Below are 57,671 nucleotides of genomic sequence, written 5' to 3'. Positions count from 1 at the left end.
TAACTCGAATATTTTTAAGATTCGGATTTTGAATACAAGCGGAAAAAGTATATGTGGAATAAAATAAAACTCCACTTAATAAAAAAATAGATTTAGTGCTTACATAGCGCATTTTTATCTCCTAATTTATCTATTATTTTAGTTTTCATCTCTTTTTGTTCTTCTTCATCTAAAATAAAAAATTGGCTTAAACAAACATCAAAAGCACGAGCATATTGATAAAGTCTATCTAAACTAACTCTATTAATTCCTCGTTCATATCTTGATTGCTGCTGTTGACTGATACCAATTATTTCCGCTAGTTCACTCAAAGTGTACCCATTCATAGCTCGATAATAAGCTATCTTTTTCCCAATTATTTTTGATGCAGGATAAATATGACTCATTTTTATTTCCTTTATTATTCGTTAATTATAAAGAAGTGTAAATTCAAGATGACTTTTAAATGAACCTACAGTGATATTACTTCCATAACCAATAATTCTTGCCGATAAAGGAAATTCAGCATTGTGCGTCTGTTGATTAACGTTCGCTATTAATTTTTCGTTATTTTTTATAATATTTTTATTTAATTGTGTTGCGATATTTAATGCCGTATTTTTTGCGGTGCCACTATTAATAAAATATTCACTATAATTTGGATCTACAATCCCTTTTAAAGTCATTGTGACTTTATTCGTTGTTATTGGGCAATTTTTTAATTTTATAGAAAAATTTACCCAATCTGATTTTTGATTATTTTTAATACTTCTAATATTTATTTTATTAAGATCAATCAAATAATTTTTTGTTTCTAATTCACAAGGTGATGCAATCACAGAGCCATAAACATTAATATTAACAACACTTCCCACTGCAAAAGGAGAACATAAAAACAGTAGGGATAACGGTATGATTTTATACATAATATTCTGCCTCTACCTATAGACTATGGTTGCTGTTATTTTTGCAGATACCGTGCCTGGTGTTGCATTTCCAAGCTTACTAAATGCCCGCGTTCTTAAAGGAATATTCACTGATGACTGGCCATTAACCGCGATATACAGTGATTTTTGATTACCTAATGGTATTAACCCGTTACTATTTTCATTCTGCAATTGCACTGCAATATTCTTTGCAGTTCCTTCATTTTTATATAAATTATTTACATCAGCATTGTCTGGTGTACCAGAAAACGTTAGCTTTACTTGATTTATTGTGGGTGAACAATCAATTAATTTAATCGTAAAGTTATTCCATACTGAACTCGAATTTGTTGTCGTAAATAAATTCGCAGGCATCTCTTTTAAATCAATATTAATATTACTTCCTCCAGAAATATTACAAGTTGCAGCTCTAATATTTCCAGAAAAATTAACAGTAACCGAATTTCCAGCGAGTAAAGAAAAACTTATCATTACACTGGTTATTAAAATAAAAAATCTTATTAACATTGTCATTTTACTTTCCTACGCGTAGCAAATATCGACAGCTATAAAAGAAATAACTGGGTTTTATATATTAATTTTTAATGCTATTTAAATTTACTACTGACAAGTCACCGTGGTTTTATAGAGTCCTAAATAATCAAGGATACCTGATAAATCATAATTTACATGACATGTTTTATTGTTGTATTTAATAGTAAAGTTTCCGCTTTGTTCTAATCCCGATAAATAAACCTCACCATCATTACCAACAATACTATTTAATTGGCTGTTATCTTTAAAAATAACCTGAGCACCAAATGGAACTGGCTTTTTATTTGCAAAATTAACCGTCATTAATACGCGATAACCCACGTTAGCAGAAAAATCAGCCTTAACTAAAGCACCTCGACTAGGTGAAATCGTTTGGCTAGTCAATTCCATTTCTGTATTTTCAGGTAACATTAATGTATCAATTTCTAGAGTATTCTTACGATACGGTGTGACATAAGGCACTAAAGCATAGCCTGTACTATTGGTTTTGACACCCGCTTGATTTAGTATCGCAACATCTTTTGCATTAGGAATATCTACAATTGCAGACGTTTCACCCAGTTGTTGTCCAAGGACTATTCCTCCAGAGTGAGCAACTACGCTACCATTGACCCCATAATAAAGATTATGGTTATCTTTTCCGTAACTATATCCTCCCGTAATATCACCTAGTTGACCTTTATAGGATGCATTGATATTTCCAGAAGATCCTTGATCTTGGTTGGTAAATCCTTGCTGTGCGCTCCAATTTAATCGATTATTGAGCTGAGACGCAGAAATTCCAACACTTCCTGTACTTGTATTATTGCTACTACTATTTGTATTAAAGTTATAATAGAAAGTATCGTCAAATACGCTAAAAGGCACACTTACTGAAAAGGCAAATTGATGCTCATTATCACTTTGTGTTTTTTCTCCTGTCACATAAGAGTAACGATTAGTGTTTTTATTATAGGTATAGTTCATCCCATAACTGATCCCTTGCCAGCTATTGTTATAACCTAGCGTTGCTGATTGCGTTTTTTTATCGCTATTCCAATAATCTTCTTTTATATAACCGATGGCTAAAGAGCCATTCCCTTCACCTAAATTCTGATTAATCGTAACTTCAGCACGATTACGACGACGTTCAACTTCTGGGCTATAGTTTGTACGTCGGAAACTATCGAACACTTCGGATAAGCTATAAAAACCGTTTGTAGAATAACGATAACCCGCTAACGCTATATTTGTGCCTACATCATTTAGATTTTTATTGTATCTAAAACGATAAGATTGCCCTTGTTGCTTAATACCATTATTAAAAGTTGAACTCGCATGTGTAATATCGACAGAAATTGCACCAAAAACACCTAAGTTTTTTCCTGCACCCAGAGAATAAGATTGATAGTCTTGGCTTAATTGGCTACCACCATAAGTTGTCACTCCATAAGGTAAGCCATAAATTAATGTAAATTGCCCAAACTTAGTTTTATCCACATTCTTATCATAAGAGCGATATTCACCTCCCGTCACACTATAAGATAAATAGCCTTCACGCTGTAAAACAGGCAAAGAAGCAAATGGCACAATTTGATGTTGTTCACTCCCATTAGATTCTTTTATTGTGACGTATAAATCCCCGCTACTCCCTGTGGGATATAAATCATTAATCTCAAAAGGCCCTGCCGCGACTTCTGTCTGATAAATAATATATCCATTTTGCTTAATAGTAATTTGGGCATTACTGCGCGCAATACCTCTAATGATTGGAGCATAGCCTTTTAAACTTTCAGGATACATATCATCATCTGTTGATAATTGAGCACCTCTAAATGGCACACTATCAAAAATAGCAGACGGAGACACACCATCACCTAACATTAATTGGCTTTTTATCTTATTTATATTACGAGACAAATAAGTATAAACAGTATTCCACTTTCCTGATTGGTTACCCGAATTTGACCAAGTGGTATAATTACGTAGTCGCCACGGTCCAAAGTTCAGCCCAGGCCTTAAATTTATATAATGAGACGTTTCACTTGAATTATTATTTTTGCGATCGTAATTTTTCGAACCGCTGTAGCTATAATTAAGCAAAAGTGCAGTTATACCATTATCTATCTTATTTAAATCTATATACCCTCGTGGATTTCTAGATAAAGCAATTTGAGGAATACTCAAATATAACCTTTGAGAATCAAACTCTAATTCACTTTTAGCATCGGGTATCACAGATAAATCCACACAACTATCAGTCATCGTATATAGCTTTGGGTAATCCGTTGTTTTAACACCAAAATCATTGAGATCATCTATTGATAAACATGGAGTAAGTTTATTATTTTTATTTTTTTCAAACCTAATATTTTTAGTTAGAATTAAATTGGTATTTATATAGATATCAACGTAATAATTCCCTGGTAATTGCTGATTATTTTCGAAAGGAGATAAATCGATACTCTCTTTATCCGATGACTCAAGGAAATCAGGATCAAAGTAGATATTATCTGGCTTGTCGTTTTCCGCATATGATAAAGCCGTATAGCCCAAATATAAAATTAGGCTAATACATATTTTGCTAATTTTCATATTAAAACCTAAGTTTATAATTTATTATATTTTAACTTCTGATAAATTTACGCTAGCACCATAATCATTAATAACCTCCCAGTTTATCGTGCCATGTTCATTACCATCATTTATATCAAATGATTTTGTTGAAAATGGTTCAACATATGAGACATCATTTACTGATTTACCATTAAAATTAATTATCTGAAAATTAAAATAATAGGGAGTTGGATTATTCACACTAATTTTATTTCCAATTTTTGACCATGTTAATTTTTTCTGTTCTTCCTCAAAACTCACTTTTTTTAAGTTTTCAGGTCGATAAATTAATTTCATTTGAGTCTTAAAAGCAATCTGTAACGAGTTTTCTGTTTTTTCTGTTGCTGGTATTGTTTTTATATTTAGCCAAAATAAAGATTCTTTATCACTAGGCAAATTCCCTTCAGTTAAAAAGATCCTCAGCGTATTCGCTTTATCTGGATTTAATCTAAATAAAGGTGGAGTAATAGTAAATTTTGACTGTTTATTTTCATTAACATCATCTATCCAGGATTGAATTAAGTAGGGAATATTATCCGGATTTTCAACATTAATACTAACGTTCTTATTCCCCTCGGTGTAAATAACTCTAGTTCCACCAATAATAACTCCCGCAGAAGATTGACTAATAAAAAAAAGAATAGAAATTAAAAAGACAATAATAGACTTCATATTATCACCACTGTATTATTCAAATAAGGTTTAAGTCCCTTTAAACCTTAATTTATATTTAATCTTATTTAGTTATAGTTAATAGTAAATGTTGCATTACCATTTGCTAAACCCGCAGTAACAGAATCTGTTTTAGCAATATAGCGAGCTCTAAAATCTAAGTTATTTTCAATGTTTTCTTTTAATGGATAGGCTTTAGATGCTGTAAATAAAGGTACTACAACATTTGTATCATCCGTAATTTGAATCCCAACACCAGTTGCTACACCCGATTCTTTTTTTAGTGCAATAACACTGTCATCACCTAAATATGAATCTGCGTCAAATTTAACAGATGCAGTAGTCACTGTTTTAGGGCAATTAATTAATTTAATTGTGAATTTTGTTGCTGCGGCAGTACTTCCAGTACTTGGTAATGCTGTTTTAGATACTTTTCCTAAGTTAACTTTTAAAGCATCAGAACCCGCAGCTAATTCGCATGCGTTATCTATAATTTCTCCTGTAAAATCAATAGTACCATCCGCTGCTAATGTATTATTAGCGACAAAGATAGTCGTAGCAGCAATTAATGTTGCAAGTAAGTTTTTTCTCATTTTTTTCTCCGATTAATTTTTATTAATAAAACCGAATTAATTACAAAATACTTAATTAACTCAGTCTGCGAGTATTATCTAATTGTTTTTTATAATAAACAAGTTTTGGTTATAGCGGTATAATATTCAATATTTTGATTTAAATCAGAATTTAAAACCAAGAACACTCTTTATTAGTTAATCAATGAAGTTTATTTTTAATTATTTTAAATTTTCATATATTGATACAACATTGTTAAATCAAAATAAAAGTTAAACACTACTTTTCATTAATAAATAACTTTTTTATTTCATTTTATAACGCATATGGTGTGAATAAAAAAAAGTATTATTTTATCTTAATAATACAAGCTACTTTTTATTCTATTTGATTAATTTAAGTCCTTAATGTGTTATTTTTGAACGAGATGCGACTTAACTTATCAGTTACAACTTGAATAAAAAAAGAATAAAAAACATTACATATAAAATATATAATTTTATTTTTATTCTCGTAGGCAAAAAAAAGAGCAAGGTTTCCCTTGCTCTGATTTAATATCGGAGTGCTTTTTAGATAGTTATATAAATTAAATTACTACTGTTAATTCGAAAACCAATTCTGATTAATCTTAATCAGCGACGTTCTTATCTGGCATATAAGAGCCAATATTATAAGCTTCTAATTTTGGTGCTTTATCAGAATTAAAGTCAAAATTTAATATTGTTATTGTTCCTGGTGTTGCTGGTAATAAAAACTCCGGAGATAGGTTTAAAAAGACTTTGCAAGCTGCGCGGATCACACCACTATGCACGACAGCTAATAAATCACTGTCTTCTTTACATACCCATCCTTGTAAGGCTGCGCCAATACGATCACAAAAATCAAACCAATTTTCGCCTTTAGGTGGCGTATATGTACCTGCTCGCCAATTTTTATATTTATCTGCTTGGTGTCTTATGAGTTCTGGTTTTCTTTGTCCTGTCCATTCCCCCATATTTAATTCACGCAATAACGGCTCTTTTATGGCTTCTGGATGACCAACAATTTCTGCGGTTTGTACTGTTCGGCCTAAATCTGACGTAATAATCCGAGCTGGTGATAATAATTTAATACTCTCCTTTATCGCCATTGCTTGATTAATACCTTTTGGTGATAAACACGAATTAGCATGTCCTTGTAAGCGCGATTCCATATTCCATAAGGTTTCACCGTGTCTTAATAAAATTAGTCTCATTATTATTCCTTAATTTAATGGGTTATAGGCCATATCCAAGAATTTGGAACCATGTAAATATTGCGATAGAAATTACCGATGCCCCAACAAAACAAGTAATTAATCCATATTTCATTTGTTCTAATACACTAAAGTAACCGCTTGAGAAATAGATAGTATTTACTTTCGAATGTGGAGGTAGAGTAATGGTATAAGTCAGTGTAAACGATGCGGCTAATGCCAATGTAACCGGATCCATGCCCAATGTTTTAGCAAGTGCAATAATGGCTGGAATTAATATGGTTGTTTTTACTGTTTTACTTGTAAAAATTAAATGGCTATACATACAGATAAAGACAACCACTATATAAACCATTGTAGTGCTCATATTTTCGAGCCCGAGTCCATAAACCATTTTACCAATTAACCATTGCGCTCCTTCTGTAGATTCTAAAGTGTTACCAGCCGCATAAGCACCAGCTGCAAATATCATTAGATCCCATTTGATATTGGCTTCATTCCACGTTAATAAACCAATACGAGGCATCAGACAAAGAATGGCAGCAATAACAGCCGTCATATAAACGCTAATTTTAAAACCGAACATATCTTGGTGATAACTTTCTGTTGCCCACAAAAAGACTGCCATTAAAAAGATATACATGGCTTTTTTCTCATTCTTAGTAAGCGCACCAAGTTGAGAGCGTTCTTGTTTTAATTTTCCCAATGAGCCTTCAAAATCTACCTCTCCTTTGAACGAAAATAATTTTAATCCAATAAAAAAGGAGATAGCCATACCAACAATTGCCAATGGAAATGAGGCAATTAGCCAATCCATATAACCAATCGAACCACCTGCTTGTGAATTAATAAATCCAACCGCAATAATGTTGGCAGCAGTTCCCGTCATAACCCCCGATGTTGCTAAAGCATCAGCTTGTACGCCTTGCAACATCATTAATTTCCCGTAATTGCTTTTTCCTGGGATCGCCTTATGTATCTCTAGTAAGATCATACAAATAGGCACCATTAATGTGGCACGCGCGGTTGTTGAAGGTACAAAGAAAACTAAACAGAAGTTAATTAATATCAGGACAAATAATGCTTTCTTAGGTGTCTGACCAAAGTTCGTGATCATCCATAAAGCAAAGCGTCTGGCGATATTCGATTTGATCATGGCTGAGGTTAAAACAAAAGCCGAAACCATCAGCCATATAACGTCATAACCTAATGTACCAAAAACAACTTTCTCTTTTGCTACAGTGCCTGTTATTGGCAGTAACACAATGACTAACATCGAGGTTAAATAAATGGGCAAAGAACCACAAACCCATAAAATTAACGCGGCGCAAAAAATAGCAATCGCTTTTTGCCCTTCAATACTTAATCCATCAGGTGTTGGCATAAAAAATAGAACTAACAATACTAATAAAGCTAAAGGTATTCCTATTGTTTTTAACGTTATTTTCTTACCATTTTGTTTTGGTGATGATGGCGCTGGTTTAGCGATATCATCTCGCTTCGCAGTCTTTTCCATAACCGGTTCCTCTTAATATGTAGGGTAGGAAGTCCAGTATAGAAATATTGAGGTATAAAGATAATTGTATTAATATATTATTACTATAAAAATAATTTATGGTATTGATATGAACTTAAGCCAATTAGATGCTTTTCTATTACTCGCTAACGGTTTTAATGTTACTGAAACCGCAGAGCGCCTATTTTGCACCCAGCCCAGTGTCAGTATTAAAATTCGAAAATTAGAAGAAGAATTACAAACAACATTGTTTGAAAGGATCAACAATCGACTTTATTTGACGCCTCAAGGTAAGGTGTATCAACAATACGCAACCCAAATTATTAATTTAGTAAAATCCTCTTCCGAGCATATGCGACAATTTGATGATCCCTCTAAAGGTGAAATTAAGTTTGGCGCTAGCCATTTTGTTGGTGTTTACCTGTTACCACAAATTATGGCGCAATTTAGAGAACTGTATCCAGACGTAAAACTCAGCATGGATATTTCAAGTTCAACACAACTTATCCATAAACTTGATACCCAAGAATTAGAGTTTTTAATCATGTCAGATCATATCTATTTAGATCCGACTGAATATCACCTTGATACCTTTCTTATCGATCCTCTCGTGCTTATTTGCTCTCCAAAACATTGGTTAGCCAAAAAGAAACATTGCAGATTTTCTGATATTGCATCTGAAGTTTTTCTGATCAAACCGGAGCACTCTGCCACTCGTGATTTTTTATTAGACAGGATCCAAGAAAATAATAAAGAGATCAAAAATGTAATGGAAATAAATAGTTTAGAAGGGATCAAGCAAGGTGTTATTCATGGATTAGGAATTTCCGTTTTATCTCGTTTATCTATTTTGCAAGAATTAAAATCAGGCCTTTTATGTGAAATTTCTTTTGATGATATCCAATTTAGTCGGGGCATTCGTTATTTTCATCATAAAGAAAAGTATATCTCTCCTGCCACTAAGAACTTTTTATCAGTCTTACAATCTCAAGCTCAAATTTTAACTAAAGATATCAATAAGTAAATTGATTATCTAATCTCTTATTTAATCTATTTTAAGGATATTCGCGTATCAATATCTCAGTTAAATCGTTATGATACATCCTCAATTTTCTTCCTTTAGTTAACATCGTTTAAAAGGATTTTATGCGTAAAACACTCTCGTCCTATCACCCTATTCTTTATACTTTGAGAGTGGCACAGCGTCGTTTATTTCGTTCGCTAAGTTGGCGATTTTCAGGTCGAAAATACAGTAGAGACGTTCAACCAGAACAGCGACTTTCACACCGTTATCTAAAACACACATCTAAATTAATTAGTCGCCGTGGCGAAAGTGATATTCAATTACAATACAATAAAATAAAAAATCTTAAGTTAGTTGAAAAAGCACTTGATGGCATCATTATCCACCCAGGTGAGTATTTCTCTTTTTGCTATTTGGTTGGAAAACCGAGTTACAAACGAGGTTTTATTGATGGTATGCAACTTTCTTACGGTGAGGCTAGAAAAGGTGTCGGCGGCGGAATTTGTCAGGCAAGTAATTTAATTCATTGGCTAGCACTACATTCTGAGTTAAAAGTGATTGAAAAAGCTAATCATAGTTTTGATCCCTTTCCTGATGAGGGAAGAGTCCTTCCTTTTGGATCTGGTGCCGCTATTTTCTATAATTATGTGGATTTAGTTTTATATAATCCAACACCTTATGATCACCAAATTAAATTACATGTAGCAGAACATCAATTAGAAGGTGAATTGCTGTGTAGCGAAGCGAGAGAGTATCGCTATCATATCTACGAAAAAGCCTCTGCTTTTATCAAAAAAAGAGAGCAAGTGTACCGTTGCAATGAAATTTGGCGAGATATTTATACTAAAAATAATGTAGGCGCTTTCCCTAAATTATTGAAATCTGAATTACTTTATAAAAATAGTGTTGTCGTAAAATATGATATTCCAGATAAACAATTAGATTAATCACAATAACTTTTTTCGAATATTCTAAAATAAGCTTCTTATTATGAATAAAAAAATGACATTCTTCTTAAAATTAAGATTACATTAAATTATAGCCTATTTTTTATTTTAAAGTCATTGAGTTATAAAATAGAAACCATATCTATTTATTAGAGTCAAAGAATAGTAATTATGCTTCTACTTAATAGGTAATATAATGATGATAAAACTTGATTATCCACAAGAATTAGAAGTTGGTGATATCGTATTTACGTGTATTGGTACCTCTTTATTTCGTCAAATTTCCTCCGCTTCTTTATGCTGGAGTAATCATGTTGGCATTATTGTTGGCCATAATGGTGAAGATTATTTAGTGGCAGAAAGCCGTGTTCCACTCTCAACAACAACGACATTAACTCGTTTTATTAATCGTTCAGCAGGTAAGCGCTATGCAATACGCCGTTTATCAACACAATTATCAGATGAACAAAAAAGTGCACTTATCGCACAAGTCCCCGAAAGATTAAATAAGCTTTATCACACAGGATTTAAATACGACTCTTCCCGCCAATTTTGCTCTAAATTTGTTTTCGATATTTATAAATCAGCACTTTCTATTCGTATAGGTGAAATCGAAACCTTTCAAGAATTATTAAGTAAAAATCCTAAGGCTAAATTACAATTTTGGAAATTATGGTTTATTGGACAAATTCCTTGGGAAAGAACGACCGTCACCCCAGCAAGTTTATGGCAACACCCTCATTTATCTTTAATTTATCGTAGTCATGAAAATATTAATTAATATACCACATTAATATGCTAAGAAATAAAAGAACACACTAGCCTTTCATTCCTTTTATTTATAATAAATTAGGAGAAAAACCTCTTCCTCTCTTTGTAATAGGGAGAGTTTTGGTGTAAAACTAAAAAACAATGTTTTGTAAATATGACTTAATTGCTATTCATCTATTATTCGTCATTTAGGGATCACTATGAAATACCAAGATGTTACGAAATCACCCTGTGAGAATGCCTATTTCTTAGTTTTTAACCTCACCCATTCACCTGAAAACCGTGAAATTCTAATCGATTTTTGTAATAATTTTTCTGGCCTCATGCGTAGTATGAAAACACGTTTTCCTGAGTTGGAAACTAGCTGTGTAATGGGATTCGGTGCAAATGCATGGGCTACATTATTTCCCAATCAAGCAAAACCCAAAGAACTAAATACCTTTAAAGAAATTAAAGGTAATACTTATACTGCAGTTTCGACTTCAGGCGATCTCTTTTTTCATATTCGAGCTCTCAAAGTTTCTGCCTGTTACGAATTAGCTTCTATCATCAGCCAAAAGCTAAAGAATATTGTTACACCTGTTGATGAAGTGCATGGATTTAGATATTTTGATGGGCGTTCTATTATTGGTTTTGTCGATGGAACTGAAAACCCTGAATATGAAGATGAGCGTGCTTCTTATGCCGTTATTGGCAATGAAGATCCTGAATTTACAGGAGGTAGCTACGCCTTTGTACAAAAATATATTCACGATATGGATGCATGGGAAAAGCAGTCTCTTATCGAACAAGAAAAAGTCATTGGTAGACATAAATTCAATGATGTTGAATTAACCGATGAAGAAAAAGAACCCGGTTCTCATAATGTTGTCACCAATATTCAAGATGAAAACGGTGATGATTTAAAAATTGTCAGAGCCAATATGCCTTTTTCCAATCCATCAAAGAATGAATATGGTACTTATTTTATTGGTTATGCGCGTTATTTTTCAACAACCCATCGCATGTTAGAAAATATGTTTGCAGGCACGACTGAAGGTCATACTGATAAATTACTTAAGTTCAGTACCCCTGTAACAGGTACATTATTCTTTGTCCCATCACCCGCGTTTATGGATGATCTAGCGTAATTTTCATTGCAAGTAGATATATAGGGAGGCATTTATATATCTACTTTTTATTCTCAGATAGCAGTTCTATTTCTTGGTTTATCTTGTTCAATAACAATTCAAAATTAGAGTAAACCTGCCCATAATCATCGATATATTTCCATCCATACCAATAATTTACTCCTATTTTATAAGAGGTATCAAATACGTTATTTAATAGTTTAGCAATTTCTTCATTAAGTCCTGGTTCTTTATAAGAATGAACTTTCACACCAATATAAATATTCGAACTATCTTTTTCGATAGCAACAGAAAATTTATTTTTATTATAATCGATTAAAACACCAACATACTTTTCATTTATTTCACAGTTGTCATCTGAAAATTCTAACTGAGGATAATCATTTTTTATTTTATTTTTCCATAAAGTAAAAACTCTTTCTATTTCTCTAATTAAGAGAGTATTTAAGTTTTTTCTTAATGATTCTGTATCATTAATGATCTTTTTTATCTCATCAATTCCGTCATCAATATAATTCTCAGATACATTTATTGCATTAAGAATATAGTCATTTATTTCATCATTCATTTTGTTTTTTTCTTTTTCATATTTATTTAGAAATTTAATTTTCAAACTATCTTTATATTGATAAACAAAAGAATCAAAAACTTTATTGTTTTTATCAGTTTTATTTATCTGAGGATAAACATCTTTTTCTAACCACATTAATATTTCACATTCAAATGAAGAAAGTTTAAAATAAACCTTATTACTCTCTTTATACTTACCAAGACTCTCAGGCAGGTAACCTTCTTTTTTATATCCCGTTAAATATAAAACAAAAATATTCTCTTCTTTATACCCATCAGAGATAAATTTTTCAATATATCTTTCTAATTGTCGTTCTTGATCTGGCGCATTACAAACTTTACTTTCTATTATGATTGCATAAAATCCATCTTCAATACTAATATCAACTCGATTCTTTTCTGTTTTAATTTTTAATTCTTTATAATTAAAGATAATCTCTTTCTTTAAAACCCGTTTTAAAAAAGAAGGGATAAATTTATACTCATTACCTTTTTTATTATTTAATATTTTCTTTAAAATAATACTATGCTTATTTTCATTAATATTAAGAATATCGACTAAATTAGTAGAGCATAAAAGATTATCTTCTAATTCATCATATTTTAAAACCGTATTTTTTGCTAAATTTATGATAGCTAAGTATTTGTTTTTTACTGATCCATCACAAAAATCTCCCTGTTTATCAAAACCAGTCATATACCCTCTTAAGAAAAAAACCATCATAACGATGGTTTTTTATCTGAATCAATTATAAACCAAATACATTGACATAAAATTCTTTGCCATCATCCGTGCTTTCGATGGTATAAGTAATTGGAATAGAGTTCTTACCGCCTTTGCCTTCAAAAGAAAGTTCAGCAGCACACGAATAAGTATCTCTTTTTTCGTCATGTTCACGAGTACGTACGCTTTCCACTTTGATCTTAATTTGATCGATCACTGCAGCCATTTTTTGGTCACGTAATTCATCTTTTGTAATATCAACCACTAAGTTCTTTGCTTCAGAGCTATCACAATTAGGTGTTCCATCACCACACCCAACTAAAGGTAATGTTAATGCGCCTAATAATGCTAATTTTAGAATTCGAGTTTTCATGATAATTATTTCTTCCTTGCTGACAAAATGAAATATTTTTCAATATTTTACCCAATAATTATCTTGCAACAATATCGAGTTATAATAGTTAGAATAAGATCACGATAGAAATTAATATTAAAATGTTAAGACAATCATTAAGTAAAACCGGTGGTTTTTAACACTAATATTAATCGGCTTCTGCCACTTGTGTTTTCATCACACCAATAATATCAACTCGAATATGACGAGTGTCTGCCCGCCCTTTATCATCAACGGCACGAATGCGGTAACGACCACTTTCTTTTGGCTGCCACTCTATTGAACGCTGATTGGTACTGTTCCCTAAATAAGCATCATCAACAAACCAGTAAATAATATTACTATCATTATCTGCTGTTGCATTAAATACAATTGACGTATTTGGTATTGATGTTCGTCTTAAAGTGTAAGTTGTATTTCGTAATGGCGATAATATACGAGGAGGTGTTCCTGTCACCACCATATCCCCATTTTTACAATGTACGGTAGAAGGGGGGGTTCGCTTTGGTAGCCCCGCTTGAGCAAATACTTTAGCTAAATCAGAAGGCCAATATTCAAAAATTTCGATATTTACCTGATCTTCATTATACGGAGGACAAACGACCTCTCCCGTCGTTTTATCAATTGCTAGGGGCCGATAAATAGTATCCACTTTAATCGGAGACTTACCTGGAATAAACCATGTTTTTCCCTTACGTTGACACCATGGTGTAGGTAAATTACCACTCGCCAAACAAATATCGACTTGTTTAATATTTTCAGGCAGTTTAAATCTAGGCTCTTTTAGTTTCGGATAGTCTGCAACTATATTATCTATAATATTAAAAAATAAAGGTGCCGCCGCTTCGGCGCCAATTAATGCACTGTTTCCTTTTCCATCAAAGTTACCGATCCAAACCACTAAAACATAGGGACCAAAGATCCCACTACTCCATGCATCACGAAATCCCCAAGAGGTACCTGTTTTCCAATAAATGGGTAAAGTCATAGATTTTTGAGCAAGAGTATCATCAGGTCTTCGATGTTGCCCTAACATATCTAGTGTGATAAAACTCGCCTCTTCACTTAGCAATCGAATAGGTTTAACAATTGTATCCGTACTTTGCATTCTTAATGGTTTAAGCTCACCTCGATTAGCTAATATTCCATAAAGCTTTGCTAACTCTTGTACCGTAATTTCACCGCCTCCTAGCACCAGTGATAAACCATAATGTTTTTCACTAGCCATATTACTGACACCCGACATTTGTAAAAACTGATAGAGCGTAGGCTGTTTCAATTGCGAAGCAATAGCTACCGCAGGAATATTTCGGCTGTAATTGAGGGCTTGAGTCGCAGATATCGGTCCTAAAAAACGTAAGTCAAAGTTCTCTGGTGCATAACTACCAAAAGTAGAGGGTACATCTTTTAAAATCGTTCTTGGATGTAAAATGCCTTGCTCTAATCCTAATGCATAAATAAAAGGTTTTAATGTTGAACCGGGTGAGCGCTTTGAATTGGTTCCATTAACTTGCCCATGAATATCCACATTATAATAGTCCGCCGACCCTACCAACGCTTTAACCCCCATATCTCGCGTATCAACGAGGATCACCGAAGCATTTTTAACACCAAGATGTTTATTTCGCTCAATAAAGGCATCAACCTGCTTTTCAACTAATCTCTGTAATGGAAGATCAAGCGTTGTCACTATGGTTGTGGGTTTTCTTGGATTAAATTTTTCTTGTTTCTCAATTTGTTCCACTAAATGAGGGGCAATATAAGGCATTTTTTCGGGTTGACGTAACCGAAGTGGCAATTGAAAGAGCGCAGATAAATTAGCATCTTTAGGATGCTCTTTTAACCAATAATCATAAAGCTGATTACGTGTTTTCATTAAAGAAAGACTAATACCATCAGTATTTGGCTCTATCCGATAACTGGGTGATTGAGGTAATACGGCAAGTGTTAGCGCTTCAGGTAATGTTAATTCTTTAGGATTTTTATTAAAGTAAATCAGGCTTGCTGCCCCAACACTCTCTATATTTCGCCCATAAGGTGCATAGTTAAAATACGCTTCCAAAATATCATGTTTTGAATAACTGAGTTCTAATTGAATGGCGCGTAATACTTGAACAAGTTTTCCTCCTACATTTCGCGTATTTAATTGCCAATGCATACGCGCTAACTGCATTGTAATAGTAGAGCCACCTTGTAATCGCTCACCAGAAATATAACTGACAAAAAAACCACGAATTAAACTATAAGGGTTAAAACCAGCATGATAATAAAACCAGCGATCTTCATATCGCATGGCACTCTCAACTATTAAAGGTGAAATGTCGTCTAAGTCTGTCCATAATCGATAGCGTTCATCATTAGCAAGTGTTAAGCGAAGTAGGTTGCCATTGCTATCATAATAAGCCGTTGAAGATAAGAATCCCTCCGAAAGAGCTGGATGAGGAAATAATCGAAACCCCACACAAAAGAGGGCGACTAAGAAGCCACCCATCAAAATATTTTGTAAAATACGCTGACTTCTGGCCATTTTAAAATAACCAAAAACCAGCGTTTGAAACCCAACTTAATTTCATTTTGCATTGCCATTATTTTGCGTCGGTTTATTAACAGTCATAACTCCTTTACCAACAGCTAATGCTTGTATTTCTCTATCATACATCGCTTCTGCAAATGCTGGCGGTATTGTAAATACCCCAGAATTAGTCGCTTTAATTTGATAAACGAATTCTTGTACCTGTTGGTTAGCTGTACCATAAATAATGACTCTATCTTCTCGAATATCACTGTACTCTGGTGACCAACGTGCTCCTTTTGATCCGGTTGGTGACAGCCATTCCACTTCTGGGTTATCGACATCATCCATTGATTGTTGTACAACCTCAAATCCTCCCGGAAGTAAGTCCACCAGCACAACATTATCAACGCCCTGCTTTGCATTGGCTCTGACTTTTATATGTACATAAAGTTTTTCACCTAATGTTGCACTATCTACAGACTCACCTTTTTCATTCACATAATCACGGGAAATTTCTAATCCTCGTGAAAGCGCTTCTTTAGGTTGCTCACTATCAAAACCAGACTGTGTAACAACATACCAAGCAGGATTATTTGTTGGATTATTAAATAAAACTTCGTTAATACCTGCACCAAACTGGCCGATAGCAGTTGCATTTGTCATCGATGAGATCGCTATTGGTAGATTTTCACCTTTTTTAACACTCACAGTTAATGGTTGTGCTGATTCAGTGGTGTTTTGGATCTGTTTAGTGTAATGCTCTAACGCTAAAATACTCATCGCTGATGATTGTGTGGTATAGCGTTCTTCTTTAAAGCGCAATACCATATTCTCTAAGAGTTGCGGTGGAATATCAGCTGCTTTTTCAGGGAAATGTTTCACAATCAAATACAATCTTGTACTGTCTAGAACCAGCGGATCTAAATAGTTTTGCGACCACCACGCCTTACTATAAGCCTTACTTAACTCCTGCCATGTGGGTTTCAACAACTCATCAGCTTGTTTATCCATTTTCAACATCTTGTAAGAAGCTGCTAAATATAAAGCACCTAAATCACTCTGCCATGTTTTTGGATAATTCTTTTGCATACGCGTTTGAATAGCGGCTATTTCACTGGTAGTAACTTTGCCTTGACGAGTTAGCAAATACACTGCAAACGCACGCATTCTAAGTTCATCTTGATTATTTAACCCTACATTGACAGCAAGCTTAGTTAAATATTCATTGGATGATCGCAATAGCGTATCGGATACAGGGTAATTCGCTTCTTGTGCCTCTAGTAAGAATTGAACCACATATAAGGTGACAAAGGGATCTGTCGATGGTGTAGATCGCCATGTTCCTATTGCCCCTTGTCCATTTTGACGAGTAAGTAATGTCGCCATTGTTTGTTCAAGCTGAGAACGAATTTTATCTTGTGAATATATCGTCTTCATTTCAGGATTACGTTGATGGAATAACAACGGTATTGCCTGACTAGTTATTTGCTCTGAACAGTTATAAGGATAATTAGCTAGATATTGTGCTAATGCACTACTGAGCACCAAAGGAGAGTAAGAAACACGAGCATCTCTATTGGCATATTCATCATACATTTGACGAATATACGTGACACTCTGCTCTTTTCCATCCATACGTCCTAAGCTTGATTGAGTACGATAAGCTGAAGCTGGGCGAATAGAAAGATTCACCATCCGTTGAGTGACTTTACCTTCACTATTCACTGAGAAAGTGATAGCACCATTACCCAATTGCGATTTCGCTTTTAGTCTAAAGGAAACGATTGTTTCTTTTTTCTCACCTAATTCTAGCTGATAACTCTTTTGTCCTATCACTTCTAATTGAGGCTCTGGTGTTATCGTGACATCCAGTTTTGTTTCGACGCCATTAAGATCAGTGAGATTATTTGAGATACCTAAAGTCACATCGAATTCATCATTTGGTGCTACAGTCGTCGGTATATGTGGACTTAATACAAAATCATCACGCACTGTAGTATAACGTTGTGCATTCCCAATACGATTTTGGGTGACCGAAATCGCCATTATGCGGATCTTACCGTTAAAATATTCAGGCACTTTATAATTAAAGACGGCTTCATCCTCTACTTCCGTAATACCAGACCAGTAGGCTACGGGTTCTTCTTTTTTACGTTTGAATGGATTTAAATAGAGATCAACACCTTCACCCGCATCTCCACCCGGTGCCGAAGTCAGTGACATCATTTTGCTAAATTCAGGCAGGATAAGGTCGAGTATTTGTGTACTTTCAACTTCTAATGATCGTTTACGGAAGAAGTAATCCAATGGATCTTTTAATTTATATCGTGCAACTTGTAAGATGCCTTCATCAACAGCAAATACAGCAACTTGTTGTGGAATCTCTGTTTTTACCGTAATCGGTAAAGTCTCACCCGGCTTAATCACCTCTGGTGATTGCAATTCAATATTTGCTTGGAAATTTTCACGACTCACTTTAAACGGTATAACACCATAGCTAAGTGGGCTCATAAATATTTCATCAGAGTTGATATCTCGAACAAATTGGACATTGATATAACCATTACCTTGTAACTCATCAGGAACACGGATCTTTTGTACTGAACTTGTTGTTGATGATGTAAACCATTGCCAATGATAAACCTTATCTTTTTCTATTGTGATAATACCACTGCCGATATAAGGCGCATTAATGGCAATTTCTATCTCTTCGCCAGCTTTGTATGTATCTTTATTTAAAGTGAGTTGTAGCTCTGCTTCGCGATCAAGGGATCGCGTAACATTAGCGTTTCCTGCAACCGTATAATTGATACGGTTGAGCACATTACCTGCTTTATTTTTGACTAATAATACAAAATTACCTGGTGTTTGCGTCTCTAATAAAAAGTGGCTACCTTTTTCATCAATAGAAAATGGTACTTCATTAATAAAAACCTCTTTTAATTTAGATTGATATTTATAAACACCCGAATTTTGACGAGTTAAAACAGAGAGGTATTTTTGCTCATAACGTTCTAGTGTGAGTGCCTCTTGAGTAACTTGTTTTAATGTTGGATCAATGGCGATGAAATCAAGATTACGTTGTGCATTTTGATTGATATAGTCAAGTGTTCCATCTGCTTTTACACCAACTAGGTAATCATGAGGAGATACCATTACACGGGCAGCCGCAGTGACTGAACGACCACTTCCTGCATCAAAAGCTTCAGAGATAAGTTGTAATTGATAAGTTGCATCATCATAAGACTCTAGTCCTAAATCAATATCAGCTACCCCTTCATCATCCGTTGTCGTCTCTTCTAGCTCTGTTTCAAAGCTATCGTGATTGCGACGATTTTCATAAAAGCGATAATCAGAATAGCGGGAGAAATTAGGATAAATTGGTCGCAACGTTAATTTAGACACAACACGTCTATCTTGTGCTGGTGTACCAAATAAATTTTGCACGTCAATTGATGCTTTTAATTCAGAAGGTTTAACCCACCCTTGCTGCCTATTAGGTTCCAGATTAAGTGCAACTTTAAGTAAATCAGGTTCAAATTCTTTAACGACAATAGTCGTACTGCCTAATAAGCTAGCATCTTCGTTATTCTTACCCACCAAGTAAAGATAGATATTCCAATCTCCAGTAGGCGAATTTCCTGAAGTGGTATAGCTCAATTCATTAAAACCAAATTCATTTAATGTCATGGACTTATTTAACATTAATGTATTACGAGGATCACGTATTTCAACACGTAGTGGCACACCATCAATAGCCGTTTTCCAGTCAAATGTTCGTGTAATTAACCCAATATTAAAAGTTTCACCAGGTCTATAAACACCTCTATCAGAAAAGAGAAAACTATCAAGAGTACGAGGATCTTTAGGCGTGTCATCGCCATAAACATCAAAGCGAGAAAGGTTTAGTTGTCTATCGTAATAAGCATTTGTCGGTAAAAAGGAAATATCCCCCTCTTTTTCAACTAAAAAGAGAACCGCAGTTTGTTCATTTCTAAAGTCTTTAAGCGTTGGAAAAGCGACATGCCCATCGGCATTAGTTATTTTGCTAAGTAACGTTGTTCCATTTTTAGCAATGACAGAGACTTTTGCGTTACTAACAGGTTCACCGCTATAAATAGATTGTACAAAGACATCTCTTGAACCACTAATCGAGGATTTCGCGATAATCCCTAAATCGGTGACAACAACAAAACGAGCATCAGAAACGTCTTCATCTTCGTCATCTTCATAATACTCTTCGTCTTCATCATCTGTACTTGATGCTTTATTCGGATCCCAAGAAGTCAGTTTTAATAAAAATATGCCACGCTTAGCATTAGGATCAGCAGATAAATAGCGACTTAAATCAATGCCCTTATATTGAGTTTCACCTTTATTTTCATTGTTCAGCGCTGTTTGATAAGTAAAATGCTCTGTGAAATATTCATCATTGAGGCGGTTAAAATTCGTTGAAGTAAAATATTTATCTTTAAAAGAAACAATATGTTGTAACTGATTTGGAATAACTCGCTTAATATCTAATTGTAACCCCGGAAGATTACGAGCAGAAACAGTGATCCGTTTATCTCCAGTCATAGAAAGCAAAGCGCCTTCAGATACAAAACTCAGCATTTGTGGGTAATCAGGGACACTGACGATTTGATAGCGATCTTCTTTTAATTGGTATCCTCCAACAGACGTTATTCCACTTGAGATTTTAACCAATAAGTAGCGATAAGCAGGTGCATTATATTTAAAAGCAAAGGTAGCCTGATTTTCTTGCTCATTATCACTTATCTCAAGTGTTAATTTTTCTGACTGAGCAAGAATAGTTTTACTAACATCATTCAAATTCCAATCGTAATAATCATCTTCACCTTGGTTAATGTCAGCATTTTGTATTTCTAAATTGTGTTGAGGTAATAACCATGCACTAACTTCATTTTTTATCTCTTTCTCATTTAACGCATCATTTAAAGAAATAATAAGCACACGCGCATCTTTACCATTTTCAGACTCAACAAGCTCACTTTCTATATTGGAAACACTAAGGCTATATAAACTTGGAACATCCACACCATAGGTTTTTTCTTTTGATATTGAGTTTGCGGTCACTGTACTCGCAACACCTGGCGCAATTTTAAGAAACACTTTGCTACTAATATCTTTTAGCGCTAATTGTTCAGAATGAACCCATGCCGTTAATTTTTTATTATCATAATTAATAACGTATTTTAGCTTCTCATTGTCGCCATATTTCATCGAAAGCCGTTTTTCAAAGCTCTGTATATCAACAGGGGCATTAAATGCAATTTTAATAATGGCATGCTTTTGGGTAGGATTTTGAGGATCTTGATAAAACTCACTATTTCCTAAACTATAATCAAAAGTAGACGTTTTAAATTCATATTTTTTTAATCTAAGTGAAAATTGGGGCGCTAATAACTGAGCTTCATCAAGTTCTATTTTATATTCGCTTCCCATCGAAAATGGTTTTTTCGCTGTAAAAACAAGGGTTGAACCATTCTGCCAATGCCAGTTCCCTTCAATAGCCGGCGTTAATGTCACGCCTTCAGTGACTTCTTTATCAATAAGTGTAATAGGCGCAGCTGAACGTGAAAAAGATAGCGTTATTCTCTGTGATTGAGGATTGTCGCTGGCATAATTGATTGGTGCGGGGCCAGTTAGTTTTATATCAACTTTTTGCACAACAATGGGAGCAACATCGATAGGAACAGGGCGATTAAGATAACTGTGATAGCCGTAATAACTGCCAAATGACGCGACTAAAAGAAAAATAATAGAGCCTAATACTGTTTTCGGGTGGCCCACCATACCTTTTTCAATATTTCTCAAGTGCTGAGCAACAAAACTAACCCATATAGGTGTACTCCATTGTATTTGTCCTATAAACGGGCTAAGTATTTTCTCAAGAAGACGAATACAAAAAACAATAGTCCAACCAAATAAACGGATCAGTTTAAATGGAAGACTAAGTAAAAAGCGCAATACATCCATATAGATAGTCCTAGATTGCTCTGATAAAAATACATTTTTTATCAGTGGAATTAAGTCAAAAAACGAGATAAGTAAGGTTGCTGTACGCGAATAAGCGTTAGTACTTATTAATAAATAAGCATATAAAGACAGATTACATTCTTAATATTTTTTTCCTAGCATTCAACTCTATTTCAAGACTCTTCTTAACTTTATTTTGAATCATCTTTTTCTAATAATCATTTCATGTTTAATAAAACACAGAACAAAAGGCAAATTTTGCGAGAAAAATCGCACTATTAAAGTGCGATTTACATTTTTACAACGTAAATATTATTTTGCGATTAAAGAGTTATAATTCTCTATTAAATATTTATATTTATTTGAAATCGTATTTATGTTACCTGATATATCTTTCTTCTCATTGAGTTTTTTCTCTAACACTTTTAACTCAATAACAAGTTGTTGATATAATTCTAAATAATTTTTAACTGAATAATCCGTACCTTTCATATTTTCTTTATTCAACAATGCTTCATCACCAAATACTTTTTCTAATTCAATTGATTGTGCCTCTATTTTGGTAATTGCCGCAGAGAGTGCAGCCACATCTATTTTATCAGGGTTCATTGAATCAAGTGTGTTGGTTACTGTATCCAGTGATTGCATAATTTGATAACGAACAACTAAGCCTTCTTTCTTCACTAATTCAAGCTCTTCAATATGCATTGCTTGATAATAGTTTTCATATGCATCTGCAGCTTTTTCTTTCTCATCGATTAATTTGGCATAAGCATTTCTCACTTCTTCATACAAATTACTGGCTTGTGCGAAATCATCTAAACGGTAAGTCTCCTTTACAACAAGATAATCGCCTAGCTTTAGCAGTTTTTCATATAAATCAACATAACTTTCACCATAAGCATTACCTACAGCATCTAATTCTGGAAGTGTAGGAGAAAGTGTTTTCATAAATTCAAAAGACTCTTGGGCACGCTCTGCACCTGACTTACTCAAATGCATAGAGAAAGTACTTCTAACAGACATTATCCCACTACTCGCTTTCATTCTTTTTATTTGATCTGTTTCACTTTCGAGTATTTTGAAAGGTGTTAAATCAATGGTATTACCATTATCAGAACTTAAACTAGTTAAAACTTTTTTCGTGTTATCTAAAAGATTAATATTAATTGTGCCTGAAATTACGCCGGTTTTTTTCTGTATAATCGTGCCAAAATCTTCGTTAAACGTTGCTAACCACAAGTTACCTTTTTCAATTTTTTGGCTAAACTGAACTTCATCAGATTGAGTGTTTTTTGTATCAGGTTTAGATTGTGTTGTTTGTTCTGTTTTATTTTTATCTTGCGAAGGTGCTCCTGTATTCGAATTTTCATTTGAATTATCACAACCTACTGCTGATATTAATAAAAGACTTATTATCGATGCTAATATGCTTTTTTTCATAATCCCTCATTATATTATTAAGTAATCAACTCGCTATAAACTATAATGACTTTAATAATTAATGACTATTATTTATTGAATTATTTTGAAGCACCACAACAATACTCCTTATAAGAGTATCACCGAACGATTAACAACCGTAAAAATACTTAAACTTGATGTTGTATATTTATAAATATTTTTTAAATTTTATAAATATCCTATATTAGCTATTCTCAATTCCTTCTTTTAATACTTGGGAAATAAGCTTTAATATAAAATCAATAAAGCAGGTGCTATCACTCCAGTTATCAGCCTCACCTAATACTCAATGATAATCATCTTAATATTGCTGAATAGGTATAATAGAAATTAGCATTAGAGTATTATTAAATATTACTATATAAATAATTATGTTAACTAAATATTTTTTTAATTTACATAGGAAATGTCATGAAAAGACTTGGAATTATAGTTTGTATTATTTTTATATTATCCGGATGTGGAACATTAAATAGATCAAGGAGTAGTGCTGATTATTACCGGGGTACTAATGCCGATGTGGAAGTTATCAATGAGCCTTATATTTGGCTAGTTACTCTAGGAATGTACCCTATCTTCTCTATTATCAGTTTACCTATTGATGTTGTCGTCGATACAGCCCTTCTTCCCGTTGACCACGTGATAAAGACCCAGAAAGATAAGACGTACGCAGAAGCGCGTACTAAACATAAACAAGAAACTCAAAGTACAGATAATCAGCAACAATCAGCGTTAACTCCTTCCCCTACCCACCACTCAGCTTCTCCTACGCAAGGAGGCTGGCTAACAAAACCAGATACGGATATTGAATAAAAACATTAATATACATAATGTTATGAAATACTATTTGTGCTTGTAGAAAAAGATATTTCTCATTCAAGCAACTGGATAGCAAGGGCTATTAGTGGAAATTATTAAGATTAGTTTTATTGATTTGTTGGAAGAACTTACAATTAAGATGAGGGAGTAATTTTAAAAGCCCTAACCATTGCAGTCAGGGCTTTTAAGGTAATTCAAACTTCAGATTTAACATTAATGAACTTAATAAAATAATACTACGATTTATACTGCTTTCAAATGTACCCGTTTACTACAGATAATATTGGGCATTAATACTAAAATCCTCCCTTTATTTATCTCGTCATACACCTGCCTGCGCTTTCAGAATCTAAGCGTGGCAACTTCAACAAGCACATCCCCCTCGCGACATATACTCTTTGATGCGTTGCCCATACGGTTACCATAAATAAAAAAACCGTCAACATTAACTAAAAAAAACAAGGCGTTACATCGTCGCGTTAACACTACCATTTTGCGAACTAGCACAATTACAACAAGGCCTGAAAGCAACTAGATCCCAAATAACAAACTTCGTGGCCTGTAAAGCAAAATGGATATCCCAGAACTTATTTCTACTCAATAGCTCACTAACTACTTTCATTGTGCTACTGATTACTAATTTACTCATCTGAGATTTAAGGTCAATACTGTTTTTTAAAACATGTTTTTATTTACAGCGATAGTAACTGCGCTGTATCCCGCTACCCATTGTACTGGTCACTACTGGCAAAGTCCGCGATTGGCACTGAGTAGACAGATCAACTGGTTGTCAAGTCTACTCTGCACGAAAAAAGGACGTAATGTCTCATTGATAACAGCGCAAAATTACGTTATTCCGAAGCAGTATCGATAGTATGATTTTCTATCAAGTGATAAGGTCATTTCTCAGAAATTTTTAAATAGGAACGAACGTGAGTATTTTAGAGAAACATGAGTGGCATAAGGATAACTACCACGTGAGTACAGACAGGGAAAAACTGGATATCCAAGCTATCCATCACTATCTGACGAGGTCAACTTGGGCTAAAGGAATTAATCTGGCTATTGTCAGTGCATCAATTGAGAACAGCCTTAATTTTGGTGTTTATCACGATGAAGCCCAGATAGGCTTCGCGCGTTTGATAACAGATTATGCTACGTTCGCTTACCTTTGCGATGTTTATATTCTTGAGGAATATCAGGGAAAAGGGCTGGGAAGATGGGTGATGCAATGCATACATCATCATCCTGTTTTTGAGCAGCTTCGCAGGATCATGTTGTTTACAACTACAGCTCCTTGGCTCTATGAAAAATTTGGCTATGAACCCGTTAATCGGGAAAACTATGCATGGAGTATCACCCGGCCTGATATTTATACCCACGTAAAAAAGCCTGGCTGACCTGAGCTTATACTCATCTCTTGGCAGGCATATTTACTCCTGAATTTGTAATATCCGCTTTCGGTACTGCACAGACGAGCTAGTGAAACTGAAGGGCTATAGTGAGCGATCAACAGAAATTGATTTAACATTATTTGCACCGCTAGTATGTGGCAGCTAAGACTGATCTTCCTTCAGGAAAAATATTTGTTGAAACAGGTATTTGATTAATGCTACAACAACAGGGCTGTTTTTTTATGATCCCCGTTCCTAATACCAAATAAATACGAGAAAGATCAGAAAATGATTAAGCCAGTTTGGTCAACTACTACAGTCACCACCACCGGAAAAATTCGGCGGTGTGGGCGTATCTGTAACTGACTCCTGATAAAACAGATCCTGACTCCCCACAAAACCAAACGGGGAAGAAAATCTCTCCGTTCATAACGCACTGAATGGAGACACATTATGATATTATCTAAATATGCACTTTTGATTATCGACATGCAGCAGGGACTTTTTCATGGCCCTGTTTCCCCATATTCTGCAGATACAGTTCTGTCAAATATTTGTCTACTGATTGAAAAAGCGCAGCAGGCTCAGGTTCCTGTTTTTTTTGCCCGACACACAGGCCCCGAAGATTCTCCTTTCTCAGAGCAAAGTCCTTTAACACAACTGATACACGAAATGAACGTTAACACAGAGCAGGATATCGTGTTTATTAAAAAGTACCCTAGCTGTTTCCGAGATACTGGCCTACAACTTCAGCTTAGCCAAAGAGGTGTTAAAGAGTTGGTTATTGCTGGTATGAAAACAGAATTTTGTGTTGATACTACCTGCCGCGCAGCGTCAGAGCTAGGATTCAGGACCGTGCTGATTTCTGATGCGCATACAACAATGGATAACGAACATTTGTCAGCAAGTGAAATCATCAATCATCACAACGTTACACTGGCTGGACCGTTTGTGACTCTCGCAACCGCGGCTGGCTGGAATTTTTCATTCTGAGTAATATTCAACTTCCGCTTTGGCACAAAGCGGCCAGTCAGATTATGTCATACTTAATGCAATAGATTAGTGCTTGATACTGATATCGCTTTATTTTGATAAGGTTATAAGCACTATTTTAACAGACAACTTGTGCTAAATAAGTACACCGTAGGATATCATGCCAAGAACCCCATATGATCCGCCCACTTCTGCAACCACACCTTACATCCACTCTCATAACTGTATAAATTATACGTTCCTTCAATGTCGCCATGTATATGCCCAAGTATCGCCTCACCCACTTCATTAAGACAACCGAGTTTAACTAACTCTGCACGTACTGTTCGACATAAATCATGAGGTGCCCAATCAGGGATATCTAGCATTTTGCCTTCTTTGCGTAAACGCCACGCACATTCAGTTAGATATTTTTGCTAAATCGGCAACTTTGTGACTTGAGATAAAAAAAGATATTTTTATCATTAAAACAGCAGACTGAAACCTTGTGATATGATCAAACAATGCTTGTGAAATAAAACAACATGCAGTGTAACAATAACCTTTCACAAATAACTTAAAATTCAATACGTTAAGACAGTCGACAACATGACTGACATTCAACACTTAGACTCCCACACCCTCGTGATGCATGGGTGTGTTAGCGTTGAAATATAACGATATTTATTAATTTTTTAGCAAAACCTATGATTTAACCTACACTTAATTAATTCGTTGATTTATAGGTAGTTATTATTTTATTTAACCTAGCCGCTGCTTATACTCTAAATAATTCGAGGTGCAGCTAGGCGACAAGTAAACCTATTCCTTGAAAAAAGTCTAGGAGCATACATAAGTATGTGACTAGTGCGAATGAGCGCAGTCAACAACGCTGCGACTTGAAGTATGACGAGTATAAAATGAATAGATATGATGTATCTAATAGTGAAGGAAAATTTGCTGAAGGCTCTGATGAAGAGGTACTGGCTAACAAGCTAGGGCTTTCAAACGTTGATGATATCAATGACGCGGAGCTTGTTCTGTTAGAAAAGCTGTATCAAGCCATTTTTGAAGAACAATTCACAACTGAACAAATCACTGTATCACTTATTCAGCGTTGGCACCGCCAATGGTTAGGGAATGTTTACGGGTGGGCAGGTCAGTTACGTACAGTGAATATTAGCAAAGGTGGCTTTATGTTTGCCCCTGCGGGTCGAGTTGCAAAGCTACTTGCTCAATTTGAAAAAGAGTATCTCGCGAAATACACACCCTGCACCAATATGAGCCGAGAGCGCGTCATAGAAGCCATTGCAACAGTACATGTGGAATTGATCCTAATACATCCCTTTAGGGAAGGAAATGGGCGCTTATCGCGTTTGCTGGCAGATGTGATGGCGGTACAAGGCGGGCAACAACCATTAGATTACGAAAGCTGGACTCAGAACCAGACACAATACATTGCAGCAATCCACGCAGGGTTAAACCTTAACTATGAACCCATGAAATATTGGGTTAACGAAGCCTTGAAAGCGAACTAAATCGCAAGTTTCAAATGCCCAAACTTCTCACGCTTTGCTTTCATTTCTTCTTCAAGGCGACGGGACTCCTGCCCTGTTTCAATCGCCGTAGAGGTTGCTACCGAACGAATAAGTTGAGTACGAGTTGGTCTTGTTGCTTGAATTAATTCGTTCTTTTTCATGGTAGTCTCATTTCAAACTGGTGATAGTGCATTTTATCACCGTTACTTTATATGGCAACATAGATCGCTTTTCTAGTTAAAAATTTCACAGCAGAACGATTTAACCAGTGTGTTGCATCCAACGGTTGAACTCACAGCGAATTGTGGATTTAACACCGAGCTCTATCGATAGCAGCACCTTATTATGAGATTTCTAGCTTTCCGCTCGATTTTAGAAAAATACCAGCTTTAAATGTAAAACCAGCACCTAACAACCGCACAAATTAATGCACACAGTGAAAGACCATGAAAAAAGCCACATTTTCAAAATGATACAAAATCAAAGATGTTCATCTGGCTAATGGGACTCATAACGCTTTGCTCACCGGGTAAATTGCGAACGCAGCGAGTAATTTATCCGCGTGCAGCAACGTGTGGGGATAAAGGCTCAGGTCGGGTACCGAAGCCCACGGGGACGTAAAGGTGAAGCTAGTATCGTAACACCAGACAGGCTCCGGCGACAGTTCAACCCGAAAGCGCCGAATGAGTGTTGGATAACGGACATTACCTACATCAGGATCCACGAAGGTTGGCTGTACCTGTCCGTGGTTGTTGACCTATTCTCACGCAAAGTTATCGGCTGGTCAATGCAACCCCAAATGACAAAAGATATTGTCCTGAATGTGCTTCTGATGGCCTTGTGGCGACGTAATCCTCAAAAGCAGGTGCTGATTCATTCACAAGCCATAAATGGCAGTCGTTCCTGAAATCACATGGTCTGAAGGGAAGTATGAGTCGTCGCGGTAACTGCCATGATAATGCGGTTGCAGAAAGCTTTTTCCAGTTACTGAAACGCGAACGGATAAAGAAAAAGATCTACGGAACGCGGGAAGAAGTCCGCAGTGATATTTTTGATTACACCGAAATGTTTTATAACTGTAGGCGTCGGCATGGTTCGAGTAATCAGATGTCACCGACAGAATACGAAAATCAGTATTATCAACGGCTCGGAAGTGTTTAGATTATCTGTGACGATTCAAAGTATGAATATTTCGCGCCCAAAAATAGAAACATTCGCTAAAAATGTTAGTATGCTGACACGAGAAGTTTTGGATTAGAAGTAACGAAATCAGGGTTTCATGCTCTTTTACAATCATCTGTTGATGAAGGGGGAAACTATCAAGATATATTCAACGAGTATGGCAAAAATTAGGTGTTGAGGGGCAATTTTTACTCCAGAGTATGATTTCAAATAGGGATAATGGTCAGGAGTAAAAATGAAAAATCTTCCATTACCTAATTATCATTTTTGGGATGTTTACAATACCTGCATTTCAGATTGTAATTCTAATAATCTCACTGTATAAATTATACGTTCCTTCAATGTCGCCATGTATATGCCCAAGTATCGCCTCACCCACTTCATTAAGACAACCGAGTTTAACTAACTCTGCACGTACTGTTCGACATAAATCATGAGGTGCCCAATCAGGGGTATCTAGCATTTTGCCTTCTTTGCGTAAACGCCACGCACATTCAGTTAGATATTTTTGCTAAATCGGCAACTTTGTGACTTGAGATGAAAAAAGATATTTTTATCATTAAAACAACAGACTGAAACCTTGTGATATGATCAAACAATGCTTGTGAAATAAAACAACATTCAGTGTAACAATAACTTTTCACAAATAACTTAAAATTCAATACGTTAAGACAGACGACAACATGACTGACATTCAACACTTAGACTCCCACACACCAATGATGCAACAGTATCTAAAAATTAAAGCAGAGCATCCTGAAATCTTACTGTTTTACCGTATGGGTGACTTTTATGAACTGTTTTTTGACGATGCTAAAAAAGCCTCTCGCTTGTTAGATATTTCATTAACAAAACGAGGTCAGTCTGCAGGGCAACCTATTCCTATGGCAGGAGTTCCTCATCATGCCGTTGAGAATTATCTCGCTAAATTAGTGCAATTAGGTGAGTCTGTCGCTATTTGTGAACAAATTGGTGATCCAGCAACAAGCAAAGGCCCAGTTGAACGCAAAGTTATTCGTATTGTGACACCGGGTACCGTCACTGATGAGGCCTTACTTGAAGAACGCCAAGACAACCTTTTAGCTGCTATTTGGCAAGATAAAAATGGCGCATTTGGTTATGCAACATTAGATATCACATCTGGACGTTTCCAAGTTACTGAAATGCCTGATAGTGAAAGCATGATTGCCGAATTACAACGTACCCACCCAGCAGAATTACTTTATCCAGAAACCTTTGAATCGATGGCACTGATTGAGCGCCAGCAAGGCTTGCGTCGTCGCCCTATTTGGGAGTTTGAGCCTGAGACAGCAAAACAACAGCTCAATCTACAATTTGGTACTCGTGATTTAACAGGCTTTGGTGTTGAAAATGCACACCTCGCGCTCTGCGCTGCTGGGTGTTTATTGCAATATGTGAAAGATACACAACGCACCTCTTTACCTCATATCCGTAGCATTACCATGGAACGCCCTCAAGATTCGATTATTTTAGATGCGGCAACTCGTCGCAATCTTGAATTAACACAAAATCTTGCAGGTGGCACTGATAACACACTAGCATCTGTACTTGACCTTTGTGTTACCCCTATGGGAAGCCGTATGCTAAAACGTTGGATACACACGCCATTACGCCAACGTGAACAACTCATTAAACGTCAAGATGCAATTAGTGCATTGCAACCTCTTTATTTTGAGTTACAACCTTTTTTACGTCAAGTCGGCGATTTAGAACGTGTATTAGCACGTTTAGCGTTACGTTCAGCACGCCCTCGTGATCTATCTCGTATGCGTCATGCTTTTCAGCAATATCACGATATTCATCAAGTGCTTGAACAAGCTGATATGCCTTACATTAAAGAATTACAAAAGCGTATTAGCCAGTTCAATGAATTATGTGAACTACTTGAACAAGCCATTGTTGAAACACCGCCTGTATTAGTACGTGATGGTGGTGTCATTGCCTCTGGTTATAATGCCGAATTAGATGAATGGCGAGCATTAGCCGATGGCGCAAGTGATTACCTTGATAAACTTGAAATTCGTGAACGTGAAAAATGGGGTATTGATACACTTAAAGTTGGCTTTAATGGTGTACATGGCTATTACATTCAAGTCAGTCGTGGACAAAGTAATTTAGTGCCTATGCACTATGTTCGCCGTCAAACGTTGAAAAATGCTGAACGATATATCATTCCTGAGCTAAAAGAGTATGAAGATAAAGTCTTAACCTCAAAAGGTAAGGCGCTGGCGATTGAAAAGATGCTCTATGAAGAGATTTTTGAAAAATTATTACCACATCTTACTGCATTACAAATCAGTGCAGAGGCTTTAGCAGAAACAGACGTTCTCTCTAACCTTGCAGAGCGTGCTGAATCATTAAATTATACTCGCCCAGAATTAAGTGAGAAAACAGGTATTCAAATCTCAGGGGGACGTCACCCTGTTGTTGAACAAGTTCTTAGCGAACCATTTATTTCTAACCCATTACAATTGGCACCTCAACGCCGTTTACTGATAATTACAGGCCCGAATATGGGAGGGAAAAGCACTTATATGCGACAAGCCGCATTAATTACTTTACTTGCCTATATAGGTAGCTTTGTTCCTGCAGAAAAAGCATTAATTGGCCCTGTTGATCGTATCTTTACCCGTGTGGGGGCCTCTGATGATCTTGCTTCTGGTCGCTCTACCTTTATGGTGGAAATGACCGAAACAGCTAATATTTTGCACAATGCGACTGAAAACAGCTTGGTCTTAATGGATGAAATTGGTCGAGGTACATCAACTTATGACGGATTATCTTTGGCTTGGGCTTGTGCTGAGAACTTAGCTAATCGTATTAAAGCGATGACACTCTTTGCAACCCACTATTTTGAATTAACTACGCTACCTGAAAAACTTGAAGGTACTGCAAACATTCACTTAGATGCTGTCGAACATGGGGACACTATTGCCTTTATGCATAGCGTTCAAGAAGGTGCCGCAAGCAAAAGTTATGGTTTAGCTGTAGCTGCATTAGCGGGTGTTCCCAAAGAGGTTATTCGCCGAGCTAAGCAGAAGTTAAAAGAGCTTGAAATGCTATCAGGTCACTCTGGCTCTGGCCATGTTGAAACATCACAACTGATGTTATTAACAGAGTCTGAGCCTTCAGCCATCGAATTAGCTTTAGATAAAATCGATCCGGATGCTCTAACGCCACGACAAGCATTAGAACAACTCTATCGTTTAAAAGAGATGGCAAAATAGGCCATAACAAGTACAACATACTGATGACTAGCCCTGATATAGGTTGACAACTTTTCAGGCATAAAAGGCTCTGTTTTATTTTACAGAGCTTTTTTATGGTTTCTTTCTAATTTTTCAAACTAAGGTAGTCAGAGATAAATACAACATTAGTTAATTGAAGCATGACTATATTTCAGCCGTTCACCTAATAACAGTAAAGTGTCTTCATCGCCATAATTGTCAAATAAACGAATAAATGAAGATAACGCAGGATTAAACATCATATCGTCAGTAATTTTCTCATAAGAAGTATAATTTTTTGTTTTTAATGAAAAAACTAGCGTAACTTTATCATCATTACGACCTTTATTTAAAATCAAATTATTATTACTTATCATCAAATCATTTAGATATTTATAACCACTTTCATAGAAAGTTTCTACATTCCCATCAGCTTGGCGCTGAACAACAGAATAGAGATCACGAGAAGCATGTTGAGCAATAAAATAGATATCACCTTTATCATTTTGGGCAACTTCTTTAACACGCAAAGGGAGCCAACGTGTTTTTGTCACTTCTTTATCCACTAAATTTAGCGTGATTTCTAACGTATTTGTTGTGTAATGGTGATTATAAAAAATAATGAGGGAATCACCTGATAGAGCGTAATGAAATTGTGTAAACTCACCGAAATCTTCAGCATAATATTGCTTCACCAGATCTTCTGTATTAACTGAATATTCCCAGCTTTCGCCTTCATCTAAACTTGTCAATATTGTCTTATTATCAACTAAGACTAATTGCGATGTTGTTTGTGAAAAAAGTAATTTTCCACCAATAAGCGCTAAAGGAAAACGATAATAACCATTGTTAATCTCTTGCCAAGGAATTAAATCTGCTACTGTAAACTTTGTTAAATCTATAGTTTGACGCCCCTGCTCTGTAAATAAAACACATTTATCAAGAACACAGTAAGCGTTATAAAAACTACCTTGACCTTGTGATACAAAGCGCGTGCCTTCTTTATCAGAAAAGTACAGAGTATATTTTCTCTGGTTATCTTGGCGGTGAAGTCGACCATAAATATCTACATCATATCGCCCACTATCAGATTCAGTTTTAATTAACATCCCGCTAGAAGCATAAAAAGTCTTACGCCAATCATAATGAGAATAAGGGTATGAAGATAATTCAGAGGAGTTTTCATTTTTCCATTGCCACTTAGAGGCAAATCCATGAAAAAGCACACCATAAAAAAGCAGTATGCTTAAAATAAATAAGCTTGTGATGATGATAAAAGGCTTACGGAAAAAAGGATTCATTGACTTAACTCCGTAATATAAAGCGGTTTTTTATTTTCAAAACATTGCTGCTGAAGCAAAAAATAGGTTTGATAACTGCAGTTACCCTTTTGTGATAATAAAATATAAAGATTTGAAAATAACGCAATTAAAAAAGCAAACCCTGTCATTATTGAGCCATAGATGATCCCCATACCTAAAAAAGTATCACCAACAAAAAACCAGTCCCATTTATCCCAATAATTACCATTATCGTAAACATCTGAAATAGAAAAAATGGCGAACAATGAGAAAATAAAGGCGCTGATTAATCCTGTAATTAACAACGATAATCGTTTAGTTCTCTGATGTCCAAGATACAGCTGTCCTGAAATCAAATAAGCACCATTATCGGTATGATTATAAACACCTAAGACAATAGGCCCAGAATTCTTATCTTCTGCTTGCCAAAAGAACAATTCAACATCATCACCATCAGCCAAAAATAAATTATGATCAGAATAAAATAAACGTTCTTTATAACTAAATATAAAAGGATATTTATCAATCTGACAGGATATTTGCATCACCACACTCTCTGCATTACGGGAATGTATTTTGATTCTATCAACATGATGAAGTTTTATTTTTCCTCGTATTCGCTGTACGTTACTTTGTTTGATATGAAAGGTTGGATTTTTACGTGTAATATGCTTCGACAGTGGTCTTGTTTTTATTTCGGGAAGGATCAGTTGTTCGCCATCTGGAGCTATAATATCTTGCTTAGCCATTACTTTATCCAACGCTTTTATTCTTTTTTTATGCTTAGGTCTAACACGCTGAAAAAAACGATAGGCTTTTTCTCCGATATAACTCACCCCAACTATTACAGCACCAAATGAAATAACCATGGAAACAACAATAAAAAAATTAGCTTCGAGATAAAGCAAAGAATAATAGTTCCATCCACTCCCAATTACAGTAAGAATAAAGGCAAGTAATAACCATTTTTTCTGTTTTGTGGTAAGTGTAAAAGTTCTTTCTGGCTCAAGTCTTCCTTTGCTGTCATGATAAATCCATTGCACCCATAAACTGCCGTCGTTAAGCAATTCAGCACAAATTTTAAGTTCATCGCCTTGTTTTAAACGTTTCAGAAAATCTTCAGAGTGAGCGAAATCATCTTCACTAAGATAAAACACTTTATCTGATGCTATTAATCTCACCATTCCTTTTGGTGAGGTTTTATTTTGGTCAAAATGATAACTTTCTAATTTGACGTTTAAAAAATAATCTTTCATATCTTACTTTATCTCTTTTATCAGACTGACGAGAAGCAATACCACGCTCTTGTTTTATCTTGTTAAATCACATAATACAAGATAAAGAAAAGCCGATTAGCAACTCACTAATCGGCTTTGGTAATAACAATATATTGGAAACTGTAGGTAGAAATAAAGGCTAGTTATGCTTTGAAAAGAGCTTCAATACATAACCCCTGATTTTGCAGAATGTCTTTTAGTCGACGTAATCCTTCAACTTGGATTTGACGAACTCTTTCTCTTGTCAGACCAATCTCTCTACCAACATCTTCTAAAGTTTCAGCCTCGTAGCCTAATAATCCAAAACGGCGTGCTAATACTTCACGTTGCTTAGGATTTAATTCAAATAACCACTTTATGATATTTTCCTTGAGGTTATTATTTTGAATTGTCGCCTCAGGCCCTTCTTCATTTTCGTCAGAGATAATATCGAGTAAGGCTTTATCTGAATCGCCCCCAATTGGGGTATCAACAGAAGTAATACGTTCATTTAAACGTAGCATCTTACTCACATCTTCAACTGGTTTATCAAGTGTTTGTGCAATTTCTTCAACACTAGGCTCATGATCAAGCTTATGTGCTAGTTCCCTTGCAGTTCTTAAATAAACATTCAGCTCTTTAACGATATGAATGGGCAGACGAATGGTACGAGTTTGATTCATAATGGCACGTTCTATGGTTTGACGTATCCACCATGTCGCATAAGTTGAAAAACGAAAACCTTTTTCAGGATCGAATTTTTCAACCGCACGGATCAGACCTAAATTCCCTTCTTCAATCAAATCAAGCAGGGCAAGACCTCGGTTTGTATAACGACGAGATATCTTAACAACTAAACGAAGATTGCTTTCTATCATTCGTTGTCTTGAAGGAATGTCACCACGTAACGCTCTACGGGCAAAAAAAACTTCTTCCTCAGCGGTCAGCAACGGAGAATAACCAATTTCTCCTAAATAAAGCTGAGTTGCATCGAGCGCACGCTGATTGACTCCTTCAATAAGTTCAATTTCGTCTTGAGCATCAGACTCATTTTCTGCTTCTTTTGCAGCAACTTCATCGAACTCTTCCATGTTCTCTTCAATTTCATCTGTATATAACTCGTCTACTCTTAGCGTACTTTGGCTCATCAGCTGCTCCTACCCTTGATAATTTAGGTAAACGACGTTTGATTAAAGTCTGTTTACCAGTTTATCGCTGTGTCACGACACAACGGGTTTACTGATTTTCCCTTGTAACGAATTACAAAATAAAAGATAACATAATCTATTTTACTGTTAATTTTATCTTTCTTTATTCAATATATAACTTAGCTATTGAGTACAGGTTATTAACAGTTTTTTTTATTATATTTACGTATATTTATCTATACGTAAAATTACTTCATTTAATGCGCTAGCTGTAACTATTTGTATCTGAAAAAAACAAATAAAAATCCATAATAATAAAATAATACCAAATAATTTTTGTTATTTACTATTATTAAAAAGATAATCTAATAAAGAAAATACCCTTTCAAACAAAGGGTTATTTTATAGTTCATCCTTTAGCAATGGCGAATCTTTATTCATTTTTTATATAACGTTTTTAGCATACGCATTCATTGATTGATAATCAACCGTCTAATTTAACGTTATCTATAATTTTATATCGACCTCTCATTTTTACTTATCTTTAATTAAGCAGTTTTACCTAGTTAAAATGTATTTTGTTTCAATATTTTAATTAATTACAGATAATAAAAAGCCCTCTCCTTTTTATAAAAGAGAGGGCTTCACTTTAGGATTATTCACTATACGAGTTAAAAACCGCTTATTTATTTTTTCGGTAAATAGCTCATTGGGTTGAGTGATTTTTCTTTATAACGGATCTCAAAGTGCAGTCGAACAGAGCTTGTTCCCGAACTCCCCATCGTCGCAATTTGCTGACCAGCATTCACATTTTGTTGTTCACGCACCAAAATAGTGTCGTTATGCGCATATGCACTGAGATATTCATCATTATGTTTAATGATAACAAGGTTACCATAGCCACGTAATGCGCTACCGGCATAAACCACTTTACCAGCCGCCGTTGCAACTACTGGAGAGCCTTTAGTACCACCAATATCGATACCTTTATTGCCTCCTGGTGCACTTGAATAGCTTTCGATTATCTTACCTTGTGCTGGCCAAATCCACTTACCAGAAGCAGTTGTTGGTGCTGGTGTTGTTGCCGTTGTGGTATTAGTGTTGGTTGTTGGTGGCGGAGTCGTTGTTTTTGGTGGTGTTGTCGTTGCCGGTTTAGTGATCAATGGCCCCATTGATGTGTTATTTGCCGGTTTCGTTTGAGCCGTTTGAACACCAGCACTACTTGGTTGATTGATAACGGATGTGTTCACATTTGTATTGGTTCCCGTATTGACTTGACGGTTACCAATATTCAGCACCTGTCCCACATTTAAACTATAAGGTTCAGGAATATTATTCATTGAAGCCAGCTCTTTTACATCGCTATCTGTTATCCACGCGATATAGAACATGGTATCACCCCGTTTTACTGTATAGGTGTTACCGCTGTAATTCCCTTTAGGAATACTATCGTAATTGCGGTTATACACAATACGGCCAGAACCATCTGTACCCACATTTTGAGTCGCTACCAATGTTTGTGGGCGAGGCTGGTTTTGAGGCTGATATGTGCCTCCATTAGATGAAGCACTATTCACCTTAATTGAAGGAGGAGGTGACGATTGTAAAGGGGTCGTTCTTTCAACCGGTGTCGCATTACCGTTAGTCATCACAGGCGCGGTTGAAACCGTATTATTTGAAGAGCTATCATTTACAGAGGTAATGGGTGCAGGACGATAAGGTGTATCTGCACAGCCTGTTAATGCAAATCCAATTACCGAACACATGATTGCCCAGCGGACATGCTTAAATGGGCTTTCTGAATTCATACTTCCTTCTCCCTTTAAAAAGGCATTAGCGTCTAGCAATTTGTCGAGTTGAACAAAAAGACTGCAATTTTTTGAAAATGTTTCATTTATTAGTGCAGATTACGACAAGCTATTAAAAAGCAGTAATAAAAAGCGGTCAGATTTATCTGGAAGTTATGCTAACTCACCTGAAATTAAAGGAACAAATCTAACAGCTTCTATAGATTGATAGTGAAAATCATTACCTAACCGTCGGATAAACTTCAGTATTTGTTGCTGTTCACCTACAGGTATTATCATCCTGCCACCATCAGCTAATTGCATCAATAACTGTTGCGGTACTTCTGTTGCACATGCTGTCACTATTATGGCATTAAAAGGCGCTTTTGATGACCATCCTTCCCATCCATCACCATGACGTGTAGAAATATTATGTAAATCAAGATGCTTAAAACGTCGTTTAGCTTGCCATTGCAATATTTTTATACGCTCAACAGAGCTGACATGATGGACTAAATTTGCTAAAACCGCCGTTTGATACCCAGATCCTGTTCCAATCTCTAAAACAGAATCCGTACTTTGTAATTCTAGTAGCGTTGTCATTTTAGCAACAATATAAGGTTGTGAAATAGTTTGACCATTACCAATAGGTAAAGCCGTATTTTCATAAGCCTTATGAGAGAGCGCTTCATCAATAAAGAGCTCTCTGGGTACTTTACTCATTGCTTCCAGCAGGCTTTCATCCTTGATACCATGCTGTTTTAACATTGTCAGTAAGTCTTTCATTGACCGACTTAACATGTTTTTTTGACCTCTGCTTTATTTAACCAATTTTGTAGTAAATCAAGTGCTTTGTATGCTGTTAAATCGACATGCAAGGGTGTAATCGACACATAACCTTCGTCAACAGCAGCAAAATCTGTATCAGGACCTACATCGTTTTTTTCGCCTGGAGGTCCAATCCAATAAAGGCTATTCCCTCTAGGATCAGTGTGAGTATAAACGTGCTGTGAAGCATGACGACTCCCACAACGAGTGATACGAAAACCTTTTACTTCATTTAGTGGAATATCTGGCACATTAATATTGAGAATATTTCCGGCTCTTAAAGGCACTTGTTGTAACATTGTCAGCACGTCACAAGTTACTTGAGCTGCTGTCTCAAAATGCGTTTCACCATCTAATGAGACGGCAATCGCAGGTAAACCTAAAAAACGCCCTTCTGTTGCAGCTGCCACTGTACCTGAATAAATAACATCATCACCTAAATTAGGGCCATGATTAATACCAGAAATAACAATATCAGGGCGAGGACGTACTAAATGATTTACACCAAGATAAACACAATCTGTTGGTGTTCCTTCAACAATTGCGATATCGCCATTTTCCAGCTCTTGCTTACGTAATGGTCGGTCAATAGTTAAAGAGTTAGAAGCAGCACTACGATTACGATCAGGTGCAACAATTTGTACATCATAACGCTGGCGTAATGCTTTAGCGAGGGTCTGTATCCCTTTCGCCATCACACCATCGTCATTACTCACCAATATTTTCAGCATCATCATTCCCTAATAAAATTAATTCACGTACAACGCTAGTTGCAAAGCTTCCTGCCGGTAAAAAGAATGACAGAGAAATAGTGGTATCGTCTACCCAATTCCATGACATATTTTCTGGTAACACATTGATAGCACGTCTTGTATTATCAACTCGCTCTTGTCGAGCCAATGACCATAATGTTTCATATTCTGCCAGATTTTCAGTTTCAAAATCCAATGCTTGTGATTGTGTACCTAAATCACCTTTACCCGGTAAAGGCGCGGTAATATGAACATCATGTTCTTCATAGCGAGTTTGTGTTGGAATGAGTTCAGCTTCATCGACAACAAACCAACTGCCTCGCCCATGAAGTTGCATGGCATCACCCGGTATCACTTTTGAATATAAGTCACACTCTAATCTTTTACTGACAAGATGATTGAACATTGCACTGCGTGCTGCTGAAAGATAAAAACTGCGTTTACCACGCTCTTTAACACGAATTTCATCGGTTGCCCAACGCATAGCTTGGCGTAAATTTTCACCATTACGCCCAAATCGTTGTACACCAAAATAGTTAGGAATACCTTTAGCTTTAATTTGAGCTAATCGAACATCAACAAAGGTACGGTCTGAAATTTCTCGTAACACCAATGTAAAGTGATTACCTTTTAATGTACCTATACGTAATTTACGTTGTTGGCGAGTCGTTTCTAAAATTTCACAACCTTCTAAAACAAGCTGACTGAAATCGGGCATCTCTTTACCCGGCATACGTAGACAAAACCATTGTTCGGTGACAGCATTTCTGTCTTTTAGTCCAGCATAGCTTGCATCTCTTGGGTGAATACCCACAAATTTTGCCAGCTTTTCAGCAACAAAAGCGGTGTTGCATCCTGTTTTCCTGACTTTTACCATGACATGCTCACCTTCACCATCGAGGGTGAAACCAAGATCTTCACAGACAATAAAATCTTCAGGAATTGACTTCAATAAACCCGTTGCTTGTGGTTTTCCATGTAACCAATGGAGTTCTGGTAATTCACTCATTCAGGTAATGACTCTTTTATTAATAAAACAACAGCTTCACAGGCAATACCTTCTTTTCTACCCACAAACCCAAGTTTTTCGGTTGTTGTCGCTTTCACATTGATATCATCAACATGGCAATGAAGATCTTCTGCAATATTGACGCGCATTTGTGGTGTATGAGGTAACATTTTAGGTGCTTGAGCAATAATAGTGACATCCAAATTACCAATTCGGTAACCTTTTTCTCTTACGCGTGAAAATGCTTCACGAAGTAATACACGGCTATCAGCACCTTTATATGCCGGATCAGTATCAGGGAACAATGTACCAATGTCACCCATTGCCACTGCGCCTAAAATAGCGTCAGTCACAGCATGTAATACAACATCACCATCAGAGTGAGCTAATAAGCCTTGTTCATAAGGAACTCTGACGCCGCCAATAATAATAGGACCTTCACCACCAAATTTATGTACGTCGTAACCGTGTCCAATTCTCATTTTATTGTGTGTTCCTTATATTGGTGATTTGGCGCGAAAGAAAAAACTCTGCAAGTGCCAAATCTTCTGGCTGAGTTACTTTGATATTGTCTGCACGCCCTTTTACTAATAGAGGTTCATATCCAGCAAATTCCATTGCTGATGCTTCATCAGTAATAGTTGCTTTTTCCGAGAGTGCATTCTCTATATTTCGTTTTAATAACGAGGCAGGAAAGAACTGTGGCGTTAAGGCATGCCATAGTGTTGTTCTCTCTACTGTTTGTTCAATATGGTTGTCTTGTTGATGACTACGTTTCATCGTATCACGTACAGGGGTTGCAAGAATACCACCACAAAACAGGGGATCTGAGACGTTTTCATCAATTAATTTAATAAGATGATCAAGGTCGCCAAAATGCAAACAAGGTCTTGCTGCATCGTGGACAAGAGCCCAAGTCCTTTCAGAAAAATGCTGAGTGACGTACTCTAAACCTGATAATACGGAGTCCGCACGCTCTCCTCCGCCATTAACTGTAATGATCCTTTCATCTTGAGCTAAAGGCAAAGCTTGAAAATAATGATCATCCGGGCTAATTGCCACAATAATTTTCATTATGCGCGGGTGTTTTAATAAAGCATTAATGGTATGTTCAAGAATAGTCAATCCACCAATCTTCAAATATTGTTTTGGGCAGATTGATTGCATTCGACTTCCGATACCAGCTGCCGGGATAACAGCAACAATAGGAAGAGTAGAGTTTATTATATTCATTATGGTATTTGTATCAGGACACACTATTAATTCAATAAATTAACGACGTGGTTGAGACTTATCATTCACAATACGGAAAAAGGTCTCATTAGGCTTAATCATCCCTAATTCACTACGAGCGCGCTCTTCTAACGCTTCTTGCCCGCCATTGAGGTCATCAATCTCTGCAAATAGACGATCATTACGCTCTTTTAACTGCGTATTTTGCGCCAATGCAGATTCAACTTCTTGACTTACTTTGTTGTAATCATGGATACCATTTTTACCTAACCACAATGAATATTGTAGCCAACCAAGTAAAATCAGAAGTAAGACTGTTAATTTCCCCATTACCACCCCCAAGATTAATGGGCTAATCATCCCACAACTCAACCACAGACGCCACAAAAGCGCTGGAATATATTACATTATTATTTGTATTCAGCTCACTATAAACGTGGGTCACTTTTGTTATATTCAGATTAAGGCTTAATTTTTTCTTATTAAGATAAGGCAAGATGGGTTTAATTGATCAATAAACTCGCTTTAGATGAAAAGCCTTAATGGCATTTTAAACTAGGGGATGATAAATACATTTCACACGAATAATACGTTTACTTCTCTACACATTCCTCCCTTTTATGAGGTGTTTGTGTAGAGATAATTGAATTTCACTTCACAATTAACGGCAAATTTGATTTTGCTGTAGGTAAATGAGAATTTGCTGAGTAAGTTTATTAATAGAGTGTGTGCCATCTAAATGTAATTCAGGATCAACAGGGCGTTCATAAGGTGAATCTATGCCTGAAAACTGTTTTATTTCACCACGCCTTGCCTTTTGATAAAGCCCTTTCGGATCACGTGCCTCGCAAATATGAAGTGGGGTATCGACAAAGATCTCAATAAATCGACCTTGCCCAAGACGGCGCCTAACTTGTTGCCTGTCTTCTTGATAAGGTGAGATAAATGCGGTTAAAACAATAAGCCCCGCATCTACCATCAATTTAGCCACTTCCCCCACACGGCGAATATTTTCATGCCGATCTGCTTCACTAAACCCAAGATCACGGCATAATCCATGACGTAAATTATCGCCATCTAATAAATAGGTATGAATTGGCGAATCTGAGTGTTGATAAAGTGCTTGCTCTAATGCATCAGCAAGCGTGGATTTACCCGACCCCGACAGTCCAGTAAACCAAAGCACACACCCTTTATGTGCCTGCTGTGATTCACGCTCGTTCAATCCAATTTTATGTGAATGCCAGACAATATCTTCGCTTATCATCTTTATTTTCCTCCAAGAAGATCCCTTGCTCCCCAATGAGGAAAATGACGACGGATAAGCTGATTAAGCTCGACTTCAAAAGCATCGTATTGTGTCGTAGTTTGTATAGGCGTATTACGAGTTTCTCGGATAAGCCCAGCCCCTACTGTGACATTGCTTAACCTATCAATAAAAATAAGTCCTCCCATATCGGCATTGGCTTGATAGTTATCTAGTACTAAGGGCTCTTCAAATGAGACTTCAACACTACCTATTGCATTTAAACTTAAGTTATCTGTGACTTGTTGAGTAAGTTTATTCACATCCACTTGATAATGAATATTCTCTATTTTTGCTCGACTCTTTTTGCCTGCAATTTTGATATCAAGTATGTGTCCTTGCACTAAGGGTTGATCTGACATCCATACCACATCTATCAATGCATGAGTGCTAATATTGGCAGTTGTATCACTACTATCAATAATAATATCGCCACGACTAATATCAATTTCATCAGCTAAAACAAGTGTAATAGCTTGTCCTGCACTCGCTTGTGTTAAATCACCATCAAAAGTAACAATACGTTTGATGGTAGAACGTTGCTCCGAAGGTAATACTTTGATTTGTTGTCCTTGGTAAAGAACACCAGAAGAGATCGTGCCACTGTATCCTCTAAAATCTAGATCAGGACGATTTACATATTGCACAGGAAAACGCAGTGATTGCGTAGATGAACCCAATTTAACTGGCGCATCTTCTAATAATGAAATCAACGTTTTCCCTTGATACCAAGGCATATTCAAAGAAGGTGAAACGACATTATCACCATCAAGCGCAGAGATAGGAACAAATTCAATGGTTAGATCTGTCGGAAGTTGATCGGCAAATTTGAGGTAATCTTGTTGGATCGAATTAAAAATAGCTTGTTGGTGATCTACCAGATCCATTTTGTTAATCGCCACAATCAGATGACGTATCCCCAGTAGTGTGCTGATAAAACTATGACGTCTCGTTTGCTCTTGTACACCTTTACGAGAATCGATCAGCAGAATAGAAAGCGTACTGGTTGATGCACCTGTCGCCATATTACGAGTATATTGCGCATGTCCCGGTGTGTCAGCAATAATAAACTTGCGTTTTGCCGTTGAAAAATAACGATAAGCAACATCAATGGTGATCCCTTGCTCCCTTTCCGCTGCTAATCCATCCACCAGCAAAGCGAGATCGAGCTTTTCACCTTGAGTACCTATTTTTTTACTTTCCGTTTGTAATGTAGAAAGCTGATCTTCGTAGATCTGCCTTGTATCATGAAGCAAACGCCCTATTAATGTGCTTTTACCATCATCAACATCACCACAGGTTAAAAATCGTAATAGCCCTTTGTTTTGTTGCATTTTAAGATAGCTTTCCACACCACCAAAATGTGCAATCTCGCCAGCAATAAGTTGATTTGTTTTCACGGCTGCAAGTCCCATATATCCTCCAATTAAAAGTAACCTTGACGTTTTTTCAGTTCCATTGAGGCGGACTGATCACTATCAATTAAACGTCCTTGTCGTTCACTGCTGGTGGAAATCAGCATTTCCTCAATAATGGCAGGTAATGTTTCTGCTTGTGAAGGAATCGCTCCGGTTAATGGCCAGCACCCTAAAGTTCTAAATCTCACTTGTTGCTGAGTAATAACTTCACCTGGTTTAAGATCAATTCTGTCGTCATCAACCATAATTAATGTGCCATCACGCTCAACAACAGGTCTATTTTTTGCAAAATAAAGAGGAACAATATCGATACTTTCTAAATAGATATATTGCCAAATATCGAGTTCAGTCCAGTTAGATAATGGAAATACTCGGATACTTTCACCTTTATTAATTTGACCGTTATAGTTTTTCCATAATTCAGGTCTTTGGTTTTTAGGATCCCAACGATGAGATCTGTCTCTAAATGAATAAATACGTTCTTTGGCTCGTGATTTTTCTTCATCACGACGAGCGCCACCAAATGCCGCATCAAAACCATATTTGTCTAAGGCTTGCTTTAATCCTTCTGTTTTCATGATATCCGTATGTTTTGCACTACCATGAATAAACGGATTAATTCCAAGCTCTGCACCTTGTGGATTGCGATAAACCTTAAGATCAAACCCATATTCTTTAGCTGTTTTATCTCGAAAATCATACATTTCTCGAAATTTCCAGCCAGTATCAACATGTAACAAAGGAAAAGGTAATTTAGCGGGATAAAACGCCTTGCGTGCTAAATGCAACATCACCGAGGAATCTTTGCCTATTGAATAAAGCATGACGGGATTTGCAAATTCAGCGACAACTTCACGCAGGATATAAATACTTTCTGCTTCTAATTGCTGAAGATGCGTTAACTGTGTTTCATTCATAACAACCTCGTTTAGGCAAAATGCACCAAAGGTGAGTGGTGCGAAGGTAAAGAAGAATAAGCATGTCTATCGCCAAACCACGCAAGTTGATGGTGCAATGCAGCCACCTCTCCCACAATCAATAGAGCCGGAGTGGGTGCTTTTTCTGCCAATTGCGCTAACTGCGTTAGATTACCCGTGAAAACTTGCTGATCATGGCGTGTGCCACAACTGATAACCGCGATAGGTGTTAATGGAGAGCGCCCGAGTTTGATTAAACGCTGACTAATCAGTTCTGCTTTTGCCACTCCCATATAAATGGCGAGGGTGTGATTAGCTTGTGCTAATGATCCCCAATCTGGCTCAATACCATCAGCTTTACAGTGACCCGTCATAAAAGTGACACTTTGTGCATATTGTCGATGAGTTAATGGGATCCCGGCATAAGCACTTGCTCCGCTGGCAGCTGTGACTCCCGGTACAACCTGAAATGAAATCCCATGTGCGATAGCAATTTCAATTTCTTCACCACCACGTCCAAAAATAAAGGGATCCCCCCCTTTTAACCGAACAACTCGTTTACCTAATTGCACATATTTCACAATCAGTGCATTTGTTTCCTCTTGAGAAACACTGTGATGTCCAGCTCTTTTGCCCACACAAATAGTGTCAGCATCGCGTCGTACAAGCTCTAAAACTTCTGGACTCACTAAACTGTCATAAAGGACGACTTCAGCTTGTTGGATAACCTGTAAACCGCGCAATGTTAATAAACCTGCATCACCTGGGCCTGCTCCAACTAATGCGAGTTCACCTTGTTCGCTCTCTTTTTGTTTTAGTTGTTGTTCCAGTTGGGCTTCTGCTTGAACCAATTGATCATTCGCCACTAAAGTGGCAAATTTACCCCCGAAGGCTTGCTCCCAAAAACGACAACGCGCTTGAAAAGTATCTAAGTGTTGTTTCACTTTATGGCGCCATTTTCCTGCTATTGTCGCCATTGTGCCTAATGAACTTGGCAATAATGCCTCTAATTTCTCACGTATCATACGAACTAAAACAGGTGCTTTTCCCGCAGAAGAAATCGCAATCAAAATAGGGTTTCTGTCAATAATGGCAGGAAAGATAAATGAGCATTGAGGTTGTGAATCCACGACATTGACAAAAATATGTTTAGCTTGTGCATCAAGATAAACTTGCTGATTAAGCACACTGTCATCCGTAGCCACAATAACTAGCATCATTCCTGATAAATGTTCAGATTGATATTTTGCTGACACCCATTCGATTTTATCTTGCTGATAAGCGAGATGTAATTCATCACATAATTGAGGTGCAATCACTCTTAAGCGAGCACCAGCTTTTAATAACAGCAAAGCTTTACGCGCAGCGACATGACCCCCCCCCACCAATAACACAGGGCGTTCTTTTAATTCCACGAATAAGGGTAGGTAATCCATACGCGTATCTCACCTTCATTGTTCACTTTATGAGTAATGACTATAAAAGGTGCTTTAGGGCTTATGAAATGACAAAAAGCTATGTGATGGAACAGAAAGGAATAAGGGAAAATAAAATAATTTCAATGAGTTAGTTTTTTTTAAAAACGAAAAATAGAGCAATAGATTGAACTATTACCCTAATTATTTTTTATTGATAAATAATGGCGTTATTCGTGTAACCCACACTCACGTTTTAAACCAAAAAAACGCGTTTCTTCTTCACTCATACCGTCTTCCCATTTTCGGGTTGTATGAGTGTCACCCACAGAGAGATAACCTTGCTCCCATAAGGGGTGATAAGGTAAATCATTTTCTTTAAGGTATTGATGAACTTGTTTATTATCCCAATCTACTATCGGCAAAAACTTAAAGATCCCTTTTGCAATGGAAAGCACTGGCAAATGCTCACGACTTTTAGATTGTTGTCGGCGAAGACCTGCAAACCATGTTTGAGCCTGTAGTGTTTTTAATGCTCTCTCCATCGGCTCAACTTTATTAATATCATTATATCGCTCAATACCGTCTATGCCATTTAACCAAAGTTTACCGTAGCGAGCTTCTTGCCAAGATGAAGATAATTCAGCTCGATACACCTTTAAATTAAGTTGTAACTGTTGAGTCAATGTATCAATAAACTGATAAGTCTCAGGAAACAAATAACCTGTATCTGTCAAAATCACAGGAATATCAGGATATTGCTTTGTAATCAAATGCAAACAGACTGCGGACTGAATACCAAAACTAGAGCTTAATACATAAGCTTTAGGCAAATGTGCTAAAGCCCAAGTAATACGTTCAATAGCGCTGAATTGCTCAAGTTGTTGATTAATTTCAGCTAATGTTTTTTGTTGTTCTTTTACTGATAATAACCTTAGTTGATCAAGCTGAAATATATTCATACCGCCTCCTGTACTTCATAAAAATCCACGGCAGAATTGAGTACAGGTTTAACAACATCCGTACGAATAAGGAAATCACCAAATCCTTCATTGTTATGGCGAGAATTGGCCCATTCACCAATTAATGAATCAAGTATTGTTATAATTTCTTGCGAGGTAATATTTTCACGATACATTCTAGGAATGCGTGTACCTATGCGATTTCCGCCTAAATGTAAGTTATAACGATCGGGGGCTTTTCCCACCAGCCCAACTTCTGCCAACATAGCGCGACCACAGCCATTCGGGCATCCTGTCACACGAACAACAATATACTCATCATTCACACCATGTTTTGTCATCAAACGATCAAGTGTATCGGTGAATGAAGGTAAAAAACGCTCAGCTTCAGCCATCGCTAATGGGCAAGTTGGAAAAGAGACACAGGCCATTGCATGTTCGCGCAGAGGGGTTACCTTGCTATCAATCAATCCATATTGGCGAGCAATAGCTTCAATACTTGCTTTCTCATTTTCAGGTACACCCGCCACAATTAAATTTTGATTAGCTGTAAGACGAAAATCACCTTGATGAATTTTAGCTATTTCAGCGACACCTGTTTTTAACTGAGCATCAGGTTTATCAATTAATCGACCACTTTCAATAAATAAAGTAAGATGCCATTTATCATCAACACCTTTTAGCCAACCAATTTTATCGCCCCTATGTGTAAATTCATAAGGTCGAATAATATCAAAAATCACACCTGAACGACGTTCAACTTCCTGCTTAAATGTTTCTATTCCAACACGTTCTAATGTGTATTTTGTTTTTGCATTTTTACGTTCAGTACGGTTTCCCCAATCACGCTGAGTCGTCACAATCGCTTCAGCAATTGCTAAGGTTTTTTCGATAGGGATATAACCAAATTCACTGGCTAAGCGAGGAAAGGTATTCTTATCACCATGAGTCATCGCAAGACCGCCACCCACGAGCACATTAAAACCAACAAGACGTCCATTTTCAGCAATTGCAATAAAATTCATATCATTTGCATGAAGATCAACATCATTATGAGGCGGGATCACCACTGAGGTTTTAAATTTTCGAGGTAAATAGGTTTCGCCTAATATAGGCTCTTCATCAGTCGTCGCTACTTTTTCTTTATCTAACCAAATTTCAGCATATGCATGAGTACGTGGTAATAAATGCTCTGATATTTTTTTTGCCCACTCATACGCTTCTTGATGCAATGAAGATTGCACAGGGTTTGAAGTACATAAGACATTACGATTAACATCATTCGCAGTTGCTAGAGAATCAAGTCCTGTGGCGGCTAACATTTGATGGGCAGGTTTTACATTGCCCTTTAAAATGCCATGAAATTGAAAAGTTTGGCGGTTAGTAATTCGAATACTGCCGTAAAGTGTATTTTCTGTCGCAAACTGATCAATGCTAAGCCACTGTTTAGGTGAGATAATACCACCAGGTAAACGACAACGTAACATCATCGCATGACGAGGCTCTAACATTTGCTGAGCTCGTTCAGCACGAATATCTCTATCATCTTGTTGATACATGCCATGAAAGCGGATCAATAGAAAGTTATCGCCTTCAAACCCACCCGTTAAACCATTTTGTAAGTCTTCTGTAATAGTGCCACGTAAAAAATGACTCTCTTTTTTCATGCGTTCACTATCAGCCAGTTTCCCTTCAACCACTAAGGGCGCTTGAGTATGTAATTTCATTTAATAGACATCCCTCTGATAACGCCGTTCTAGACGTAACTCACTTAAATATTCATCTGCTTCTTCACTATTTTTATTGCCATACTCCATCACAATATCTAACAACGCTTGCTCAACATCTTTTGCCATATGTGATGCATCACCACAGACATAAAGATAAGCGCCTTGTTGTAACCATTGCCAAATCTCACTACCACGTTCACGTAATTTATCTTGTACATAAATTTTATGTGCTTGATCTCGTGACCATGCTAAATCGATATGGGTTAACAGACCGCTTTTGACATAACGTTGCCATTCCACTTGATAGAGAAAATCTTCAACAAAATGAGGATTACCGAAAAATAACCAGTTTTTACCTGTTGCACCGTCATTTTCGCGCTGTTGCATAAAGGCTCTAAAAGGTGCAATACCTGTACCTGGGCCAATCATGATCACGGGTGCATCGTTATTGCTTGGTAAACGAAAATGTTCATTTTTTTCAATAAAAACATTGACGGTATCGCCTTCTTTCAAGCTATCCGCTAAAAAGCCAGAGGCACCACCAGTATACGCACGCGAGTTTACGTCATAACGCACAACACCTAATGTAAGGTGTACTTCCTCTTCCACTTCCTGTTGTGATGAAGCGATAGAATAAAGGCGTGGTGTTAATGGACGTAAAATATCCACAAAGTCTTGTGCCGTTGGTTGAGCACAATATTGGCGTACCATCTCATTGATAGGATGTTTTTGTGCATATTGCTGAAGCTTTGTTTTATCAGCAATGAGTGACAATAAATCTTCATGGCGTGTAAGTTGTGCATAGGCTTTGACGATAGGCGAGCTATTTTGAGTCAATTCACAATGATGTAATAAGGCTTCTTTTAAGGTGAATGTTTGAGATTTTAACGTGACAGGTTCGTCACCTTTTAGCCACAATAACGCAATGAGTTCATCGACTTTTTCAGGCGAGTTATTAAACCAAACGCCCAGCGCATCACCGGGTTGATATTGCAAATCAGAACCTTCAAGGCTGATTTCAATATGGCGAATATCTCTATCTGAATTTCGACCTGTGATTTTTTGATTAGTCAGTAATGTGGCAGTAAAAGGCGCATCACGATGATAAATAGAAGTTTCTATCGTATCCGTCGTACCTGACTGCGTTTGCTGTAATACTTTTGTACTCTGTGCAGGTACTTTTGCTTTTAAGATCTCCGTAAGCTGTTGTATCCATTCATCCGCAATAGACTGATATTCAACATCAGCATCAACTCTAGGTAATAAGCGCATTGCACCCAGTTGGGCAATTCTTTCATCAAAGTCTTTGCCTGCTTTGCAGAAATGTTCGTAAGAGGTATCGCCTAAACTGAATACCGCATAAGACGTTTCCTTCATTTCAGATGCTTTTTTAGAGTGCAGGTATTTATAGAAAGCAATCGCTTCTTCTGGAGGCTCACCCTCACCTTGTGTAGATGCAATAATAATTAAGGTTGTCGCTTTATGGATCTGCTTAAATTTATATTCACTGGCAGAGTACAACTCAACATTCAATTTATGAGTAACTAGGTTATCTCGTAATTGTTCTGCCAGATGGCGGGCATTACCCGTCTGAGAGGCAGAGATTAATGTAATTGTCTCTTGTTCAGGAACTTGTGGTGAAACAACCGCTGTAGGCACGGGTACGGCAGCATGATCCAATTGCCCCCATAAATACCCTGATAACCACGCCATTTGCGCTGTTGAGAGATCTTTTGTTGCGTCCTGTAATTTATTCAATTGCTCCGGTGTTAATGGAAGCATTGATAATAATGGGGGTTTATTGCTCATTTATCCTGCCTTAAAAAAGCGAAGCACTTATCTGTGCTTTATTGTTCTTTAATAATATTTCTAATATTGTGAGGGTATCTCACGACTAGAAGATGAATTAAAGACCTGTTGGCTCTATCTAATAACCTTAAATGCTAAATTTATTTATCGGTTTCCTTTACCAATATAATTAATAAGCAAAAAGGAACATAACAAGTCATTAAGATTAAGGGAGATTAGGCGTGATACGCTAAATCAGCTACACTGGTAGACTTCGTTCTATTTGTGTCTTTTTTTTACTAATTAAGTCAAGAGAGTTTTGATGACAACCACCATCTTTAAAGATTTTCAGTTTGAAGCCGCCCACCATTTACCGCATGTTCCTGAAGGCCACAAATGCGGACGCCTGCACGGACACTCCTTTTTGGTTCGATTAGAGCTAACAGGTGAAGTTGATACGCAGTCAGGTTGGCTTATTGATTTTGCTGATGTTAAAGCCGCATTTAAACCCACTCTTGAGCGTCTTGATCACTACTATCTTAATGAAATTGAAGGCCTTGAAAATCCGACCAGCGAAGTGCTCGCAAAATGGATTTGGCAGCAAGTAAAACCGGTATTACCATTATTATCTGCGGTAATGGTGAAAGAGACGTGTACAGCAGGATGTATTTATCGCGGTGAATAGATCTGTATTAATATTAACCCGTTATCACCTAAAAGAAAATCAGCCTTTTATTGGCTGATTTTTTTCATATTAAAATCTGATCACGCAATATTTAAATATTTATGCGTTTGCATTGAGAAACGCCAATTACGTTCAATACAAGTTTTAATACACAATGCCGTTGCACTCTCTTTACAACTAATAGGTTGTAAGGCAACAACAGGTGCAGGGTGTTCTGTGCGTAATGTCAGCAAGTCATCCAACGCTTCAATATCTTTTTCACGCCCAACTGGATGTTTTATCTCATTAGCTCGATTGATTGCACTGGGTAATACCGTAAATCCCCCTTTCATACCTACTTTTGGGGAAAGTGTCACCCATGTCTTCTCACTACATAAAATATCGTGAGTACCACTGGTTTCTATTTGGCAGGCAAAACCTGCTTGCTCAAATCCTTCGGTTAAAGGACGTAAATCATATAAGCAAGGTTCGCCTCCCGTAATAACCACGTGTTTTGCACTATAACCTTGCTGTTGGAAAAGTGATAAAATCTGAGTAACGCTGGCTTCGCCCCAAGTATCACTTTCTTGCGTTTTAATAGGAATATCGCCAAGAGGAACTTTTTTTTCGTCTTCTTTTTCCCAAGTATGTTTGGTATCACACCAACTACAACCTACAGGACAACCCTGTAATCGAACAAAAAGCGCAGGAACGCCAGTAAAAACACCTTCACCCTGTAAGGTTTGAAACACTTCATTAATGGGGTATTGCATAAGAAACTCTGATATCCAATGAATGCTGATGATTATTACAGATAACTATCTCACCGTAAGAGGCTTTATGATAAGGTACATGGTTTGTTTTGAATAGCTAACGTGCGAGAAGACACTGAAAAAGAGGATAGAGTTCCTCCGTTGGACAGAGATGGGAATACTTTAGATGCAAAAAGAGAATCAACTTTCACGAGGATTATCAGGGCGGCACATTCGTTTCATGGCGCTAGGCTCTGCGATCGGGACAGGTCTATTTTATGGCTCAGCTGCAGCCATTGAAAAAGCAGGTCCAGCAGTATTATTGGCTTACCTTATCGGTGGTGCCGCGGTATTCATGGTTATGCGCGCATTAGGGGAAATGGCCGTTCATCATCCTGTTGCGGGCTCTTTCTCACAATATGCTAGCCATTACATGGGACCTTTAGCAGGCTTCTTAACCGGCTGGAACTACGTTTTTGAAATGCTGATCGTTTGTTTAGCTGATGTCACAGCATTCGGTTTTTATATGAAACTTTGGTTCCCAGATGTCGATCAATGGATATGGGTATTAGGCATAGTTTGCTTTATTGGTGCCTTAAACCTTTGCCATGTGAAGATATTTGGTGAAATGGAGTTTTGGCTTTCTATTGTTAAAGTCACCGCTATTATCGCAATGATCATTGGTGGTGTTGTTATTATGATGTATGGCTTTGGCCAACAAACTGAACATCCTATTGGTATTTCTAATTTATGGGAGTTTGGTGGTTTTATGCCAAATGGTATTGAGGGGGTTATCGCCTCGCTTGCCATTGTTATGTTTGCGTTTGGTGGGATTGAAGTGATTGGTATTACTGCCAGTGAAGCTAAAGATCCTGAAAAAACCATTCCTAAAGCTATCAATGCCGTACCATTTCGTATCTTATTATTCTATGTTCTGACGATTTTTATTTTAATGTGTATTTTCCCTTGGCAACAAATCGGCCATAACGGTAGCCCATTTGTACAGATTTTCTCAAATCTAGGGATCAATTCAGCGGCAAATATCTTAAACCTTGTGGTTATCACAGCCGCAATTTCCGCAATTAATAGTGATATCTTTGGGGCTGGTCGTATGATGTATGGTATGGCTCAAGAAGGACAAGCACCTAAATCCTTTATGAAGCTTACCCGTAATGGCGTGCCTTGGATGACAGTACTAGTGATGTCTGTGGTATTGTTACTTGGTGTAGTGCTTAATTACCTTATCCCAGAGCAAATCTTTGTTTTAATTGCCTCTATTGCGACATTTGCAACAGTTTGGGTTTGGTTAATGATTTTACTTTCTCAAGTCGCCATGCGTCGTAAGATGAGCGCAGAAGAAGTAAAAACACTTAAATTCCCAGTACCACTATGGCCTGTGGCACCAGCGCTGACTATCGTCTTTATGGCATTTGTTATCGCAATCTTAGGTTATTTTGAATCAACTAGAATGGCATTGATTGTGGGTATGGTCTGGGTAGCGATTTTAACTATCGGCTACTATGTGGGCATCAAACCAAGAATGAACCAGAAATAAATCATATTTCTAAATTAATCAATATTGAGTTAGACAATAAAGGCTGTGGTTAATTTCACAGCCTTTTTTATCATATAATTATGTCAAAGGTTTTTCTAATAAATCTAATATGGGATTAGAAATCTATAAATAAAAATATCCTTTTTGCCGCCCTGCAAAACAATCAGCTCCATATTGAGCCGTCGGAAAAACAAAAGTAGACGTTTGAAAAATAGGAGGCACTAATGCCCCCTGAGAATCTAACGGAGAATAACCATAATGTATTGCTTGAGTATTAAAATGTTTATTACCTTGCGTCATTACATCTACTAATTATTAATTAGTTTTCTATTCGCTGGTTATTTTCCCCGATAATTTGAACTGTTCTTAGAATAATAGAGATCCCTTTAAGCGTATCAGGATTTCTTAATAACGCAAAAGTTGATCCTAAAGTATATTTTTTATCTTGATAAATAGATTCTTTCTTTGCCATATTATAAGCAGCACTTAACTCCCATACTGGAATTAATGTTTCTTCAAATGCGACAGAAAGTTTTTCAACAGTTGCGTTATCCATAATATCTATTGAATCTGATATTAAAGATAATAAATCGACGATATTATCAAACCGCTTTAGTGCTAATAATGGTCTTGCTTTTTCTAATAGATGTTGAAGGTGTAATTTATCTTCATCCGTTAACAGTTGAATATCTTCTGGGCTTAAATTATTTTCACTCATTATTGTATCCCCTATAATAATCCTCTAACTGTTGCCCAATATAAACCCCTGTTATAACTATTACGCAATAATCCCCCTAATTTTGTTGGCGGTGTAGGTATTACGTCGTGTTTATAGTCATATTGTAATGGCATTCCTGCTGATAGCCCCATTTGTGCAACGGCTTGTACTCGACCATCGTAAATGGCGGCAGGATAGCCATAGCGAAGTTCACCACAGATATTATTAGCAATCACACCCGCTTGGTTATGACAGCTACCACCGGCTTTGCTGATTGGTAAATCAACGGTGTCACCAAGAACATAAACTTGGTTTAATCCATAAACTTGTAATGTTTCAGGATCTGTCGGTAACCAACCTTCACCATTATTATGTTCACTTAAACCCGTGTTACGTATAGCTTCAACCGCAGTAATTGGTGGAGTGCTCATCAGAATATCAAACGGCTCTGCTTCACCCTCTTTTGAGTAAGCTATCTTCTTATCTGGATCAACATGGCTTAATGTAAATCCACGTTTAGCTTTAATATCTCGCTCTGAAAATACCGCAGGAAGGACTTCACAAACCTCTTGTTGCATAAACAAACAGTTTCTTAGAAGTTGAGCAACCGTAGGATAAGTATAGACAATTTCAATATTGTTTCTTACTCGACGTTGACGTAATAGTTCATCAAGCATCAAGGTTGTTTCCATTGGAGCAATACCACATTGATGAGGCACATTCGGCGTTTCAGGGAAACTCACTGTAATAAATACACGCCCTTTTTCAATTGTCGCAAGTTTATCAGCGAGTGCTCTTGCTGCTTCATATTGATAAAAATGACTTCCTGCTTCTTTTAAACCTTCAATTCTATGAGGGCTAGGAACACAACCCGTTGCTAAAACTAAAAAATCATAATTATATTTTTTCTTGGACTCGCAATAAATAATTTTATTGTTAAAGTCAAAGCGCTCCGCTTTATCTATAATAAGTTCAATTTCAGGTCTTAATAAACTTCTTTCTGATCGCATTAACTCTTCTTTTAAAAAAAGATTAAATGCAATATACATAAATGCAGGTTTGTAATAATGATGAGGATTATCAGAAATAAGTGTTATTTTAATTTTATTTGAAAAGATTTCATCATTTAACTTTTTAGCCAGGATATTAGCAAGAATAGTTCCGCCGGTACCACCGCCAATAATAACTATATTTTTTGTTGGCATTTTATTTCCTATATCTAGTGATATTAGATAGACAAAAAAAGTATAGTAAAAGGCATTAATATAACAAATAGATTAAATAGATAGATAAACTATCTTTAAAATCATTATTCTAATTGATGGTAGGTATAATCATATTAAATTTAAATATTTAAATTTAATATTAACTATCGTTATTATCACCCACTAATAAAATGTTGCAATTAAAGGGTGATGATCTGAGGCATCAGTGATCAGCACTTCAGCATTATTTAGTGATAACCCGCGATAGAAAATATAATCTAATGGTTTACCAAATGCTTTGGTACGCCAATCATTATCAAAAATAACCTCTTTAAGTCTTAATCTTCTCGCAAAACGCTTTAATACATTCACTCTAGGGCGGCTCCATGCATTAAAATCACCCGCAAGAATAATGGGGCCTTTATGGTGCATGATATGAACAGATAAGTTACTTAATTGACGCTGATACACATCAACACCAAAACTAAAATTAATCGCATGCACATTAATCACCATCAGATGATCACCCGTGATCAGCGGATATACCGTAATTAATGCTGATTTTGATAAACGTAGAAAAGGTTCTTTTTCTCTTAAAGGACAACAATAGATAGGATGAGAACTTGATAAAGTCATTACCCCCGCAGGATGTTGCTGAAAAGCTAAGGCGGGAACTTGATCTGCAATTAAATGATGGGTTCCTGCAAAACGAACAAGCTCTGGCGTAGTTTGAGCCTCTTGCAATAAAAGTAAATGCGTATCTGTTGATAAAATTTCTAACATATTACGCCAATTGGGTCGTTGCTGTTTATAGATATTCCAAACCGCAATTTTTAGCGTACCTTCTGTATAAAGAGGCATTCCAATAGGTAATGTACCCTTTCTTTCACTTAAAGGCGGGCTTGGTTCAATCCTTTCTACAGGTTGACCTGCCACAAAACGTACTGAATAAGTCGGTTTCTTCGCCATTAACAACCCCAGATAAGCAGCAAGATTTCTTGCTATAACTTAAGTATACCAAAGCCTAGCGCTACCCTCATCTTTTAAAAGGACACTATAATCAACAAAAGTAATTATTTTTATATAAAGCAGTTACTTTTACTTAATTTTAGAGATTTAATGTATTTTTATTCTTAAATTTTTAAGCAAAAAAAAACCTAAGTCGTTAGACTTAGGTTTCTTAAT

49 protein-coding genes and 2 pseudogenes (1 of these 51 running past the window's edge) are annotated in these 57,671 nt (G+C 36.5%); 12 read left to right on the top strand and 39 right to left on the bottom strand.

Features of this window, described 5'->3' with window-relative positions; genetic code table 11:
- The 9 genes from JEP40_RS05875 to JEP40_RS05835 all read right to left on the bottom strand — a co-directional run.
- Positions 1–112, bottom strand: the 5' portion of a protein-coding gene (locus tag JEP40_RS05875; RefSeq protein WP_198622835.1) for a fimbrial protein. 869 nt of this gene lie to the left of the window's left edge; the window shows 112 of its 981 coding nt (coding positions 1–112); it begins with the start codon at positions 110–112; its stop codon lies off the left edge, out of view.
- Positions 93–386: a helix-turn-helix domain-containing protein gene (locus JEP40_RS05870; protein ID WP_198622834.1), complete on the bottom strand. Its 294-nt coding sequence runs from the start codon at positions 384–386 to the stop codon at positions 93–95. Before JEP40_RS05870 ends, JEP40_RS05875 begins: the two co-directional genes overlap by 20 nt.
- A 21-nt stretch (positions 387–407) precedes the next feature.
- A complete protein-coding gene (locus JEP40_RS05865) occupies positions 408–905 on the bottom strand; it encodes a fimbrial protein (protein ID WP_198622833.1) in 498 nt (165 codons plus the stop codon).
- Positions 906–917: 12 nt separating this feature from the next.
- A complete protein-coding gene (locus JEP40_RS05860; RefSeq protein ID WP_198622832.1) occupies positions 918–1,439 on the bottom strand; it encodes a fimbrial protein in 522 nt (173 codons plus the stop codon).
- A gap of 87 nt (positions 1,440–1,526) precedes the next feature.
- Complete coding sequence (locus JEP40_RS05855; RefSeq protein WP_198622831.1) at positions 1,527–4,034, bottom strand: fimbria/pilus outer membrane usher protein; 2,508 nt, start codon at positions 4,032–4,034, stop codon at positions 1,527–1,529.
- A 24-nt stretch (positions 4,035–4,058) separates the two neighbouring features.
- Positions 4,059–4,727 carry a molecular chaperone gene (locus JEP40_RS05850; protein ID WP_198622830.1) on the bottom strand — a complete coding sequence of 223 codons (669 nt, stop codon included), beginning with the start codon at positions 4,725–4,727 and terminating at the stop codon, positions 4,059–4,061.
- A 68-nt stretch (positions 4,728–4,795) separates the two neighbouring features.
- On the bottom strand, positions 4,796–5,320 hold the full coding sequence (locus JEP40_RS05845) for a fimbrial protein (RefSeq protein ID WP_198622829.1): 525 nt from the start codon (positions 5,318–5,320) through the stop codon (positions 4,796–4,798).
- 608 nt (positions 5,321–5,928) lie between these two features.
- Complete coding sequence (locus JEP40_RS05840) at positions 5,929–6,534, bottom strand: histidine phosphatase family protein (protein ID WP_198622828.1); 606 nt, start codon at positions 6,532–6,534, stop codon at positions 5,929–5,931.
- A gap of 22 nt (positions 6,535–6,556) precedes the next feature.
- A complete protein-coding gene (locus tag JEP40_RS05835) occupies positions 6,557–8,050 on the bottom strand; it encodes an SLC13 family permease (RefSeq protein ID WP_198622827.1) in 1,494 nt (497 codons plus the stop codon).
- 109 nt (positions 8,051–8,159) lie between these two features.
- Here JEP40_RS05835 and JEP40_RS05830 point away from each other — a divergent pair, with 109 nt between their 5' ends.
- The 4 genes from JEP40_RS05830 (at position 8,160) to JEP40_RS05815 (ending at position 11,922) form a co-directional block, all read left to right on the top strand.
- Entirely contained in the window at positions 8,160–9,074 is a 915-nt protein-coding gene (locus tag JEP40_RS05830; RefSeq protein WP_198622826.1) for a LysR family transcriptional regulator, read from the top strand.
- A 122-nt stretch (positions 9,075–9,196) separates the two neighbouring features.
- Positions 9,197–10,021: a VanW family protein gene (locus JEP40_RS05825; protein WP_232799171.1), complete on the top strand. Its 825-nt coding sequence runs from the start codon at positions 9,197–9,199 to the stop codon at positions 10,019–10,021.
- Positions 10,022–10,220: 199 nt separating this feature from the next.
- Entirely contained in the window at positions 10,221–10,802 is a 582-nt protein-coding gene (locus tag JEP40_RS05820) for a YebB family permuted papain-like enzyme (RefSeq protein WP_232799182.1), read from the top strand.
- Between the two features lie 190 nt (positions 10,803–10,992).
- The gene (locus JEP40_RS05815) at positions 10,993–11,922 is read left to right on the top strand and encodes a Dyp-type peroxidase (RefSeq protein WP_198622825.1); all 930 of its coding nucleotides are present in this window, start codon (positions 10,993–10,995) and stop codon (positions 11,920–11,922) included.
- Positions 11,923–11,962: 40 nt separating this feature from the next.
- On the opposite strand, the gene JEP40_RS05810 is transcribed toward JEP40_RS05815, so the two are convergent.
- The 5 genes from JEP40_RS05810 to JEP40_RS05790 all read right to left on the bottom strand — a co-directional run bounded on the left by JEP40_RS05810 (position 11,963) and on the right by JEP40_RS05790 (position 23,568).
- Positions 11,963–13,189, bottom strand: coding sequence for a PD-(D/E)XK nuclease family protein (locus tag JEP40_RS05810; RefSeq protein ID WP_198622824.1), 1,227 nt, complete (start codon positions 13,187–13,189; stop codon positions 11,963–11,965).
- Positions 13,190–13,241: 52 nt separating this feature from the next.
- Positions 13,242–13,589, bottom strand: a complete 348-nt coding sequence (locus tag JEP40_RS05805; protein WP_198622823.1) for a hypothetical protein — start codon at positions 13,587–13,589, stop codon at positions 13,242–13,244.
- Between the two features lie 169 nt (positions 13,590–13,758).
- Positions 13,759–16,137: a penicillin-binding protein 1C gene (gene pbpC / locus JEP40_RS05800; RefSeq protein ID WP_198622822.1), complete on the bottom strand. Its 2,379-nt coding sequence runs from the start codon at positions 16,135–16,137 to the stop codon at positions 13,759–13,761.
- Positions 16,138–16,179: 42 nt separating this feature from the next.
- A complete protein-coding gene (locus tag JEP40_RS05795) occupies positions 16,180–22,125 on the bottom strand; it encodes an alpha-2-macroglobulin family protein (RefSeq protein ID WP_198622821.1) in 5,946 nt (1,981 codons plus the stop codon).
- A 312-nt stretch (positions 22,126–22,437) separates the two neighbouring features.
- Entirely contained in the window at positions 22,438–23,568 is a 1,131-nt protein-coding gene (locus tag JEP40_RS05790; RefSeq protein ID WP_198622820.1) for a DUF3829 domain-containing protein, read from the bottom strand.
- A gap of 540 nt (positions 23,569–24,108) precedes the next feature.
- Between JEP40_RS05790 and JEP40_RS05785 the strand changes: the two genes are divergently transcribed.
- The 3 genes from JEP40_RS05785 (at position 24,109) to JEP40_RS05775 (ending at position 26,795) form a co-directional block, all read left to right on the top strand.
- The gene (locus JEP40_RS05785) at positions 24,109–24,402 is read left to right on the top strand and encodes a YceK/YidQ family lipoprotein (protein WP_198622819.1); all 294 of its coding nucleotides are present in this window, start codon (positions 24,109–24,111) and stop codon (positions 24,400–24,402) included.
- Positions 24,403–25,340: 938 nt separating this feature from the next.
- Positions 25,341–25,808, top strand: a complete 468-nt coding sequence (locus JEP40_RS05780; RefSeq protein ID WP_198622818.1) for a GNAT family N-acetyltransferase — start codon at positions 25,341–25,343, stop codon at positions 25,806–25,808.
- A gap of 447 nt (positions 25,809–26,255) precedes the next feature.
- Positions 26,256–26,795 (top strand): cysteine hydrolase family protein, encoded by a 540-nt coding sequence (locus JEP40_RS05775; RefSeq protein WP_198622817.1) that lies wholly within the window; start codon positions 26,256–26,258, stop codon positions 26,793–26,795.
- 158 nt (positions 26,796–26,953) lie between these two features.
- Here the strand turns inward: JEP40_RS05775 and JEP40_RS05770 are convergent, their stop codons facing one another.
- Entirely contained in the window at positions 26,954–27,163 is a 210-nt protein-coding gene (locus JEP40_RS05770) for a hypothetical protein (protein ID WP_198622816.1), read from the bottom strand.
- Between the two features lie 531 nt (positions 27,164–27,694).
- Between JEP40_RS05770 and JEP40_RS05765 the strand changes: the two genes are divergently transcribed.
- Positions 27,695–28,312, top strand: a complete 618-nt coding sequence (locus JEP40_RS05765; protein WP_198622815.1) for a Fic/DOC family protein — start codon at positions 27,695–27,697, stop codon at positions 28,310–28,312.
- Here the strand turns inward: JEP40_RS05765 and JEP40_RS05760 are convergent.
- Positions 28,309–28,473 (bottom strand): hypothetical protein, encoded by a 165-nt coding sequence (locus tag JEP40_RS05760; RefSeq protein ID WP_006536548.1) that lies wholly within the window; start codon positions 28,471–28,473, stop codon positions 28,309–28,311. The genes JEP40_RS05765 and JEP40_RS05760 overlap by 4 nt on opposite strands.
- 398 nt (positions 28,474–28,871) lie before the next feature.
- On the opposite strand from JEP40_RS05760, the pseudogene JEP40_RS05755 reads away from it, so the two are divergent.
- Positions 28,872–29,473, top strand: a pseudogene (locus tag JEP40_RS05755) (IS3 family transposase); the annotation flags it as partial.
- A 313-nt stretch (positions 29,474–29,786) separates the two neighbouring features.
- On the opposite strand, the gene JEP40_RS05750 reads toward JEP40_RS05755, so the two are convergent.
- Positions 29,787–29,957, bottom strand: a complete 171-nt coding sequence (locus JEP40_RS05750; protein WP_332873052.1) for a hypothetical protein — start codon at positions 29,955–29,957, stop codon at positions 29,787–29,789.
- A 220-nt stretch (positions 29,958–30,177) separates the two neighbouring features.
- Between JEP40_RS05750 and mutS the strand changes: the two genes are divergently transcribed.
- Positions 30,178–32,742 carry a DNA mismatch repair protein MutS gene (gene mutS, locus JEP40_RS05745; protein ID WP_198622814.1) on the top strand — a complete coding sequence of 855 codons (2,565 nt, stop codon included), beginning with the start codon at positions 30,178–30,180 and terminating at the stop codon, positions 32,740–32,742.
- A gap of 146 nt (positions 32,743–32,888) precedes the next feature.
- Here the strand turns inward: mutS and JEP40_RS05740 are convergent, their stop codons facing one another.
- The 17 genes from JEP40_RS05740 to cysJ form a co-directional block, all read right to left on the bottom strand.
- On the bottom strand, positions 32,889–34,043 hold the full coding sequence (locus tag JEP40_RS05740; protein WP_198622813.1) for a hypothetical protein: 1,155 nt from the start codon (positions 34,041–34,043) through the stop codon (positions 32,889–32,891).
- Positions 34,040–35,299, bottom strand: a complete 1,260-nt coding sequence (locus tag JEP40_RS05735; protein WP_198622812.1) for a hypothetical protein — start codon at positions 35,297–35,299, stop codon at positions 34,040–34,042. The genes JEP40_RS05740 and JEP40_RS05735 overlap by 4 nt, the downstream gene beginning before the upstream one ends.
- Before the next feature lie 164 nt (positions 35,300–35,463).
- Positions 35,464–36,447, bottom strand: a complete 984-nt coding sequence (gene rpoS / locus JEP40_RS05730; protein ID WP_198622811.1) for an RNA polymerase sigma factor RpoS — start codon at positions 36,445–36,447, stop codon at positions 35,464–35,466.
- 686 nt (positions 36,448–37,133) lie between these two features.
- Positions 37,134–38,255: a murein hydrolase activator NlpD gene (gene nlpD, locus JEP40_RS05725; RefSeq protein ID WP_198622810.1), complete on the bottom strand. Its 1,122-nt coding sequence runs from the start codon at positions 38,253–38,255 to the stop codon at positions 37,134–37,136.
- 153 nt (positions 38,256–38,408) lie between these two features.
- Positions 38,409–39,035 (bottom strand): protein-L-isoaspartate(D-aspartate) O-methyltransferase, encoded by a 627-nt coding sequence (locus tag JEP40_RS05720; protein WP_072070178.1) that lies wholly within the window; start codon positions 39,033–39,035, stop codon positions 38,409–38,411.
- The gene (gene surE, locus JEP40_RS05715; RefSeq protein ID WP_198622809.1) at positions 39,029–39,793 is read right to left on the bottom strand and encodes a 5'/3'-nucleotidase SurE; all 765 of its coding nucleotides are present in this window, start codon (positions 39,791–39,793) and stop codon (positions 39,029–39,031) included. The genes JEP40_RS05720 and surE overlap by 7 nt, the downstream gene beginning before the upstream one ends.
- Complete coding sequence (gene truD / locus JEP40_RS05710; protein ID WP_198622808.1) at positions 39,771–40,823, bottom strand: tRNA pseudouridine(13) synthase TruD; 1,053 nt, start codon at positions 40,821–40,823, stop codon at positions 39,771–39,773. The genes surE and truD overlap by 23 nt, the downstream gene beginning before the upstream one ends.
- Positions 40,820–41,305: a 2-C-methyl-D-erythritol 2,4-cyclodiphosphate synthase gene (gene ispF, locus JEP40_RS05705; RefSeq protein ID WP_198622807.1), complete on the bottom strand. Its 486-nt coding sequence runs from the start codon at positions 41,303–41,305 to the stop codon at positions 40,820–40,822. Before ispF ends, truD begins: the two co-directional genes overlap by 4 nt.
- Position 41,306: 1 nt before the next feature.
- Positions 41,307–42,056 carry a 2-C-methyl-D-erythritol 4-phosphate cytidylyltransferase gene (ispD, locus tag JEP40_RS05700; RefSeq protein WP_198622806.1) on the bottom strand — a complete coding sequence of 250 codons (750 nt, stop codon included), beginning with the start codon at positions 42,054–42,056 and terminating at the stop codon, positions 41,307–41,309.
- A 39-nt stretch (positions 42,057–42,095) separates the two neighbouring features.
- A complete protein-coding gene (ftsB, locus tag JEP40_RS05695; RefSeq protein WP_072070183.1) occupies positions 42,096–42,386 on the bottom strand; it encodes a cell division protein FtsB in 291 nt (96 codons plus the stop codon).
- Between the two features lie 331 nt (positions 42,387–42,717).
- The gene (gene cysC, locus JEP40_RS05690; RefSeq protein ID WP_198622805.1) at positions 42,718–43,323 is read right to left on the bottom strand and encodes an adenylyl-sulfate kinase; all 606 of its coding nucleotides are present in this window, start codon (positions 43,321–43,323) and stop codon (positions 42,718–42,720) included.
- Positions 43,324–43,325: 2 nt separating this feature from the next.
- On the bottom strand, positions 43,326–44,777 hold the full coding sequence (gene cysN / locus JEP40_RS05685) for a sulfate adenylyltransferase subunit CysN (protein ID WP_198622804.1): 1,452 nt from the start codon (positions 44,775–44,777) through the stop codon (positions 43,326–43,328).
- Between the two features lie 11 nt (positions 44,778–44,788).
- Positions 44,789–45,697, bottom strand: a complete 909-nt coding sequence (gene cysD / locus JEP40_RS05680) for a sulfate adenylyltransferase subunit CysD (protein WP_198622803.1) — start codon at positions 45,695–45,697, stop codon at positions 44,789–44,791.
- A gap of 11 nt (positions 45,698–45,708) precedes the next feature.
- Positions 45,709–47,133 (bottom strand): siroheme synthase CysG, encoded by a 1,425-nt coding sequence (gene cysG / locus JEP40_RS05675; RefSeq protein ID WP_198622802.1) that lies wholly within the window; start codon positions 47,131–47,133, stop codon positions 45,709–45,711.
- A gap of 209 nt (positions 47,134–47,342) precedes the next feature.
- The gene (locus JEP40_RS05670) at positions 47,343–48,074 is read right to left on the bottom strand and encodes a phosphoadenylyl-sulfate reductase (protein WP_198622801.1); all 732 of its coding nucleotides are present in this window, start codon (positions 48,072–48,074) and stop codon (positions 47,343–47,345) included.
- The gene (gene cysI / locus JEP40_RS05665; RefSeq protein ID WP_198622800.1) at positions 48,071–49,801 is read right to left on the bottom strand and encodes an assimilatory sulfite reductase (NADPH) hemoprotein subunit; all 1,731 of its coding nucleotides are present in this window, start codon (positions 49,799–49,801) and stop codon (positions 48,071–48,073) included. Before cysI ends, JEP40_RS05670 begins: the two co-directional genes overlap by 4 nt.
- Positions 49,802–51,613, bottom strand: a complete 1,812-nt coding sequence (gene cysJ, locus JEP40_RS05660) for an NADPH-dependent assimilatory sulfite reductase flavoprotein subunit (RefSeq protein ID WP_198622799.1) — start codon at positions 51,611–51,613, stop codon at positions 49,802–49,804.
- A gap of 301 nt (positions 51,614–51,914) precedes the next feature.
- Here cysJ and queD point away from each other — a divergent pair, with 301 nt between their 5' ends.
- A complete protein-coding gene (queD, locus tag JEP40_RS05655; protein WP_198622798.1) occupies positions 51,915–52,277 on the top strand; it encodes a 6-carboxytetrahydropterin synthase QueD in 363 nt (120 codons plus the stop codon).
- A gap of 80 nt (positions 52,278–52,357) precedes the next feature.
- Here the strand turns inward: queD and queE are convergent, their stop codons facing one another.
- Complete coding sequence (gene queE / locus JEP40_RS05650) at positions 52,358–53,029, bottom strand: 7-carboxy-7-deazaguanine synthase QueE (protein WP_198622797.1); 672 nt, start codon at positions 53,027–53,029, stop codon at positions 52,358–52,360.
- A 166-nt stretch (positions 53,030–53,195) separates the two neighbouring features.
- Here queE and JEP40_RS05645 point away from each other — a divergent pair, with 166 nt between their 5' ends.
- Entirely contained in the window at positions 53,196–54,563 is a 1,368-nt protein-coding gene (locus JEP40_RS05645) for an amino acid permease (RefSeq protein ID WP_109409740.1), read from the top strand.
- A gap of 126 nt (positions 54,564–54,689) precedes the next feature.
- On the opposite strand, the pseudogene JEP40_RS05640 reads toward JEP40_RS05645, so the two are convergent.
- The 4 genes and pseudogenes from JEP40_RS05640 to JEP40_RS05625 all read right to left on the bottom strand — a co-directional run.
- Positions 54,690–54,863, bottom strand: a pseudogene (locus JEP40_RS05640) (PLP-dependent transferase); the annotation flags it as partial.
- Between the two features lie 19 nt (positions 54,864–54,882).
- Positions 54,883–55,281, bottom strand: a complete 399-nt coding sequence (locus JEP40_RS05635; protein WP_198622796.1) for a hypothetical protein — start codon at positions 55,279–55,281, stop codon at positions 54,883–54,885.
- An 11-nt stretch (positions 55,282–55,292) separates the two neighbouring features.
- Positions 55,293–56,486 carry an NAD(P)/FAD-dependent oxidoreductase gene (locus tag JEP40_RS05630; protein ID WP_198622795.1) on the bottom strand — a complete coding sequence of 398 codons (1,194 nt, stop codon included), beginning with the start codon at positions 56,484–56,486 and terminating at the stop codon, positions 55,293–55,295.
- A gap of 183 nt (positions 56,487–56,669) precedes the next feature.
- Positions 56,670–57,455, bottom strand: coding sequence for an endonuclease/exonuclease/phosphatase family protein (locus JEP40_RS05625; RefSeq protein ID WP_198622794.1), 786 nt, complete (start codon positions 57,453–57,455; stop codon positions 56,670–56,672).
- Positions 57,456–57,671: the final 216 nt, after the last annotated feature.

Source organism: Proteus vulgaris, from assembly GCF_016239305.1.
Taxonomy (GTDB): domain Bacteria; phylum Pseudomonadota; class Gammaproteobacteria; order Enterobacterales; family Enterobacteriaceae; genus Proteus; species Proteus vulgaris_C.
The sequence above is the reverse complement of the archived record's forward strand: the minus strand, read 5'-3'. Positions and strand labels throughout refer to the sequence as shown.

Coding starts and splice junctions, on each gene's coding strand:
- JEP40_RS05870 (WP_198622834.1), bottom strand. CDS start 386: ATGAGTCATATTTATCCTGCATCAAAAATAATTGGGAAAAAGATAGCT.
- JEP40_RS05865 (WP_198622833.1), bottom strand. CDS start 905: ATGTATAAAATCATACCGTTATCCCTACTGTTTTTATGTTCTCCTTTT.
- JEP40_RS05860 (WP_198622832.1), bottom strand. CDS start 1,439: ATGACAATGTTAATAAGATTTTTTATTTTAATAACCAGTGTAATGATA.
- JEP40_RS05855 (WP_198622831.1), bottom strand. CDS start 4,034: ATGAAAATTAGCAAAATATGTATTAGCCTAATTTTATATTTGGGCTAT.
- JEP40_RS05850 (WP_198622830.1), bottom strand. CDS start 4,727: ATGAAGTCTATTATTGTCTTTTTAATTTCTATTCTTTTTTTTATTAGT.
- JEP40_RS05845 (WP_198622829.1), bottom strand. CDS start 5,320: ATGAGAAAAAACTTACTTGCAACATTAATTGCTGCTACGACTATCTTT.
- JEP40_RS05840 (WP_198622828.1), bottom strand. CDS start 6,534: ATGAGACTAATTTTATTAAGACACGGTGAAACCTTATGGAATATGGAA.
- JEP40_RS05835 (WP_198622827.1), bottom strand. CDS start 8,050: ATGGAAAAGACTGCGAAGCGAGATGATATCGCTAAACCAGCGCCATCA.
- JEP40_RS05830 (WP_198622826.1), top strand. CDS start 8,160: ATGAACTTAAGCCAATTAGATGCTTTTCTATTACTCGCTAACGGTTTT.
- JEP40_RS05825 (WP_232799171.1), top strand. CDS start 9,197: ATGCGTAAAACACTCTCGTCCTATCACCCTATTCTTTATACTTTGAGA.
- JEP40_RS05820 (WP_232799182.1), top strand. CDS start 10,221: ATGATAAAACTTGATTATCCACAAGAATTAGAAGTTGGTGATATCGTA.
- JEP40_RS05815 (WP_198622825.1), top strand. CDS start 10,993: ATGAAATACCAAGATGTTACGAAATCACCCTGTGAGAATGCCTATTTC.
- JEP40_RS05810 (WP_198622824.1), bottom strand. CDS start 13,189: ATGACTGGTTTTGATAAACAGGGAGATTTTTGTGATGGATCAGTAAAA.
- JEP40_RS05805 (WP_198622823.1), bottom strand. CDS start 13,589: ATGAAAACTCGAATTCTAAAATTAGCATTATTAGGCGCATTAACATTA.
- pbpC (WP_198622822.1), bottom strand. CDS start 16,137: ATGGCCAGAAGTCAGCGTATTTTACAAAATATTTTGATGGGTGGCTTC.
- JEP40_RS05795 (WP_198622821.1), bottom strand. CDS start 22,125: ATGGATGTATTGCGCTTTTTACTTAGTCTTCCATTTAAACTGATCCGT.
- JEP40_RS05790 (WP_198622820.1), bottom strand. CDS start 23,568: ATGAAAAAAAGCATATTAGCATCGATAATAAGTCTTTTATTAATATCA.
- JEP40_RS05775 (WP_198622817.1), top strand. CDS start 26,256: ATGATATTATCTAAATATGCACTTTTGATTATCGACATGCAGCAGGGA.
- JEP40_RS05770 (WP_198622816.1), bottom strand. CDS start 27,163: ATGCTAGATATCCCTGATTGGGCACCTCATGATTTATGTCGAACAGTA.
- JEP40_RS05765 (WP_198622815.1), top strand. CDS start 27,695: ATGAATAGATATGATGTATCTAATAGTGAAGGAAAATTTGCTGAAGGC.
- JEP40_RS05760 (WP_006536548.1), bottom strand. CDS start 28,473: ATGAAAAAGAACGAATTAATTCAAGCAACAAGACCAACTCGTACTCAA.
- JEP40_RS05750 (WP_332873052.1), bottom strand. CDS start 29,957: ATGCTAGATACCCCTGATTGGGCACCTCATGATTTATGTCGAACAGTA.
- mutS (WP_198622814.1), top strand. CDS start 30,178: ATGACTGACATTCAACACTTAGACTCCCACACACCAATGATGCAACAG.
- JEP40_RS05740 (WP_198622813.1), bottom strand. CDS start 34,043: ATGAATCCTTTTTTCCGTAAGCCTTTTATCATCATCACAAGCTTATTT.
- JEP40_RS05735 (WP_198622812.1), bottom strand. CDS start 35,299: ATGAAAGATTATTTTTTAAACGTCAAATTAGAAAGTTATCATTTTGAC.
- rpoS (WP_198622811.1), bottom strand. CDS start 36,447: ATGAGCCAAAGTACGCTAAGAGTAGACGAGTTATATACAGATGAAATT.
- nlpD (WP_198622810.1), bottom strand. CDS start 38,255: ATGAATTCAGAAAGCCCATTTAAGCATGTCCGCTGGGCAATCATGTGT.
- JEP40_RS05720 (WP_072070178.1), bottom strand. CDS start 39,035: ATGTTAAGTCGGTCAATGAAAGACTTACTGACAATGTTAAAACAGCAT.
- surE (WP_198622809.1), bottom strand. CDS start 39,793: ATGCTGAAAATATTGGTGAGTAATGACGATGGTGTGATGGCGAAAGGG.
- truD (WP_198622808.1), bottom strand. CDS start 40,823: ATGAGTGAATTACCAGAACTCCATTGGTTACATGGAAAACCACAAGCA.
- ispF (WP_198622807.1), bottom strand. CDS start 41,305: ATGAGAATTGGACACGGTTACGACGTACATAAATTTGGTGGTGAAGGT.
- ispD (WP_198622806.1), bottom strand. CDS start 42,056: ATGAATATAATAAACTCTACTCTTCCTATTGTTGCTGTTATCCCGGCA.
- ftsB (WP_072070183.1), bottom strand. CDS start 42,386: ATGGGGAAATTAACAGTCTTACTTCTGATTTTACTTGGTTGGCTACAA.
- cysC (WP_198622805.1), bottom strand. CDS start 43,323: ATGATAAGCGAAGATATTGTCTGGCATTCACATAAAATTGGATTGAAC.
- cysN (WP_198622804.1), bottom strand. CDS start 44,777: ATGGGACTTGCAGCCGTGAAAACAAATCAACTTATTGCTGGCGAGATT.
- cysD (WP_198622803.1), bottom strand. CDS start 45,697: ATGAATGAAACACAGTTAACGCATCTTCAGCAATTAGAAGCAGAAAGT.
- cysG (WP_198622802.1), bottom strand. CDS start 47,133: ATGGATTACCTACCCTTATTCGTGGAATTAAAAGAACGCCCTGTGTTA.
- JEP40_RS05670 (WP_198622801.1), bottom strand. CDS start 48,074: ATGAATATATTTCAGCTTGATCAACTAAGGTTATTATCAGTAAAAGAA.
- cysI (WP_198622800.1), bottom strand. CDS start 49,801: ATGAAATTACATACTCAAGCGCCCTTAGTGGTTGAAGGGAAACTGGCT.
- cysJ (WP_198622799.1), bottom strand. CDS start 51,613: ATGAGCAATAAACCCCCATTATTATCAATGCTTCCATTAACACCGGAG.
- queD (WP_198622798.1), top strand. CDS start 51,915: ATGACAACCACCATCTTTAAAGATTTTCAGTTTGAAGCCGCCCACCAT.
- queE (WP_198622797.1), bottom strand. CDS start 53,029: ATGCAATACCCCATTAATGAAGTGTTTCAAACCTTACAGGGTGAAGGT.
- JEP40_RS05645 (WP_109409740.1), top strand. CDS start 53,196: ATGCAAAAAGAGAATCAACTTTCACGAGGATTATCAGGGCGGCACATT.
- JEP40_RS05635 (WP_198622796.1), bottom strand. CDS start 55,281: ATGAGTGAAAATAATTTAAGCCCAGAAGATATTCAACTGTTAACGGAT.
- JEP40_RS05630 (WP_198622795.1), bottom strand. CDS start 56,486: ATGCCAACAAAAAATATAGTTATTATTGGCGGTGGTACCGGCGGAACT.
- JEP40_RS05625 (WP_198622794.1), bottom strand. CDS start 57,455: ATGGCGAAGAAACCGACTTATTCAGTACGTTTTGTGGCAGGTCAACCT.